This is a genomic window from Variovorax trehalosi, assembly GCF_051216415.1.
Classification (GTDB): domain Bacteria; phylum Pseudomonadota; class Gammaproteobacteria; order Burkholderiales; family Burkholderiaceae_C; genus Variovorax.
Genome location: NZ_JBPJZG010000001.1, coordinates 1063956 through 1118552 on the forward strand (window position 1 = coordinate 1063956; position 54597 = coordinate 1118552).

Here is a 54597-nt window from a genome sequence, read left to right on the forward strand (position 1 = left end):
AGGCCTTCGATGGCCTTGACGAGCCCGTCGCACGGCACGGAGCGAACGACAGCGGAGCCGGCAAACGAATCGCGCAGGGCCGCGTACTTGGCGCTGGCCAGCGTCCCGCGCGTGGCCATCACCGAGATGTGGCCGGTGCGGCTCGTCGCCACCGCGGGTTTGAGCGCGGGCTCCAGGCCCACGATGGGCAGCGCCGGATGTTCCGCACGCAGCAGGTGGATGGCCGCGGTCGTCGCTGTATTGCAGGCAACGACCAGCGCCTTGATGCCGTGCTCGGCGATCAGCTGTTCTGTCACCCTGCGTGACCGCTCGATCACGTAGGCATCGCCGCGCTCGCCATAGGGCGCGTAGGCCGCGTCCGAGAAATACACGAAGCGCTCGCGCGGCAACTCGGCGCGCAACGCGGCGAGCACGCTGAGCCCGCCTACGCCGCTGTCGAACACGCCGATCGGTTTCAAGGCCTCAGGCCTCTTCCATCATGATGGTCTTGAACTCGCCGCTGGCGATACGCTTCTGCCACTCGGCCGGGCCGGTGATGTGCGCGCTGGTGCCGCCCGCGTCTACCGCCACCGTCACGGGCATGTCGACCACGTCGAATTCATAGATCGCTTCCATGCCCAGGTCCTCGAAGCCCACCACCTTGGCGGTCTTGATGGCCTTGCTCACCAGGTAGGCGGCGCCGCCCACGGCCATGAGATAGGCGCTCTTGTGCTTCTTGATCGCCTCGATCGCGACCGGGCCGCGCTCGGCCTTGCCGATCATCGCAATCAGGCCGGTCTCGGCCAGCATCATCTCGGTGAAGCCGTCCATGCGCGTGGCGGTGGTCGGGCCGGCGGGGCCCACGGCTTCGTCGCCGACCGGATCGACCGGGCCGACGTAGTAGATGACGCGGTTTGTGAAGTCCACCGGCAGCTTCTCGCCCTTGGCCAGCATGCCCTGGATGCGCTTGTGCGCGGCGTCGCGGCCGGTGAGCATCTTGCCGTTCAAGAGCAGCGTGTCGCCGGGCTTCCAGCTCGCCACTTCGGCGGGCGTGAGCTTGTCGAGGTTGACGCGCTTGCTCTTCTTCTCGTCGGGCGCCCAGTTCACGTCGGGCCAGAGGTCCAGCGACGGCGGATCGAGGTACACCGCGCCGCTGCCGTCCATCACGAAGTGCGCATGGCGGGTGGCCGCGCAGTTGGGGATCATCGCCACGGGCTTGCTCGCCGCGTGCGTCGGGTACATCTTGATCTTGATGTCCAGCACGGTGGCCAGGCCGCCCAGGCCCTGCGCGCCGATGCCCAGCGCATTGACCTTCTCGTACAGCTCGATGCGCAGCGCCTCGACCTTGGTGAGTTCGGCGCCCGAGGCCTTCTTGGCCTGCAGCTCGTGCATGTCCAGGTCGTCCATCAGGCTTTCCTTGGCCATGAGCGCGGCCTTCTCGGCGGTGCCGCCGATGCCGATGCCCAGCATGCCCGGCGGGCACCAGCCGGCGCCCATGGTGGGCACGGTCTTGAGCACCCAGTCGACCACGCTGTCGCCGGGGTTCAGCATCACGAGCTTGCTCTTGTTTTCGCTGCCGCCACCCTTGGCCGCGACCGTCACTTCGACGGTGTTGCCCGGAACGATCTCGGTGAAGATCACCGCGGGCGTGTTGTCCTTGGTGTTCTTGCGGTCGAACTGCGGGTCGGCCACGACCGAGGCGCGCAGGGTGTTGTCGGGGTGGTTGTAGCCGCGGCGCACGCCTTCGTTGATGGCGTCGTCCAGGCTGCCGGTGAAGCCGCCCCAGCGCACGTCCATGCCCACCTTGAGGAACACGTTGACGATGCCGGTGTCCTGGCAGATCGGCCGGTGGCCCGTGGCGCTCATCTTGCTGTTGGTCAGGATCTGCGCAATGGCGTCCTTGGCCGCGGGGCTCTGCTCGCGCTCATAGGCACGGGCCAGGTGGGCGATGTAGTCGGCGGGGTGGTAGTAGCTGATGTACTGCAGCGCGGCGCTGATCGATTCGATCAGGTCGGCCTGCTGGATCGTGGTCGTCATGGTGGGGGATCTTTTTAGGTGTGGAAACGCCCCCCGATTATCTCAGCGCCGGGTTTCGCCGGCCGGGGCCATCAGGCGGGCCCCGCCGCGCGCATGCCCGCTGCCAAGAAGGGAATCATCTCGCGCAGTGCCTTGTCGAATTCGCGGCCGTTGCTCGCGCCGTCGGAGATCACTTCGAGCCGGCCGGTGTCCGCCAGTACGTACTGGTAGGTGCCCAGGATGAAGATGAAGCGCCAGGCGACCTGCTCCTGGGAAAGCCCGGGCAGGCTGCGTGCGAAGGCGCGCACGAAACGCCGCGATGAGTCGTCGTAGAGCGAACTGCGCAGCTTGTCGCCGAAGCGCGTGCCGTTGAGCTGCAGATGGGCCTGCATCCGCAGGAAGTTGCGCCCCCTCGCGCCGCTGAGCGCGAGCGCCACGGCCGGCGACAGGAAGATCTCGATCAGGCGCTCCAGCCCGATGGGAAGGCCGTCCTGCAGCGCTTCTTCCGCATCGAGCAGCCGCATGCGCTCGTCCACCAGCGGCTGGCCGCCGCGCATGTAGGCCTCGAGGAAGAGGGCGTCCTTCGACTTGAAGAAGTAGTGAATCATTCCCTGGTTGACCTTGGCCAGGTCGGCCACCGCGCGCAACGAACAGCCTTCGAATCCGTGTTCCGCGAACAGCCGCTCGGCCGCGCGAAGGATGGCTTCGCGGCCATCCGCCTTGCGAGGTGCGCGAGGGGCCTCGGGCTCTGGCGCTTCGGCCGTGGAGGCTTTGGGAGTGGCGGGCATCGAGGATCGCGATCGCGCGGGCTGCGGGGAGGGATCGATGGTAACTGGCCTTGCCGATAGCTCTGTTCCACGGCTATTATTAGTCGATCGACTAACTAATAAGCCCGGCGAATGAACCGCCGATGGAGACCCGATGACTCTGTTCAACTTCCTGCGCGGCGGTGCGGCCGCCTTGTCCCTGGCCTTGCTCGCGGTGGCGTCGGCTTGGTCCCAATACCCCGAGCGCAGCGTTCGCCTGGTCGTGCCTTACCCCGCGGGCGGAGGCACCGACAACATCGCCCGCGTGCTCGCGGACAAGCTCTCGCAGCGCATGGGCCAGCCCTTCGTGGTCGACAACCGGGGCGGCGCGAACGGCAACATCGGCGCCGACGCAGTGGCCAAGGCGCGGCCCGATGGCTACACGCTGCTGCTCGCGGGCCTGGGTCCGCTGGCCGTGAACCCGGGTCTGTACGCACGCATGCCCTACGACCCGGCACGCGCGTTCGCGCCCATCGTGCAGGTCTCGTCCGCGCCGCTGGTGCTGGTGGCGGGCCCGGGGGCTCCGACTGGCGACCTGCGTCAGCTGATGGCCTTCGCGCGCCAGCATCCGGGGCAACTGACCCTGGCCAACGCTGGTGAGGGCTCGCCGCACCACATCTGCGCCGGGCTGCTCGCCCGCGAAGCCGGCGCCGCCGTGACCCATGTTCCGTACAAGGGCGCGGCCCCCGCCATCACCGACCTGCTGGGTGGCAGCGTGCAGGCGCTGTGCGACAACGTGGGCACCATCCGGCCCTTCATCGAATCGCGCAAGGTGCGGCCCCTGGCCGTTTCCACCCGCGCCCGCACGAGCCTGCTGCCCGAGGTGCCCACCTTTGGCGAGGCCGGCTTGCCGGGCATCGACTTCTCCTTGTGGTTCATGCTGGTGGCGCCGGCCGGCACGCCCACCGACGTGGTGGCGCGCCTCAATCGCGAGGCGAACGCGATCCTCGCGCAGCCCGATGTGGCCGCGAAGTTCCGCGAGTTTGCCAACGAGCCCGCTGGCGGCACGGTGCAGGCGGCCGCCGCGCACCTGAAGACGGAAACGCAGCGCTGGCCCGGACTGGTCAAGTCCATCGGCTTGGTGCAGCAGTGAGGCAGGGGCTCCCATGCAACTGATCGACCTGTCCGTCGCCATCGAGAACGACCTGCCGGTGGACCGCCCGGGCAACGGGCCCCGCATCCGTTACCAGCACCACCACGAAACCTTCGCGGCCCTGGCCAAGCCGTTCGCCGGCCTGCGGCCCGAGGACCTGCCCGATGGCGAGGCCTGGGCGGTGGAGCGCATCGACCTGTCCACCCACAACGGCACCCACATGGATGCGCCGTGGCACTACGCCTCGACCATGGACGGCGGCCAGCCCGCCGCCACCATCGACGAGGTGCCGCTGGACTGGTGCCATCGCCCCGGCGTGAAGCTGGACCTGCGCCACCTGCCGCACGGCCACGTCGCCACGGCCGATGATCTGGCCGCGGAACTGCGGCGCATCGGCCACGCGCTGCAGCCGCTGGACATCGTGCTGGCGAACACGGCCGCCGCCGCGCGCTACGGCCAACCCGACTACCTCGACAGCGGCTGTGGCCTGGGCCGCGAGGCCACGCTCTGGCTGACGCAGCAGGGCGTGCGCGTGGTGGGCACCGACGCCTGGTCCTGGGACGCCCCTTTTTCTCACACCGCCCGGCGTTACGCCGCTACCGGAGACGCCTCCCTGATCTGGGAGGGGCACAAGGCCGGACGAACGACGGGCTACTACCAGATGGAAAAACTGACCAACCTCGATCTCCTGCCCGCCAGCGGCTTCCACGTCATCTGCTTCCCCATCAAGATCCACAAGGCCTCGGCCGGCTGGGTGCGGGCCGTGGCGGTGCTGCCATGAGCGCCGCGCCGGGCCGCCCCAAGCAAGCTGCGCACCGCAGTGCGAAGCACGAAGGTACTTCAATGACCGGCGTACCGGACGACACCTTGCTGGGTACCTGGTATCTGCGCGAGGCCTGCGCCGTGGACCCACGGGGCGAACGTCTTTTCGACGTCTACGGCGCCCGGCCCTCGGGCGTCATCCACTACGGCGCCGACGGCCGCATGACGGCGCTCATCACCCACGATGCCCGCGCGCGCCTTTCCGGCTCGGACCGGCAGGACGCTACCGACGAGGAGAGCGCATCCGCGTACAGGTCGTCCATCGGCTATGCGGGGCGCTACGTCCGGGAGGGCGACTGGATCGTGCACCACGTCGACATCTCCACCTACCCGAACTGGGTGGGGGCCCGTCTGCGCCGCGAGGTGCGGCTGGCCGGCGACACCGTCGAGCTGCGTACCGCGCCACAGCCGCAGGCGGGTGTCGAGACCGTCCTGAAGCTCGTCTGGCAGCGCGCGCCCGTGGGACTGGATGCCGTGCCCGAACCTCTTCGCATACCTACCCCATCGATCAAGCCATCGACCAAACCATGATCAAGCCTTCCCGAAAAGTCATCATCACCTGCGCTGTGACCGGCGCCATCCACACGCCGACGATGTCGGACGCGCTGCCCTACCGGCCCGAGGACATCGCCGGGCAGGCCATCGAGGCGGCCGAGGCCGGCGCCGCGGTGCTGCACCTGCATGCGCGGCATCCGGAGACGGGCGCCGTCTCCATCGATCCGGAACGCTTCCAGGCCTTCCTTCCCGCCATCAAGGCCGCCACCGGCGCGGTGGTCAACCTGTCGACTGGCGGCAGCCTCAACAACACGGTGGCTGAACGCATCGCGCCGGCGCTTCGTTTCTCGCCGGAGATGTGCTCGCTCAACATGGGGAGCATGAACTTCTCCATGCACCCGCTCGCGCAGCGCTACAAGGAATGGAAGTTCGACTGGGAAGAGTCCTACCTGCGCGAGTCCGACGGCTACATCTTCCGCAATACCTTCCGCGACATCGGCATGGCGGCCCGCGCGCTGGAAGCGCATGGCATCAAGTTCGAGCACGAGTGCTACGACGTGGGCCAGCTCTACAACCTGAAGTTCTGCATGGACACCGGCCTGTTCAAGGCCCCCGTCTTCATCCAGTTCGTGCTCGGCATCCTCGGCGGCATCGGCGCGGACCTCGAGAACCTGGTTTTCATGAAGCGAACCGCCGACAAGCTCTTCGGCTCCGGCTATCAGTGGTCGGTGCTGGGCGCGGGGGCCAGTCAGATACAACTGGCTGCGGCCGCCGCGACATTGGGCGGCCACGTGCGGGTGGGCCTGGAGGATTCGCTGCAGATCGCGCGCGGCGAACTGGCGACTTCGAACGCGCAGCAGGTCGCAAAGGTGCGCCGTCTGCTGGAGGAGCTGGGCCATGAGATCGCCACGCCCGACGAGGCGCGCGCCCTGCTGGCGCTCAAGGGCGCCGACCGGGTCGCCTTCTGATCCCGGCTGCGCGGCCGACGGCTACTGCGCCGCGGCCCTCGCCTCGGCGATCCAGCCGTCGAACAGCGCCTGATGCACCCGGATCCACCCATCCGCATGCCGCTCCACGTCCTGCTGCGTATTGGCGCCTTGGCTCATGCGCAGGTTCTGCGCGTTGATGTCGCCGATCGGCAGCTTCATCACTTCGAACAGCTTGCCCGCCGCCGGGTTGTTCTCGACGAAAGCCTTGTTCGCGACGATCTGCTCCCGGTTGGCCTGGAAGCCGTAGTTCCTTCCGTTGGGCAGTTGTGTGTCGGCCTGACCTTCCTGGGAGGACGAGAAGGGCACCTGCAGCCACACCACGTCCGCACCCGGGCGCAGCACGGCGCTGACCCAGTACGGCGTCCACGTGTAGTACAGCACCGGCTTGTCCTGCTTGAAGCGGGCGATGGTGTCGGCCATCAGCGCGGCGTAGCTGCCCTGCTTGTGGGTGACGGTGTCGCGCAGCCGGTAGGCGCTCAGGTGGTTCTCGATGGCCAGCTCGCAGCCCCAGCCGGGGTTGCAGCCCGTGAGGTCGGCCTTGCCGTCGCCGTCCGCGTCGAACAGCTTGGCGATGGCCGGGTCCTTCAGCTGCGCGATGTTGGTGATGTTGTATTGCTCGGCCGTCTTGCGGTCGATGAGGTAGCCCTGCACCGCGCCGTCGGAGTACACGCCGGTGCGCGAGAGCTTCGCGTCGCCGCCGCTGTTCTTGTAGAAGTCGGCGTGCAGCAGGCTCCAGTGGTTGGCCATGAAGGTGGCATCGCCATTGGCAATCGCCAGGTGCTCGGTGGCGGGCTCCAGATCCTTCATGGGCTCGACCTTGTAGCCGAGCTTCTCGAGGGCGCGCATCACCAGCAGCGTCTGGAAGGCTTCTTCGGCGAGCGAGCTCTTGAGCGGCTGCACGGTGACGCCCTTGCCGGGCAGGTCGTTGGCGGCGTGGGCCAGTTGGGCGGCCAGGCCGAAGGCGACGAAGCCGAGGGCCAGAAGGCTGCGGGCGATGAGACTGGTTTTCTTCATGCGTTGTTTTCCTCCGTGACGTGTCATTGCGCTTGCGTGGAGAGGGCAGGAACGCGCGCGTCCGCTTCGCGCGAAGGCGTGCCCAAAAGGCGCTGCAGCATGCGCAGCGAGAAGCCGGCCGGTCCGGTGTGCCACCAGCGCCGTCCCGCGCTGCGCCGCGACTTGCCCATCGCCTGCGTCAGCCGGTCGAGCGAAATCGCCAGCAGCACGATGCCCAGCCCGCCGACGGTCGCCAGGCCCATGTCGAGCCGGCCGATGCCGCGCAGCACCATCTGGCCGAGGCCGCCGACCGCGATCATCGAGGCGATCACCACCATCGACAGCGACAGCATCAGCGCCTGGTTGATGCCCGCCATGATCGACGGCATGGCCAGCGGCAGCTGCACCTTCACCAGCATCTGCCAGGGCGAGGCGCCATAGGCGCGCGCGGCCTCGATCAGGTCGGGGCGCACCTGTCGCAGGCCCAGGTTGGTCAGGCGCACCAGCGGGGCCAGCGCGAAGATGATCGTCACGATCACGCCCGGCACATTGCCGATGCCGAAGAGCATCACCACCGGCACGAGGTACACGAAGGCCGGCGTGGTCTGCATCGCATCGAGCACGGGCCGCATGATCCGTTGGGCCCGGTCGCTGCTGGCCAGCAACACACCGAGTGGCAGGCCGATGACCATGCAGAACACCAGCGAGGTCAGCACCAGCGACAGCGTCACCATCGCCTCGGGCCAGATGCCCAGCATCGCCACGAGCAGCAGCGCCACCGTGGTGCCGATGGCGAGCGCGCGGCCCGCGAACTGCCAGGCGAAGAGGCCGATGAGCGCGATCATCGCGAGCGTCGGCAGGCCGGTGAGCAGGCTCTGCACCCAGTTCAGCGTGCTGTCGATGGGCAGGCGCACCGTCTGGAAGAAGGGGCGGAAATGTTCGACCACCCAGCCGAGACCCTGGTTGATCCAGGACTCGACGGGGAGCGAGCCGTCCCACAGGCGGTGCAACTGGAAACCGCTGGTGGCGGTGTCGGCCTGTCCGGCGAGCTGATGGGCCGCGTTCACCGGGGCATCGAGCCAGGCGCTGGTGGCGGAGGTGTCGGGCGCAGCGGAAAGCGCCTCCCACGGATCGACAAAGGCAGCGGGCTCCGGGGCCGTGTTCAGCGCGGCGCCCAGGTCAGGCGCGTTCAGGTCGGAAGGCAATGTGGTGTCGTTCATCGTTCAGGGTCCTTCGTGAATTCAGTGCGGCTCGGCGGCGAGCGCGGGCGCGGCGTGCGGGGAGACGGGTTCGATCGGCGGCGTCTCGCGGTCCAGGAACTTGAGCAGCGTCGTCTTGCTGATCGCGCCGCAGAAGCGGCCGTCGCCTGCCACCACCGGCAACGCGCATGGCGCCTGCGCGAGCTGGCCGATCAGGCCGGCCACCGGCGCCTCGGCATCGATGCGCGGCAGGTCGGCGAGGAACGCGTGCTGCAGGCCGAGGGGGCCTGAATGCCCGTCGAGCGCGCCGCGCAGCGTGTCGGCCGACACCACGCCGAGGAAGCGCTTGTTCGGGCTGGTCACGTAAGCGAAGTCGCGGTCCTGGTCTTCCAGCAGCTTGAGCGCCGCGCGCGCGCCGCGCTCGGGGTGCTCGCACACCACGGTGAGCGACTTGCGCGCGATGTCCGCCGCCTTGAAGACGGCGGCGGCGTCCACGCCGCGCACGAAGCTGCGCACGTAGTCGTCGGCGGGGCTGCGCAGGATCTCGTCGGGCGTGCCGACCTGGATCACCTGGCCGTCTTTCATGATCGCGATGCGGTCGCCGATGCGCATGGCTTCATCGAGGTCGTGCGAGATGAAGACGATGGTGCGGCGCTGTTCCTGCTGCAGGCGCAGGAGCTCCGACTGCATCTCGGTGCGGATGATCGGGTCGAGCGCCGAGAAGGCCTCGTCCATCAGCAGGATCGACGGGTCGGACGCCAGCGCTCGCGCCAGGCCCACGCGCTGCTGCATGCCGCCGGAGAGCTCGTCGGGGTAGCTGTCGCCCCAGCCTGCAAGGCCCACCTGCGCGAGCGCCTTGTCGGCCTGCGCCAGGCGCTCCTTCTTGCTCGTGCCGGAGAGCTCCAGGCCGAACGCGGTGTTCTCGCGCACCGTCATGTGCGGCATCAGCGCGAACGACTGGAACACCATGCTGATGTCCTTGCGGCGCAGCGCGCGCAGCTTGGCGTCGGAGTGCTCGTTGATGTCCGCGCCGTCGATCACGATGCGCCCGGCGGTCGGCTCGATCAGCCGGTTCAGGAGGCGCACCAGCGTCGACTTGCCCGAGCCCGACAGGCCCATGATCACGAAGATCTCGCCGGCCTGGATCTCGAAGGTGGCATCGAACACGCCGATCGACTGGCCCGTCTTGGCGAGGATTTCCTTCTTCGAAAAACCTTGGCGGACGAGTTCGAGGGCCTGCTCGGGCGAATCGCCGAACACCTTGAAGACATGGTCGATGAGAATTCCTTTGGCCATATGCCGGGGCTCCTTGTTGAAAGGTTGGACACAGCGCCGCCCGGCAAAGCACAGGACGGCAACGGTCACGCCATCAGCCGATGGAGCTTCCCGAGAACAGAGAGCGCGAGAGAACGCGTGCAATGGCCCGGCGAGCCTTTGAGGGCTGCCGACAGGCACTGAAGACGACGTGGCGACGAAACCAGTGCCCGCCGAATGGTGGCGTGGCAGTGGGGCCGGAAGATCCGGCCGATTTGCCGGGCAGGGCCCGGCGGGGGAGAACCTTGCACCGCGACGGGATTCGGAGATCCGCGAGTAGTGCAGGGCCGATCAACATGACTTACATGACTTGTTGGTCGTCTGAAGCCAATGATTATAACTTTTTGACATGATGCGAGTCAACCCAACGGGCGTACCGTCGTGTCGGCGGCGGTCCAATGGCCCCGTCAGATGCGAGCTATTCTTGTTGGCCGATACTCGGGCCCGCGCCCGACCAGGCGGCGCGACCATCCAAGACTGCGGAGCTTTTTCTCATGACGACTTCCCCCAAGACCCGTGCCGAGCGCGATACCTTCGGTCCGATCGACGTGCCGGCCGACAAGCTGTGGGGTGCGCAAACGCAGCGCTCGCTGCAGAACTTCGACATCTCCGGCGAGCAGCAGCCGCGCGAGATCATCAAGGCGTTGGCCCAGGTCAAGCGCGCCTCGGCCGTGGTCAATCATGCGCTGGGCCTGCAGGACGAGAAGAAGACCCAGGCCATCGTGGCCGCGGCCGATGAAGTCATCGCCGGCAAGCATCCGGGCGAGTTCCCGCTGGTGGTGTGGCAGACCGGCTCGGGCACGCAGACGAACATGAACGTCAACGAGGTCCTGGCCAACCGCGCGAGCGAAATCCTCGGCGGCGAGCGCGGGGAAGGGCGCCTGGTGCACCCGAACGACGACGTGAACCGCAGCCAGTCGAGCAACGACGTGTTCCCGACCGCGATGCACGTGGCCGCCGTCGAGGCCATCACCCACAAGCTGCTGCCCGCCATCGCCAAGCTGCGCGGCACGCTGGAACAGAAATCGAAGGACTTCGCCGACATCGTGAAGATCGGCCGCACCCACCTGCAGGACGCCACGCCCCTTACGCTGGGCCAGGAGTTCTCGGGGTACGTGGCGCAGCTCGCGCACGGCGAAGCGCATGTGCGCGCCGCGCTGCCGCACCTGAGCGAACTGGCGCTGGGCGGCACGGCCGTCGGCACCGGGCTCAATGCGCCGAAGGGCTATGCCGAGCAGGTGGCCGCCGAACTGGCCAAGCTCACGGGCCTGCCGTTTGTCACCGCACCGAACAAGTTCGAAGCCATGGCCAGCGTCGATGCGCTGGTGCATGCCCACGGCGCGCTCAAGACGCTCGCCGCCAGCATGAACAAGATCGCCAACGACGTGCGCTGGCTCGCGAGCGGCCCGCGCAGCGGCATCGGCGAGCTGAGCATTCCCGAGAACGAACCGGGCTCGTCGATCATGCCGGGCAAGGTCAACCCGACCCAGAGCGAGGCCGTCACGATGCTGGCCGCGCAGGTGTTCGGCAACGACGTGGCCATCAACATCGGCGGCGCCTCGGGCAACTTCGAGCTGAACGTGTTCCGCCCGATGGTGGCCCACAACTTCCTGCAGAGCGTGCGCCTCCTGGCCGACGGCATGGTGAGCTTCAACGACCACTGCGCCGTGGGCATCGAGCCGAACCGCGAGCGCATTACCGAGCTGGTGCAGCGCTCGCTGATGCTGGTGACGGCGCTGAACACGCACATCGGCTACGACAAGTCGGCCTACATCGCGAAGAAGGCGCACAAGGAAGGCACGAGCCTGCGCGAAGCGGCGATTGCCTCCGGGCACCTGACGGCCGAGCAGTTCGACCAGTGGGTGGTGCCGGAGAACATGACGGGCCGTTGAGTCGGGCCGCCCCATGAAAAAAGGACCCGCGAGGGTCCTTTTTTCGTTGCCGGCCGATCAGTAGCCGATCGTGTAGCGCTGGCGCGAGTGGGCGGGCTTTTCGAGCTCGTCGATGAACGCGATCGCGTAGTCCTCGAAGCTGATCCAGCTGCGGCCTTCGGCGCTCACGAGCAGGTCGTCCTTGCCAAGGCGGAACTTGCTGGTGCGCTCGCCGTCGACGAATTCGGCCGAGGGCGAGAGGAAGGTCCAGTCGAGTTCCTTCTCGCTGCGCAGCGCATCGAGGAACACGCCGCCGGCCGTGGCTTCAGCGCGGTAGGCGTCGGGGAAATTCGGCGTCTCGATGACCTTCAGGCCGGGCGCCGCGAACAGGCTGCCGGCGCCGCCGACCACCAGCAGGCGCTTGACGCCCGCGCGCTTGACCGGGCCGATGACGGCAGCGGGCGGCACGGTGGCGAAATGCGCGGCGCTGAACACGGCGTCGTGGCCGGCCAGTGCCTTTTCGAGCGCGGGGGCGTCGAGCGCGTCGACGTCCACGGCCTTCACATTGGCGCGGCCCGACAGCTTCTCGCTGGCCTTGCGCGCGATGGCGGTGACGGTATGGCCGCGGCGCAGCGCCTCTTCGAGAAGGCGGCCGCCGGCGCGTCCGGTGGCGCCGATGATGGCGATGTGGCTCATGAGTGACTCCAGAAAGTGGATGGGATGAACCTCATCTTAGGTTTCTGCTTTCGAAAGAAATACCTCGAAATCCGCGCTTCTTTATTCCTAAAATCGTTCGAATGGATCGATTGAACGCAATGCGGGTGTTCGTGAACGTGGTGGATTCGGGCAGTCTTTCTGCCGCCGCCGAGAAACTGGACATGTCCCGACCGGTGGTCACGCGCTACGTGGCCGAACTCGAACAATGGACCGGTGCGCGGCTGCTGCATCGCACCACGCGCCGCCTGAGCCTCACCGCCGCCGGAGAGGAACTGCTGCCGCGCTGCCGCCAGGTGCTCGAGCTCGCGGGCGACATGCAGGCTGCGGTGCGGCATCCGGCCGAGGCGCCGCAGGGCCAGTTGCGCATCACGACCGGCACGTCGTTCGCGCAGGCGCAGTTGGCCGACGCCATCGCGGACTACGTGCGGCTCTACCCGGGCGTGGCGGTCGACCTGGTGTTGCTGGACCGGACGGTCAACCTGGTGGACGAGCGCATCGATCTGGCGATCCGCACGGCGGCGGAAATCGATCCCAACCTCATCGCGCGCCGGCTCACCACCTGCCGCTCGGTGGTCTGTGCCTCGCCCGCTTACCTGAAAGAGCACGGCAAGCCGCTGCGCGTGGACGAACTGGCCCAGCGCAACTGCCTCACGCATTCGTACTTCGGCCACAGCCTCTGGAATTTCACCCGCAAGGCGGATGGGGAGCCGTTGTCCGTGGCCGTGAACGGCAACGTGTCGGCCAACGATGCCGCGAGCCTGATGTGCCTTGCGCGGGCGGGGGCGGGCATCGCGATGCTGCCGACCTATCTGACCGCGGAGCTGGTGCAGTCCGGCGAACTGGTGCCGCTCTTCGACGATTGCGAGCCGCAGGTCGTCGGCATGTACGCGGTCTACACCTCGCGCAAGCACATGCCGGCCACGCTGCGCACGATGCTCGACTTTCTGGCCGCACGCTTCACCGAAGTGCCGTCGTGGGACTTGCCACCGCCCCGCTGAAGCAGGGCGGCGCGATTCCGCTCAGTGGCGGGCGCCGGCGGCGGCCGCCTGGTTCATCAGCTTGTCGGTGTAGGCGATGGCCATGGCCGAGAACAGGAAGGCGATATGGATCACCGTCTGCGCGATCAGCACGCGGTCGGTGTAGTTGTCCGCGTTGATGAAGGTCTTGAGCAGGTGGATCGAGCTGATGCCGATGATGGCGGTGGCCAGCTTCACCTTGAGCACCGAGGCATTCACATGGCTGAGCCACTCGGGCTGGTCGCGGTGGCCTTCGAGGTTCATGCGGCTCACGAAGGTCTCGTAGCCGCCCACGATCACCATGATCAGCAGGTTGGAGATCATCACCACGTCGATCAGCGCCAGCACCACCAGCATGATCACCGTTTCGTTGAGCGTGCCGACCGGCGCGGTGGTCTTGTAGCCGATGCTGGTGATCAGGGCCTGCAGCGCGGTCTGGCTGCCGAATGCGGCTTCGACCAGGTGCAGCAGCTCGACCAGGAAGTGCACCACGTACACCGCCTGCGCCACGATCAAGCCCAGGTACAGGGGCAGTTGCAACCAGCGGCTCGCAAAGATCAGCCGGGGCAACGGTCCCATCGGATAGCTCCGGGGAGTGGGCGGGTTCAGGGGGTCGAAGGGGTCGGGAGCGGACATCGGGTGGGTGGTCGTGGAAGACCGGCGATTCTAGGGGGGCCCCAGTGACGCACTCGTGATAACCCTGCGAACTAACATCGGACGCGTCAGTGACCCGTAAGTGCGCCCGCCGACATTACGGCCGCATCCACCCAGGAGACAAAGAGAATGAGCAGCGCATCGAAAAACATTGAATCCGTCTTGGTCGAGAACCGCGTGTTCCCGCCCGACGCCCGCGCCACCGAAGGCGCCCGAATTTCCGGCATGGCCGCCTACGACGCCCTCTGCAAGGAAGCCGAAGACGACTTCGAGGGGTTCTGGACCCGCCTGGCCAAGGGCAACCTGCAGTGGACCAAGCCCTTCACCCGCACGCTCGACGAGTCCAAGGCCCCGTTCTACGAGTGGTTCGGCGACGGCGAACTCAATGCCAGCGCCAATTGCCTGGACAAGCACATCGGCACCCCGGTAGAGAACAAGACGGCCATCGTCTTCGAAGCCGACGACGGCACCGTCACCAACGTCACCTACAAGGAGCTGCTCGGCCGCGTGAGCCAGTTCGCCAACGCGCTCAAGGCCGCGGGCATCCAGAAGGGCGACCGCGTCGTCATCTACATGCCGATGACGGTCGAAGGCGTGATCGCGATGCAGGCCTGCGCGCGCATCGGCGCCACCCACAGCGTGGTGTTCGGCGGCTTCTCGGCCAAGGCGCTGCAGGAGCGGATCATCGATGCCGGCGCCGTGGCCGTCATCACCGCCAACTACCAGCTGCGCGGCGGCAAGGAACTGCCGCTCAAGGCCATCGTGGACGACGGCATCGCGCTGGGCGGCTGCGAGTCGATCAAGACCGTGTTCGTCTATGAACGCACGCCCACCGCGTGGGCCCGCGTCGAAGGCCGCGACAAGACCTTCACCGAAGCGCTCAAGGGCCAGAGCACCGACTGCCCGCCCGTGCCGGTGAACGCCGAGCACCCGCTCTTCATCCTCTACACGTCGGGCTCCACCGGCAAGCCCAAGGGCGTGCAGCACGCCACCGGCGGCTACCTGCTGTGGGCCAAGCTCACGATGGACTGGACCTTCGACATCAAGCCCGAAGACGTGTTCTGGTGCACGGCCGACATCGGCTGGATCACCGGCCACACCTACGTTGCCTACGGGCCGCTCGCCGCCGGCGCCACGCAGGTGGTGTTCGAGGGCATCCCGACCTTCCCGCATGCGGGCCGCTTCTGGCAGATGATCGAGAAGCACAAAGTCAGCGTGTTCTACACGGCGCCCACCGCCATCCGCTCGCTCATCAAGGCGGCCGAGGGCGACGAGAAGGTGCATCCGAAGAACTGGGATCTCTCGAGCCTGCGCATCCTCGGCTCGGTCGGCGAGCCGATCAATCCGGAGGCGTGGATGTGGTACCACCGCAATATCGGCCACGAAAGGTGTCCGATCGTCGATACCTTCTGGCAGACCGAGACCGGCGGCCACGTCATCACGCCGCTCCCGGGCGCCACGCCGCTGGTGCCGGGCTCTTGCACGCTGCCGCTGCCTGGCATCATGGCCGCGATCGTCGACGAGACGGGCAAGGACCTGCCCAATGGCGCGGGCGGCATGCTGGTGATCAAGCGGCCGTGGCCTTCGATGATCCGCACAATCTGGAACGACCCCGAGCGCTTCAAGAAGAGCTATTTCCCCGAGGAAATGGGCGGCACGATCTACCTGGCCGGCGACGGGGCGGTGCGCAGCGAAGACCGCGGCTACTTCCGCATCACCGGCCGCATCGACGACGTGCTGAACGTGTCGGGCCACCGGCTGGGCACGATGGAAATCGAATCGGCGCTGGTGTCCAAGACCGACCTCGTGGCCGAAGCCGCCGTGGTGGGGCGTCCCGACGACGTGACCGGCGAGGCGGTGTGCGCCTTCGTGGTGTTGAAGCGCGCACGTCCCACCGGTGAAGAAGCCAAGCAGATCGCCAACGAATTGCGCAACTGGGTGGCCAAGGAAATCGGCCCCATCGCCAAGCCCAAGGACATCCGCTTCGGCGACAACCTGCCCAAGACGCGCAGCGGCAAGATCATGCGGCGCCTCTTGCGCAGCATCGCCAAGGGCGAAGAGATCACGCAGGACACCTCGACGCTGGAAAATCCCGCAATCCTCGAACAGTTGTCAGAACGGCTGTAGGACGTGGCCGTCTCTCCGTCCGGCAGCGCCGGACGGGCCCTTTGCCTGAGGTAAAACCAACCCGTTGCCGCGCGCCTCGACGCGTGCGGCGCCGGTTGTTGTGTTCGATCTTTTCAGAGGAGGCCCCCCATGGGCGTGAGATCCGCTTTCCTGTTCGTCATCGTGCTGCTGATCGCAGTGCTTGCCGCGTTGAACTGGGGGACGCTGTCGGCCCCCACCGACATCTGGCTGGGCTTCATGACCGTGTCCGGACCGCTCGGCCTGATCATGCTGGGCCTCACTGTCGTGTTGGCGGCCTTCTTCCTGGTCTACGTGCTGTACCTGCACAGTTCGGTGCTGCTGGACACCAAGCGCCACACGAAGGAAATGCAGGTCCAGCGCGACCTGGCCGACAAGGCCGAAGCCTCGCGCTTCACCGAGTTGCGCAACTTCCTCGAAGCGCAGGAAAACAAGCACATGGCGCACAACGCCGACCGGCATGCGGCCCTGGTGGCGCGCATCGACCAGCTCGAGACGGCGGTGCGGGTGCGCTCCGAGCAGACCGACAACACATTGGCCGCGCACATCGGCCAGCTCGAGGACCGCATCGAGCGCCGGCCGGTGGTGGTTCCGGCCGATATCAACCCTCAGGGTTGAGCTGGCTCAGCGCGGCGTTGCAAGAATCCAAGCCGCCAGCTTCTTCGCATCGGCCTCGCTGACCTGGTTGTTCGCCGGCATCGGCACCGGACCCCACACGCCGGAGCCACCCTTCACGATCTTGGTGGCGAGGGTGTCGACCGCGCCCTTGTCGTCCTTGTATTTCGTGGCCACGTCCTTGAAGGACGGGCCGAGCACCTTGCGGTCGACCGCGTGGCAGCTCATGCAGTTCTTCGACGTGGCCAAGGCCAGGTCTGCGAAGGCGGGGGCCGCGAGGCCAAGGCCCAGGACTGCGGCGAACAGAACTCTTTTCATGGGGGATTTATTTCGTAAGGGCTGGGTTACATTCGATGCAACGCGATTGTAGGTAGCGCCGTCGACCGGCGTCCGGATGCGTTGACAACAACCCGGAGGGATTCGCGATGTGGTTTCTGCTGTTGGGCTTGCTGGGCTTGGCCCTCAAGTATTTCGAAGTCGGTATGGTCGCCGGCTGGAGTTGGTGGATCGTGCTGTCGCCGTTCGCACTGGCCGTCGCGTGGTGGGCCTGGGCCGATTCCTCGGGTTACACCAAGCGCAAGGTGATCGAGCGCGAAGACCGCCGGAAGCAAGCGCGCATCGACCGCCAGAAGTCCAACATGGGCCTGCCGACCAGCAACGGCCAGCGCCCGCGCCGCTGAGCGCCTAGCCGCTCCCGGCCACCATCATCCCGCGCTGCAGCAACGAAAGCGCGCCATGGATGACGAAGCCGCCACCCACGCACTGCTCGTCTTCGGGCTCTCCCTTTTGGTCGGGCCTGCCATCGGCGCGCTCGTGGGCTGGCGCAAGAAGCTCTTCTGGGGTGTCGGCGTCGGGGCGCTGCTGATCGGTTGCGCGGGGCTCTACGGCGCGGCGACGGTCGGCTGGCAACGCTACCAATCGATTGCCGACACGGTGCTCGTCGAAGGTCGGTTGGTCGAATTCGTGGAAGAGCGCAGCAAGGACGACAAGGGGCGCACCACGACCACTCGCGCCCCGGTTGTCGAATACACCGCATCCGATGGGCAGGTGCGCCGCGTCAAGGGGCTCGGCGGCGGGCTCTCTGACAAGGAATCGGGCGATCCGGTCGACGTGCGCTACAAGCCGGCCGATCCGTCGCAGGCGCTGGTGGCCGATTTCCAGAACATGTGGGGCATCGTCTGGGGGCTCGGCCTCTTCGGCGGGTTCCCGACGATGTTCGGGCTGTTCTTCACCGGCATGGCGATCAAGGAAGGGCGTCCTCGATCCGATTCATGGGAGAAGGAGCTCGAAGCCACGCCCGCGCAAAAACGATGGCGCACGCGCGGCACGGTGCTGGCCAACGTGGTGTTCCTCGCCGGCTTTGCCGTGTGCTTTCTCTACCCCGACGAGAGCTTCGGAAAGGGGCTCGGCGCCGGGTTCATGACCATCGGCGCCGGGGCCTTGCTGCACCTTGTGGTGCAGAGCTTTCCGCCGGCGATGGCGTTCGAGTCACGCAGCATCCTCGGCATCGTGGGCCTGGGCTTCATCGCCTTCGGCTACGGTGCCTGGATGATGATGTGATCGATCAGAACTTGTCGAGCACCGCGCCCGAGCTCGCGCTCGATGCGTTGAACGCGAACTTGGCCTGCACGCCGCGCGTGTAGCGTGGGGCCGGGGCCTTCCAGCCTTCGCGGCGCTTGGCGAGTTCGGCTTCGGGCACGTTGAGTTCGAGCACCAGCTTGTGCGCGTCGATGGTGATCGAGTCGCCTTCGTTCACGAACGCAATCGTGCCGCCGGCCGCCGCTTCGGGCGCCACGTGGCCGACCACCATGCCCCAGGTGCCGCCCGAGAAGCGGCCGTCGGTGATCAGGCCCACGCTTTCGCCCAGGCCCGCGCCGATCAGCGCGCCCGTGGGGGCCAGCATTTCTGGCATGCCCGGGCCGCCCTTGGGGCCGAGGTAGCGCAGCACCATCACGTCGCCGGCGACGATCTTGCCGTCCAGGATCGCCTTGAGCGCCGACTGCTCGTCGTCGAACACGCGCGCCGGGCCGGTGATGACCGGGTTCTTCAGGCCCGTGATCTTGGCGACCGCGCCTTCGGGCGACAGGTTGCCCTTCAGGATGGCCAGGTGGCCTTCGTCGTACATCGGCTTGTCGATCGGGCGGATCACGTCCTGGTCGGCGCGCGGCACGTCGGGCACGTCCTTGAGCACTTCGGCGATCGTCTGGCCGCTGATGGTGATGCAGTCGCCATGCAGGAGGCCCGCGTTCAGCAGCACCTTCATCACTTGCGGAATGCCGCCGGCCTGGTGCAGGTCGACCGCCAGGTACTTGCCCGAGGGCTTCAGGTCGCAGATCACGGGCACCTTCTTGCGGATGCGCTCGAAGTCGTCGATCGACCATTCGACGCCGGCCGTGTGCGCAATCGCCAGGAAGTGCAGCACCGCATTGGTCGAGCCGCCAGTGGCCATGATCACGGCCACGGCGTTCTCGATGGCCTTCTTGGTCACGATGTCGCGCGGCTTCAGGTCCTTCTTGATCGCCTCGATCAGCACCTTGGCCGATTCCTTGGCCGAGTTGGCTTTTTCGTCGTGCGGGTTCGCCATGGTGGACGAGTAGGGCAGCGAGATGCCCAGCGCCTCGAACGCGCTGGACATGGTGTTGGCCGTGTACATGCCGCCGCAGGAGCCGGTGCCGGGAATGGCGCGCTTCTCGATCTCGTGCAGGTCTTCGTCGCTCATGTTGCCCGCGGCGTTCTGGCCGACGGCTTCGAACACGCTCACGATGTTCAGGTCTTGTCCCTTGTAGCGGCCCGGCAGGATCGTGCCGCCGTAGACGTAGATGGCCGGCACGTTGGCGCGCAGCATGCCCATGAGGCCGCCGGGCATGTTCTTGTCGCAGCCGCCGACCACCAGCACGCCGTCCATCCACTGGCCGCCCACGCAGGTCTCGATGCAGTCGGAGATGACTTCGCGGCTCACCAGCGAGTACTTCATGCCTTCGGTGCCCATCGCCATGCCGTCGGAGATGGTGGGGGTGCCGAACACCTGCGCGTTGCCGCCGGCTTCCTCGATGCCCGCGATGGCCGCGTCGGCCAGCTTCTGCAGGCCCGAGTTGCAGGGGGTGATGGTGCTGTGGCCGTTGGCCACGCCGACCATCGGCTTCTTGAAGTCGCTCTCTTCGTAGCCCATGGCGTAGAACATCGAGCGGTTGGGGGCGCGGCTCTTGCCTTCGACGATGTTGGCGCTGCGGCGGTTGATCTGGATCGGCTTGGTGTCCATGGTGTCTCTTCTATCGTGGGGAGATCGGGGGAGCCAAGTATCGGACTTCTGATTGATTCGTTCCAATCCGATTTTGTACCAGCATTGATATGCTCGGCATATGAATGAAGCCCTGATCGACCTGCGTGCCTGGCGCCAGTTCGTCGCCGTGGCCGAGGAACTGCACTTCGGCCGCGCCGCCCTTCGGCTGCACATGACGCAGCCGCCTGTGACGCAGGCCATCGCCCAGCTCGAAAAAACACTGGGTGTCGTGCTGTTCGACCGCACCCGAAGGCGCGTGGCGCTCACCCCCGCCGGCGAGGCGCTGCTGCCCGACGTGCGCGAGCTGCTGGCACGTGCCCAGGCGCTGCCGGCGCGGGCGCGCGCCGCGGCGGCGGGGCAGGTGGGGCGGGTGCGCATCGCCTTCGTCTCGACGGTCGGTTTCGAGCAGTTGCCGGCCTGGGTGCGCGAGTTCCGCGTGCTGTGTCCCGAGGTGGCGCTCGAGTTGGTCGAAGCCACCGGCGACGTGCAACTCGAAGCCTTCGCGCGCGGCGAGATCGATGCCGGGCTGATGCTGCATTCGCCCGGCGCTGCGCCACCGGGACTCACGCGCCTGGCCGTGTCCGAGGAGCCGCTGGTGCTCGCGCTGCCGTCCCGGCATGCGCTGGCCCGCACGCAGGCGCTGCTGCTGGCCGACGTGCTGACCGAGCCGCTGGTGATCTTTCCGCGCCGCATCGTGCCTTCGCTGCACGACGCGATCTTCGGGCTCTATCACGCGGCGGGTCGCGTGCCGGAGCTTGCGCAGGAGGCCATCCAGATGCAGACCATCGTCAACCTGGTTTCCGGCGACATCGGCGTGGCCTGGGTGCCGGAGAGCGTCACGCAGTTCCGGCGCGCGGGCGTCGTGTACCGGCGTGCCACAGAATTTGCACCGGCTGGCCGGCGTCGTACCGCGCCGGCGCTCCCGGTGTGCGAGACCAGCCTGGTGTGGCCCGAGGGCGCGAACAACCCGGCGCTCGCGCGTTTCGTGGCGTTCGTGCGGGAGCGCGGCGCCAGGCAGAAAGAAGGAGGAATCGCGTGAAGAGGATGTTTTGGGCCGTTCTGGCGGCCACCCTGCTGCATGCCGCTGCCGTGAGCGCGCAAACGCCGCCTGCCACGCCCCAGTTCAAGGACTACCCGGCCGAGGCGCCGTACACCGGGCGCAATCACCCGCTGGTGATGGACGACGAGTTCTCCCGCTCCTACCGCACGCGGTTGCGGGAAGCCATCGCCAACGGCAAGCCGGACTTCGCCGGCCGCTACATCGTGACGCGCTGGGGCTGCGGCACCGGCGGATGCAACGTGGGTGCGGTGATCGACGCGTCGACCGGGCGCGCCATCCCGATGCCCGGCGCGGTCATGAGCGTCTATCCGCTGAAGCCCGAATTCGAGAAGGAAGACGGCCAGGAACTCATCTACAGGCTGTCGAGCCGGCTCCTGATCCAGGCGGGCACCATGGACCGCGAAAACGGCAGGGACGTCGTCGAGTTCCACGAGCTGCGCAACGGCGAATTCCACCTGCTCAAGACCGTGCCTTACGGCCGGGCGAAGAGCGAGCGTTGACGGGCTTGTCGAGTGAATCGGCGAGCAGCGTTTCGAGCCATCCCGCGAAGGCCTGCATTCGCCGCGAAAGGTTGCGCCGGTGCGGGTACACCAGTTGCACCGGCAGCGGCTCGGCGCGCGCCTCGGGCAGTACCTCGACCAGCTCGCCGGCCGCGAGGTGCCCGCGCACGTCGTAGGCCGGGATCTGGATCAGCCCCAGCCCCGCCAGCGCGCAGGCGATGTAGGTTTCGGCATTGTTCGCGGCCACTTGACTGCGCATGCGCAGCGTCGTGGTCTCGCCGTCGCGCTGCCACTCCCATGGCGCCGCGCGGCCGCTGGTCGGCGAGGCGTAGTTGACCGCGATGTGCTCGGGCAGATCGGCCGGCGTTTGCGGCGTGCCGTGACGCGCAAGGTAGGCGGGGCTTGCACAGTTGATCAGCGTGAAGTGCCCGAGCGGCCGCGCCACCAGGCTGCTGCTGGCCAGCGGCCCGACGCGCAGGGCGCAGTCGACACCTTCGAGCACCAGATCTACCGCACGATCGCTCGAACCCAGCTCCAGTTCGATGGCGGGAAAGCGCATGAAGAAATCCGGCAGCGCCGGCGCGATGAGCAGCCGCGCGATGCGGCTCGGCACATCGACCTTGAGCCGTCCGCTCACGTTGCTGTGCGCCGGCAGGAACTGCTGCTCGATGTCTTCCATGTCGGTGACGAGCGCGCGGGCACGCTCCAGCAGCGCTTCGCCGTCGGGCGTGAGGCTCACGCGCCGCGTGGTCCGGTGCAGGAGGCGCGAACCCAGTCGCGCTTCGAGTTGCTGCACCGCCGTGGAAATGGCGGCGCGCGGTAGCGCGAGGCGGTCGGCTGCGCGGGTGAAGCTGCCGGTCTCGGCAACGCTCAGGAAGACCTTGAGGAGGTCGATGCGGTCCATGGAGGTGCTACCTCGATTGTTCGTGATTTTTTGAACAGTCTAGCTGCGATCGGTCGCTTTATCTGGGTGCTTGCAATCAATAGACTGCAGCTTCCCGTCACACATCCACGCTTTCAACAGGAGTTCATTCCATGTCTGCACGCACCCTCAAGAACAAGGTCGCCGTCATCGCCGGTGGCGGCAAGAATCTCGGCGCACTCATCGGCCACCAGCTGGTCGATGGCGGCGCCCGTGGGATCGCCATCCACTACAACAGCGATGCCTCGCGCGGCGACGCCGAAAAAACCGCCGCCGCGCTCAAGGCCAAGGGCGCCGACACGCTGCTGGTGCAGGGCGATCTCTCGGTGGTGGAGAACAACGTCAAGCTGTTCGACCAGGCCGTCAAGCACTTCGGCCAGGTCGACATCGCCATCAACACCGCGGGCGTGGTCATCAAGAAGCCGATCCTCGATGTGACCGAGGCCGACTACGACAAGAGCTTCGACGCCAACGCCAAGGCCGCCTTCTTCTTCATCCAGCAGGCCGGCCGCACGATGGCCGATGGCGGCAGCATCGTGACGATCGTGAGCTCGCTGCTCGCGGCCTACACGCCGTTCTATTCGATTTACCCGGGCTCCAAGGCCGCCGTGGAGCACTACACCCGCGCAGCCTCCAAGGAGTTCGGCGACCGCGGCATCTCGGTCAACGGCATCGGCCCCGGCCCGATGGACACACCGTTCTTCTACGGCCAGGAGAGCAAGGAAGCCGTCGAGTACCACAGCAGCGCCGCGGCGCTCAGCAAGTTCTCCAAGAAGGGCCTGACCGACATCGAGGACATCGCGCCCATCGTGCGATTCCTGGTCACCGAAGGCTGGTGGATCACCGGCCAGACGATTTTTGCCAACGGCGGCTACACCACCCGCTGATCCGGCAAGATGGCTTCCGGAGGAAAACGCATATGCACACAGTGATGGTGATGGGCGGCGGCTTCGTGCTGCTGGCGGTGTTTCTCTTGACCAGCCGCTTCATCGGCGATGGCTCCTCGATGGCGCTGGCCACCGCTGCCAAGTGGTTCATTCCGGCGTGGTTCATCGGCGCCGGCATCAACATGGCGGTGGGCGTGATCAAGGCGGGGTATTCGGTGGCCGAGGAGCTGCCGATCTTCCTGTTGATCTTCGCGGTGCCGGCTCTGGTGGCAGGGCTCCTGTGGTGGAAGTTCGGGCGCTGACATTGCCCTGAATGTCCCCGTGCCGGCCGCGTCATTCGCGCGCGGCACAATCGACGGATGCTCATGTATCCGCAGATCAATCCCATCGCCTTGCAGTTGGGGCCTGTCGCCATTCACTGGTACGGCCTGACCTACCTGGCGGCCTTCGCGCTGTTCTACTTTCTCGGCACTCGCCGGCTGCGCCACGAACCGTATCGGTCGTTGGTCGGGCAGGGCGCCTGGCAGCGGAAGGACATCGAGGACATTCTTTTTCTCGGCGTGATGGGCGTGATCGTCGGTGGGCGCCTGGGCTATTGCCTGTTCTACAAGCCCGAGTTCTATCTCACCCATCCGCTCGAGATCCTCTACGTGTGGCAGGGCGGCATGAGCTTCCACGGCGGCATGCTGGGTGTGATCGGCGCGATGGTCTGGTTTGCTCATTCGCGCGCGCGGCCGTTCTGGCAGGTGATGGACTTCGTCGCGCCCTGCGTGCCGACGGGCCTGGCCGCGGGCCGCGTGGGCAACTTCATCAACGGGGAACTCTGGGGCCGTTTCAGCAGCCCCGATCTCTCCTGGGGCATGGTGTTTCCGCAAAGCGGCTCGATGCTGCCGCGCCATCCTTCGCAGATCTACCAGTTCCTGCTCGAAGGCCTGTTGTTGTTCGTGATCATGTGGCTCTATGCGCGCAAGGAGCGCAAGCAGGGGCAGGTGGCGTCGGTGTTCCTGATCGGCTACGGCGCGCTGCGCTTCTTTGCCGAGTACTTCCGCGAGCCCGACGACTTCCTGGGCCTCAGGGCCTTGAGCCTGAGCCAGGGGCAGTGGCTCAGCGTGCCGATGGTGATCGCCGGCATCGCACTGTGGTTCTGGTTCGGCCGCGCGAAGACGGTCGCCGCACGCGCCTGAAGCGGGCGATCTCAGGGTAATCACGGGCCGCGCGGGGTGCCCGTGACACTTGCGCCACATTGTTTGCGCACTCACAATTACGCGTAATTACAGGAAATTACGCCGAGCCACCCGAGGTCGAAAGCCCCAAACGCCATGCGCCTGGTCCCCAACTCCCTGCACGACGAAGTCGCCGCGACGCTGCGCGAGCAGATCTTCGAGGGCACGCTGGCGCCGGGCAGTTTCCTGGACGAGGCGGCGCTGTGCGAGCGGCTTTCCATCTCCCGCACGCCGCTGCGCGAGGCGCTCAAGGTGCTCACCGCCGAAGGCCTGCTTCGGCATGAACCGCGGCGCGGCTGCTTCGTCAACGAAGTGACCGAGCGCGACCTCGACGAGATCTTCCCGGTGATCGCGCTGCTCGAAGGCCGCTGCGCCTACGAGGCCGCCCGCAACGCGAGCGATGCCGAGCTGCACGAGCTCGACGGGCTGCACGAACGCCTGGAGCGCCATGCCAAGGCGCGCCGCATCAACGACTACTACGCCACCAACCACATCATTCACGAGGCGATCATCAAGCTCGCGGACAACCGGTGGCTCGCGCAGGTGATCGGCGACCTGCGCAAGATCTTGAAGCTCGCGCGCCTGCAGCAGCTGCACGCGCCGGGCCGGCTCGACCAGAGCCTGTCGGAGCACCTGGCCGTGTTCGCGGCGCTCAAGGCGCGCGACAGCGAAGGTGCCGATGCCGCCATGCGCACGCACTTGACGCGGCAACGCGAAGCGCTGCGCGAGGTGGCGCGACAACAGAAATCCAGGGTGATGCCGTGACCATTTGCCGCGGCGCGCCCGCAAACTTTGACAGGGGAGTCCAGCGATGAGTGCGACCGAATGGTTCCAGGCGCGGCTGCGTTCTGGCGAAAAGTCCAAGGTGCCCGTGGCGCCCGAAAGCACGGCAAAGAGCGTGACCAAGAGCGCGCTCAAGCCCAGCGAGCGCACGACCGCCGAGCGCCTGCAGGTCACGCTGCGCAAGGCCGACGAGGCCTTGTCGCCGCGCGCGCTGCGCCGCGTGCTGGCCGACCTCCAGGCCGTGATCGATCCGCGCGTGAGCGAGGTCGAGGGCGGCCGCCGGGCCCATGCCATCGCGCAGGCCTACGCCGGCGCCACGCCCGAAGAGCGCCGCGACTATTGGGCCCTGATGAGCGAGCACTTCGCCGCCGACGCGCAAAAGCTCAAGACCGCCCGCGACCAGCACCAGGCCGCGGTCGGTACGCCCGACGAAGGGCAGGCCGAATTGAAGCTGCGCCGCGCGCTCGTCTCGCCGCGCATGCGCCTCTTGCAACGCTTTGCCGTCGAGCCCGCGGGCATGCGCTTCCTGGTCGACCTGCGTGCCGACCTGCTGCCGTGCCTGAAGGCCGACAAGCGCCTGCTCGCGCTCGATGCGGAACTGGAGCAACTCTTCTCCACCTGGTTCGACGTCGCCTTCCTCGAACTGCGCCGCATCGACTGGGATTCGCCGGCCTCGCTGATCGAGAAACTCATCCGCTACGAGGCGGTGCACGACATCAAGAGCTGGTCCGACGTGAAGAACCGGCTGGACGACAGCGACCGCCGCTGCTACGGCTTCTTCCATCCGCGCCTGCCCAACGAGCCGCTGATCTTTGTCGAAGTGGCGCTGGTCGACCGCATCAGCGACGGCATCACGCCGCTGCTCGACGAGGCGGCCGTGCCGGTGCTGCCCGCCAAGGCGACCACCGCGATCTTCTATTCGATCAGCAACACTCAGACCGGCCTGCGCGGTGTGAGCTTCGGCGACTCGCTCATCAAGCGCGTGGTCGAGACGCTGCAGGACGAACTGCCGCGCCTGAAGACCTTTGCCACGCTCTCGCCGATCCCGGGCTTTCGCACCTGGCTGGCCAAGAATGCCGCCGATCTCATGCCGCGCCTGGACGAGAAGCGCGAGTCCGAGCTCGGCCGGCTCGTCGGCTCCGTGCCGCCCACGGCCGAGCGCCTGCTCGCCGCCGTGGAGGCGGCCGCCACCTTCGATGCCAAGTCGCCGCTGCGCCAATGGCTGCTGCAGGCGGCTGCCGAGTACCTGGGTCACGCGCTGGTCGACGGCACGCCGGCCGACCCGGTCGCGCGCTTTCACCTGGGCAACGGTGCGCGGGTCGAACGGCTGAACTGGGCCGGCGATCCGTCGCCCAAGGGGCAGAAGCAGTCGTACGGGCTCATGGTCAACTATCTCTATGACCTGAAGCGCCTGGACAAGCATCGGACCTGGCTGGGCGATGGCAAGGTCGCGGTATCGGGAGACATCGAAAGCCTGTTCTTCAAAAAAGGCTGAGCGTTCGAAAACAAGGCGGGCGCGCAGAAGGCGCCTAACGCCGCATGGGGCGGCAAAATCCACAACGATCGGAGAAGAGACAAATGAACCAGAGTTTTCAGCGACGTGACGTTCTGCGCGTGGCCGCCGCCGGTGCGGCCGTTCTTTGCGGCGCCGCGCGCGCCCAAAGCTGGCCGACCAAGCCGGTGACGATGATCGTGCCGTTTCCGGCCGGCGGCGGCACCGATGCCTTTGCGCGTCCGCTCTCGGGCCAGTTCACCAAGGTGGCGGGCCAGACGCTGGTGATCGACAACCGCGGTGGCGCCGGCGGCACGCTGGGCGCGGGCATCGCGGCCAAGGCGCCGGCCGACGGCTACACGCTCTTCATGGGGGCGGTGCACCACGCCATTGCGCCTTCGGTCTATCCCAAGCTCGACTACGACATCGAGAAGGACTTCGTGCCGCTGATGCTCCTGGCCAACGTACCGCAGGTGGTGGTCATCAACCCCAAGCGCGTGCAGGCCAATACCATCCAGGAATTCATCGCGCTGGTGAAGCGCAGCCCGGGCAAGTTCAACTACGGCTCGGCCGGCTCGGGCACTTCGCACCACCTGGCGGGCGAGCTCTTCAAGATCCAGACCGGCACCTTCATCACCCACATCCCGTACCGCGGCGCGGGCCCGGCGCTGTCGGACCTGATCTCGGGCAACGTCGACCTGATGTTCGACGGCCTGGGTTCCTCGGCCCAGCACATCAAGAGCGGCCGCATCAAGGCGCTGATGGTCGCGGGCAGCAAGCGCAACCCGGCGTTCCCCGACGTGCCGTGCGCCGCCGAAGTGGGGTTGCCCGACTACACCGTGACCACTTGGTACGGCCTCTGGGCGCCCAAGAACACGCCGGCCGATGCGCAGGCGCGCGCGGTCGACGACATGAAGAAAGCACTCGCCACCGACGAGCTTAAGACCATCTGGGCGCAGAACGGTTCCGAGATCCCGACCCTCACCATGGCCGCTTATGGCGGCTTCGTGAGTTCGGAAATCAAGCGCTGGGCCACGGTCGTGAAGGCGTCGGGCACCAAGCTCGAATGACGGCTGCGGGCACTGTATCGCTGCGCCGTGAAGGCGCGGTGGCGGTCGTCACGCTGTCGAACGCGGGCCGCCTCAATGCGATGACGCGCGCGATGTGGCGCGCGCTGCGCGCCGTGTTCGCGGGCCTGGACGATGCAGGCCTTCGCTGCATCGTGGTCCGCGGGGAGGGCGGGGCCTTCTGCGCGGGCGGCGACATCTCCGAATACCCGTCGTTCCGCTTCGAAGAGGCGAGCCTGCGTGAATTTCACGAGAACGAAGTGTGGGCCGCGTTGCAGGCCTTGCTCGACTGCCCGGTGCCGCTGGTCGCGCAGATCGAGGGCGCCTGCATGGGCGCCGGCATCGAGATCGCGAGCTGCTGCGACATCCGCATTGCAGGCACCTCCGCGAAGTTCGGTGCGCCGATCGCCAAGCTGGGCTTTCCCATGGCGCCGCGCGAAGCGGCCCTGGTGCACGGCGCCATCGGCGACGTGCTTGCGCGCGACATGCTGCTGGCCGCCGGCGTGCACGGCGCCCAGCGCCTGTACGACGCCGGCTTCCTGCTGCAGGTGCTGCCCGACAACGAGATCGCGACCGCAGTGCAGGTGCACGCCGACCGCATCGCCGCGCTCGCGCCGCAGGCCGCGCGCCTGCACAAGCGCACCTTCGCCATGCTGAAGGCCGGCGCTCAATCTACGCAGAGCCTGCTCGCCACGGCCTACGACTACGCCGATTCCGCCGAGCACCGCGAAGGCATCGCCGCCTTCCTTGCCAAGCGCACACCGAATTTCTGAAGTACCGGTTCAAAGACGAAGCGATGAAGAAGCCAACCAACACCAACCTGTTCGCCGCCTTGCGCGCGGCCTTTCCCGCCGACCTCGACGGCATCGCGGTCGAGACCGACAACGGCCTTTTCTACTCATGGCGCGACCTCGAACGCGCGAGCGCGATGATCGCCAACCTGCTCGATGCGCTGAAGCTCGAGAAGGGTGCGCGCATCGCGGTGCAGGTCGAGAAATCGGTCGAAGCGATGCTGCTGTATCTCGCCACGCTGCGCGCGGGCTATGTGTTCCTGCCGCTCAACACCGCGTACCAGAGCGCCGAGATCGAATACTTCATCGGCAACGCCGAGCCGGCAGTGGTGGTATGCACCAGCCGCAACGCGTCGTGGGTCGGCCCCATTGCCAATGCGGCGGGCACGCGGCACGTGTTCACGCTGGACGACGACCGCACCGGCACGCTGCTCGAAGTGGCCGCGCAGTGCAGCGACAAGCACACGCCCACGAAGAAGTCGCCGGACGACCTCGCCGCGATCCTCTACACCAGCGGCACCACCGGCCGCAGCAAGGGCGCGATGCTCACGCACGGCAACCTGCTGTCGAACGCCGAGGTGCTCAAGGACTACTGGGGCTGGACGCCGGGCGACGTGCTCATCCATACGCTGCCCATCTTCCATGTGCACGGCCTCTTCGTCGCGCTGCACGGCGCGCTGCTCAACGGCAGCAAGATGCTGTGGTTCTCGAAGTTCGACCCCAAGCGCATCGTCGCCAAGCTGCCCGAGGCCACCGTGTTCATGGGCGTGCCCACGCTCTACGTGCGGCTCCTGGCCGAGGCGGGCCTCACGCGCGAGGCGGTGCGCAACATGCGCCTCTTCGTCGCGGGTTCGGCGCCCCTGTTGATCGAGACCTTCGACGAGTGGAAGGAGCGCACCGGGCACACCATCCTCGAGCGCTACGGCATGAGCGAGACGGTGATGCTCACCTCCAACCCCTACAAGCCTGAGCAAGGCGAGCGTCGCGGCGGCACGGTCGGCTTCGCCTTGCCGGGCGTGCAATTGCGCGTGCGCGACGAGAACGGCAACGACTGCATCACCGACGAGATCGGTGGCATCGAGGTAGCCGGCCCCAACGTGTTTGCCGGCTACTGGCGCATGCCCGAGAAGACCAAGGAAGAGTTCACCGCCGACGGCTTCTTCAAGACCGGCGACGTCGGCAAGATCGATGGGCGCGGCTACATCACCATCGTCGGGCGCAGCAAGGACCTGATCATCAGCGGCGGCTACAACGTCTACCCTGCCGAGATCGAGGGCTACATCAACGAGATGACGGGTGTGGCCGAGAGCGCGGTCATCGGCGTGCCGCACCCCGACTTCGGCGAGGTGGGCGTGGCCATCGTGATCGCCAAGGCGGGCTCGGTGATCGATGCCGATGTGATCGTGGCGGAGCTCAAGTCGAAGCTTGCGAACTTCAAGATTCCCAAGCGCTGCTTCGTCGTGCCGGAGCTGCCGCGCAACACGATGGGCAAAGTGCAGAAGGCGCTGCTGCGCGCCGAGCACAAGGAGCTGTTTGCCTAGGTCTTCGCGATCCTCGGTGCGAGCGCGGTGATGCGCGGCTCGTGAAAGACCAGCGCATCCACCACCTGCGGTGAAGGCCGGCGGAACTCCACGCTGAAGCCTTCGAGCGTCTCGACGTTGAAGCGCCGCCCGCCGGCCGGCAGCAGCCGGTAGGTCGGCTGGCCCGGGATCGTCATGTTGAGCTGATCCCCCGCATCGAGCCGGATCTCGATCACGCGGCCTGCGTGCAGGTAGTCGCCGGCGCACAGCCGACGGAATGCGGGGTCGAGCACTTCGCCGGCCGCGACGCGGCGGAACACGATGTCGTCCACCATCTGCTCGAGGGGCACTTCGATGCGATCGATGCGGCCCTGCCGGTCGTAGCGGAAAGTGAGGGTGCGATCGCTCGGATGCATGATCGTCGGCCGGTCGGGCGTGATGAAGACGTCGTAGTGGCGGTGCTGGAGCAGGTCCTCCACGCCGCGCCAGTGCCACGCCAGCCCATCCCCTCGTTGCTCGATGCGGATGAGTCCGTAGGCCGGGTGCTCGTACTCGCCGGCATAGTCTTCGAGCGGGTGGCTCGGCTGGGTTTCGCTGTGGCGAACTTCCGCGGCCACCTTCTTGTCGAGCCTCTGCTGTGCCACGGCCTGCTGGCGCTTCGGTGCGAACCTGCCGAACCAGTCGATGGGTTCGCGGCCGCAGAGGCGGTCGAGCGTCGCGAAGGTGAGGATGGGCGTGGCGCCGCCCGGCGTGCGGTTGGTCAGCACCACGACCCCGGCGCGACGCTCGGGCAGCAGCGTCATGAGCGTGCTCCAGCCCGTCCACGAGCCCGAATGCGCCACGGTGCGTTCGCCGCGGTATTGCTCGCAGAAGAGGCCCAGGCCGTAATGCGAGTCGCCGATCTCGGCGTATTCGGAGCGGCCCATGTGCACGCGCGGCGTCGTCATTTCGCGCAGCGCCTGCGGCGAGAGCAACTGGCGGCCGTCCGCCTTGCCGTCGAGCAGGAAGCGCGCCCACTTCGCCAGGTCGGCCACCGAGGCGTTGATGCCGCCGGCAGGCGTGGCGCGGATGGGCGACAGTGGCGATCGATGAAGCTCGTCGCCGTCGATCGCATGCGGGCGGGCGCCGTCTTCGGCGGCGCCGAGCGCCTCGATGGAAAAGCCGAAGTGGCTGAAGCCCAGCGGCTTCATCAGGCGCTCGGTGGTGAAGTCCTCGTAGCGCTGGCCGCTGATGCGCTCGGTGATCATTCCCGCGACGAGGTAGCCGAGGTTCGAGTACTGGAAGGTGTCGCGCAGGTCCTTGTTCGGCGCGAGGTGCCGGAGCGCCGCGAGCATCTGCGCGTTGCTCAGGTCGCCGGGCATGTGGATCCAGTCGTGGCGCGGCAGTCCGCTGTGGTGGCACAAGAGGTCGCGAACCGTGAGCCGCTCGGTCGCCACGGGGTCGTGCAGGCGGAACTCGGGGAGCAGCTCGCGCACCGGCCTGTCCCAGTCGAGCTTGCGTTCGTCGACGAGCAGGCCGAGGCCCGCGGCGGTGAATGACTTGGTGATCGAGCACAGCAGGAACTGCGTGTCGGTGGTCACGGGCAGGCCGGTGTCGGTGTCGCGCACGCCGTAGCCCTTCTGCAGCACTACCTCGCCGCCCTGAATCACCGCCAGCGCGAGGCCGGGTACTTTCCATTCCTGCATCGAGGCTTCGACGAGGTTTTCGAGATCGCTCCACATGGTCGGGGTCCTTGCCTTGCGGCCTTGATTGGAATAGGGCCGCGCATCCTAAAGCAATCCCCGCCGGGGCCTCTTTCTCAAGTGGCGGTGAGCCCGTTCATCAGCCCGCTGCGTGCGTGGCAGTTGCTGTACTCGTAGCTCTGCTCGTCGGCCTTCAGCACCGACACCTCGTGGTACACGCGCAGCTGCAGCTGGAAGTTCAGCGCCTGCACATAGCGCATGAAGCTGCCGAAGATCGCGACGTGCGTCGGGTGCGATTCGGCCCAGCGCTCCATGTCGGCGAGCGAGCGCCAGTAGCTCAGGCCGAATGACTTCTGCAGCGGCGCGCCCTTCGCATCCAGGTGGTGCATGTAGCGGTTGCTGTAGCAGCCGATGCCCAGCCCCTGGTCGCGGAGGAAATCCATGCCTTCGCGCAGCACCGGCTCCATGTCCTCCAGGTAGAGCGTGCGTTCCTGGCCGGTGGTGTCGGTCCACTCCTGGCCGGAGCGGATCATCGCGATGTTCTCGTGGCCCGCGATGCGCACGCGCTGGCCCGATGCCGGCGTGCCTGCGATGACCGCGCGCGTGCCCGAGGGCGACAGCGCGTCGGTCTGCGAGAGCGGAATGCGGTCGCGCATCGAACCCCAGTAGCCGTGCTCCTGCAGCTCGCCGCTGACCTCGCCCATCACCACGCCGACGCCCTCGAAGCGGTCGGGCGTGTTGAACATGGTCTCGAAGTGCTCGACGCGCGGCGAGGCGATTTCGCGGAAGTAGCCGAGGCCTTCGTTCAATCGTTCGTTGGAGCGCCACCATGCGTCGATGGCAGGCGTGGCACTCCAGCGCGCGAAGGCCGCGGCGTCGTCCCAGTAGGCGATGGCGACCATGTTGTCGAAGCCGTCGGCGTCGACGTAGTGCGTGAGGTCGTGATGGCCCGGTCCGTCGGGCAGCGCGAAATCGCGCGCGATCTTCATCAGCGCGGCGCAAGCGCGGCCCTGCATCTCGGGGCCGCGCGACTGCACGCCGAAATAGCCCATCACCACTTGCGTCACCGAGGCCGACGCGCGGGCCGACCAGACGGGGTAGGGCGGTGTGTAGTCGTCCTCGACGCGGCGGTGCCGCGTGCGGGGGCATTTCAGGTGCTCGGCGATGGCGGATTCCATGGTGGGGCTCCGGATGTCAGGCAGCGAGCTGCAGGCGCGGCTCGGTGCCCGTGGCCACCGCTTCCGGCACGCTGCTCTCGGGCTCGGGCGAGCGCTGCAGCACCACAGGCTCGCGGCGCGTCTTGTTGAGGAGCAGCTGCGTGACATCGGGCCGCGAGTAGTGGCCGCTCGGATCGGCCGCCGCCTTGGCGAGCGAGATCATGCCCAGGTCGATGTCGGCGATCACCAAACCTTCCTGGTCTTCGGCCAGTGGCGTGCCGAGCGGCGATCCGTCGGGCGCGTAGATGCGCGCATAGCCGCCGCCTGTGCGCAGCATCTGCTGCTTGCCGGCATCGGTGCACATCAGCTCGCTCATCGCAGGCGAGACCGTGGCGCACGGTGCGACCACGAAGCACTGGCCCTCGGCTGCGTAGACCTGGCTCGCGGCGTTGTTGACCTCCGGCCCGAGCGCGTAGGCCGCGCCGCGGTAGAGCGAGAAGCTGGGCCATGCGCCGCAGTGGATCTGCTCGTTCTGCGCATACATCGCGTACTTGCTGAGCGGCTGCAGGTGCTCCCAGCACGAGAGCGATCCGACATTGCCGATGGCCGTCTCGACCACCGCGAGGTCGGAACCGTCGCCTTCGCCGAATACGGTGCGCTCCACGTGCGTGGGCTTGAGCTTGCGGCGCGTCTGCACAGTGTTGCCCTGGTCGTCGATCAGCGCTTGCGCGATGTAGAGGCTGCCCGCGGCCTTCTCGCTGTAGCCGAGCGACACCCAGATGCGGTGCTTGCGCGCCGCGTCCTTGATGCGGTCGAACTCGGCCGAACCGACCACCAGCGCGTTGTCGTGGTAGCGCTGCACGAACTGCATGCCCCAGGCGGGCGAATCGAGCCAGATCCACCACGGGTAGCCGGGCACCCAGGTCTCGGGAAAGGCGATGAGCTTCACGCCCTGGCCGGCGGCCTGGGCCATGAGCTCGATGGTCTTGTCGATGGTGCCGTCGAGGTCGAGGAACACGGGCGCGGCCTGCACGGCGGCGACGCGTAGCTTGGGGTGGACGGTGGTGGGCATGGCGAGTCTCCAGAGGTGATGGTGGTGGGGTGGATGAAACAACTTCGCACACCCCCAACGCGGGTTTGCGCGGTGGCATGCGGGTTGCTTGAAGCGTAGATTCGCCGCCGCGGAACGCCTTGATCCGAACTGGCGGCGTTCTTGTTCCAGCGTTGCACGCGCTTTCCGGGGACCCCCATGAACCAGTTGCTCAGCACCGATGCCGTGGCGCGCGACCAGCGCCTGGCCTACTGGACCGACATGATCTGCAATGTCTACGTGCAGCTCGGGTGCGATCCGGTGCGGCCGGACGACATCGGCCGTTTCGAAGGCAGCATCCGCCAGCACTCGCTGCCCAGCCTCGATGTGTCGGTGGTCAAGTCAGGCGCGCAGAAGGTCATGCGCACGAGCGGGCACATCGCGCGCTCGGGCGACGACTATTTCCTCGTGAGCATTCAGGCGCAGGGGCGCGGCGTGGTGCGCCAGGACGGGCGCGATGCGGTGCTCTCGGCCGGCGACTTCGCGCTGTACGACAGCACGCGGCCCTACCAGCTGCTCTTCGACGACAAGTTCGAGCAGATCGTGCTCAAGCTGCCCGGCGAGCGCCTGCGCAGCGAGCTGCGCGACACCGAGGCGCTGACGGCGACCACGGTGTCGGGTAAGGAGGGCGCGGGGCATCTGCTGCTGGGCATGATCCGCACGCTGCGCGAAGACATCGACACGCTGCAGCCCGCATCGGCGCTGGCCGTGGCCAACGGCGTGCAGAGCATCCTCGTGGCGGGCCTGCAGACGCTGCCGGCGGCGCGTGCGCCCTCGCTGAGCAACCTCACGGCGTACCATCTCGCGCGCGTGAAGCGATGCATCGACGAGCAACTGGCCGATCCCTCGCTGTCGGTGGGCAGCATCGCGGCTTCTCTGGGGGTGTCGGCGAGCCACGTCCACCGTGTCTTCAAGAGCGAGCCGCTGACGCCTTCGCAGTACATCTGGGAGCGCAGGCTCGAGGCCTGCAGCCGCGACCTGCTGGAGCCGCGGCTTGCGGGCAAGCCGGTGGGGGAGATCGCGTATGGGCGCGGTTTCAACGATGCGGCGCATTTCAGCCGCGCATTCCGCGAGAGATTCGGCTGCTCGCCGCGCGAGTGGCGGCAGCAGCGGGTGCAGTAGGCCTTACTGGACCAGCAGGACAGAGATGTCGGTCTCGCCGATCACCTTGGTGGCCACCGAGCCCATCAGCGCGCGTCCGAAGAGGCCATGGCCGTGGGTGCCGAGCACGATCAGCTCGGCTTGCGCGGCGGCGGCCGACTTGAGAATTTCCTCGGCCGCATGCCCGTGGCGCTTGTCGATCGTGTAGTTGCCGATGCCCTTCTCGGCAAGGAGCGCCTTCACCGGATCGAGCACCTTCGCGCTCTCCTCGGCGTAGTACTCCGCCACGATCTCCTTGGTGAGGTGCCGCGTCACATGGCCCGAGATGCCGGTGCACACGTTGACAACCACGAGTTCGTGTCCGTCCACGAACATCGTGCGATTGGCGACCAGGTAGTCCAGCGCCTTGCGGGTGTAGGCGCTGCCGTCGACGGCGATGAGGATTTTCATGAAACCGTTATACGGCTGCGCCTGGCGCATCGCAACGGGTCACACCCCAGACCATGGGGCCTTTACTTCAGCCTTGAAGGCCCTTCCAGAGCATGTAGGCGGCCAGCAGGTACAGGATGCTCGCGAACACGCGCTTGAGCTTCTTCACGGGCAGCGTGTGCGCGGCCTTGGCGCCCAGCGGCGCGGTGAACACACTGCAGACGGCGATCACCACCAGCGCCGGCAGCCAGATGTAGCCGAAGGAGCCCGCGGGCAGGCCCTGCACCGACTGTCCGCTGATCGCATAGCCCATCACGTTGGCCACCGCGATGGGAAAGCCCAGCGCAGCGCTGGTGGCCACCGCGTTGTGGATCGAGATGTTGCACCACGTCATGAACGGCACGCTGATGAAGCCGCCGCCCGCGCCCACCAGGCCCGAGATGAAGCCGATCACCCCGCCGGCCGCAAGCTGGCCGCCGGTGCCCGGCATCTGGCGCGTGGGCTTGGGCTTCCTGTCGAGGAACATCTGCGTGGCCGAGAAGCCCACGAAGAGCGCGAAGAAGATGGCCAGGGCCGTGCCCTTGAGCAGCGCGAACACGCCCAGGCTCCCGGCCAGGCTGCCGATCACGATGCCGGGCGCGAGGCGCTTGACGATGTCCCAGCGCACCGCGCCGCGCTTGTGGTGCGCGCGCACGCTGGAGACCGAGGTGAAGATGATCGTGGCCATCGAGGTGGCGATCGCCATCTTCACCGCGAGGTCGGACGACACGCCGCGGTGACCCATGATGATCGTGATGAACGGCACCATCAGCATGCCGCCGCCGATGCCCAGGAGGCCTGCGAGAAAGCCGGTGCCCAGGCCGAGCGCGGCCAGTTCAAGAATCAGGAGGGGGTCGAGGAATTCGGTCACGCTGCGGGTCTTCGGACAAAGCAACGGCCCCGAGCAGTGTGTGCTGGGGGCCGTGCCGATGGAAAAAGGTGTCTGCAAGTGGGCGCCGAACCCGCATCCTGAACCAGGGTTCAGGTGGGCGAGGGCAGCAAGACTTCGGGTTCATCTGACGCGAGATGATCACGCCCGTCAAGCGATGTACCAAGCCCGGCTCCGGAGAGCATTGGAACAAGGAAATATTAAGCCCGACGCGCACCGCAGACAGTTCGGATTTTACGCTCCGTATGAGTCCATGGTGTTCATTCAGAGCAAATGACCATCGCCGGCCAGCGCCTGATCGAGCTTTTGAATGAGCTGGGTGGCCTTGGCATCGACTTCTCCGGGCTCAGCCGTGGTAGGCGCGGGCGCCGCGGCAGGCGTCGCAACTGCAGCCGCCTGCTGCGCTGCGAGGTCGAAGGCCAGGTTCAGCGAAGCCAGCACCGCGATGCGATCGCGTGCCTTGACTTTTCCCGCATCGCGGATCTTGCACATGGCGGCATCCACGCGTTCGACCGCATCGCGCAACTGCGGCTCGCCGCCGTCGGGACAGCCGAGCAAATAGCTCTGGCCCATGATCTGTACTTCTATCTGCTTCATGCGGTGGAGTCTTCGGGAGGTGGTTCAGCCGGCAGCCGCTCGAGCAGTGCATCCAGGCGCGTGCGTGCCGCGGCGAGCCGCGACTTGAGCCCGTCGCGTTCGCGCACGAGCGCATCGACCTGTTCCTGGAGCAGCGCATTGGTGCGCTGTACCTCTTCGTGACGCACGAGCAAGCGTTCCACACGCTCGGCGATCTGATCGATGGGGCTGGAGGCGGGCATGGTTGGCGATTGTAGTTTCCCGGGGAATGGGGCCCGCCGGCAGGGCGCGCGGTGCCTTGTCTGGCATGGATTCTGCTGCCTTCGCAGCGGCCTTTCAAACATTTATAGCCACCTCATGACCACGAAGAACAACACTCTATTCAGTCGGCGTGATCTGCTCACGCTCATCGGCAAGACCGCAGGCGGCGGCGCGATGTACCAGGCAATGACCTCTCTTGGTTTCGCTGCCGAGTCCAACTACAGCGGCCCTCCGAAACTCGATGGGGCAAAGAAGGGCGCTTCGGTGCTGGTTCTTGGTGCAGGTCTGGCCGGCATGGCCGCCGCGCTCGAGTTGCGCGCCGCGGGCTACTCGGTGAAGGTGCTCGAGTTCAGCAACCGTGCAGGCGGCCGCTGCTGGACGCTGCGCGGCGGCGACACCTTCACCGAACTCGGTGGCGCGGTGCAGCAGTGCGGTTTCGCAAAGGGCGAGTACTTCAACCCGGGTCCGTGGCGCATACCTTTTCATCACCATGCGGTGCTCGGCTATTGCAAGCGGCTGGGCGTTGCGCTCGAGCCTTTCGTTCAGGTCAACTACAACGCGCTCGTGCATTCGACCAAGGCCTATGGCGGCAAGCCGCAGCGCTATCGCCATGTGCAGGCCGACTACCAGGGCTATGTGGCCGAGTTGCTCGGCAAGGCGACGCAGCAGGGCAACCTCGATGCGGCGCTGACGAAAGAAGACAAGGAGAAACTGCTCGAAGGCCTGCGCCGCTGGGGCGCGCTCGACACGCAGTTCCGCTACCGCGAAGGCACCATCAGCAGCGACCGCCGCGGCTATGAAGTCGATGCGGGCGGCGGCCTCATGCCGCTGGCCAAGCCATCGAAACCGCTCGACATGAGCGAGCTGCTGCAATCGAGCCTTTGGCGTTACATCGCAAGCGGACAGGACTACGAATTCCAGAGCGCGATCTTCCAGCCCGTGGGCGGCATGGACATGATCGCCAAGGCCTTCCAGAAAGAAGTCGGCAGCCTCATCCGCTACGGCGCGAAGGTCACCAAGATCGAGCAGAACGACCGCGGCGTCACCGTCACCTACACCGATGAAGCCAAGGGCGGCGCGGTCACGCAGGCCAAGGCCGACTGGTGCCTGTGCACCATTCCGCTGTCGGTGCTCAGCCAGATCGACATGCAGGTCAGCGCGCCGATGCAGGAGGCGATCAACGCCGTGCCCTATGGCGCGTCGGTGAAAGTGGGCCTGCAGTTCAAGCGCCGCTTCTGGGAAGAAGACGAGCACATCTACGGCGGCATCAGCTACACCGATCTGCCCATTTCGCGCATCTCGTACCCCTCGACGCGCTACGGCGCCAAGGGCAAGGCGGTGGTGCTCGGTGCCTATGTGTTCGACGGCCCGAACTCCTACGAATTCACCGCGATGGCGCCCGAGGAGCGCGTGCGCCGCGCGGTCGAGTTCGGCATGCAGTTGCATCCGCAGTACGCGAGCGAGTTCGACAACGGCATCTCTGTCGGCTGGCACCGCGTGCCCGGCACGAATGGGTGCTACGGCATGTGGACCGACGAGACGCGCCAGAAGCACTACAAGAACCTGTGCCAGGTCGACGGGCGCATCGCGCTCGCGGGCGAACATGCTTCCTACATTCCAGCCTGGCAGGAGGGCGCGCTGCTCTCGTCGCTCGATGCCATCCAGCGGCTGCATGCCCGCGCCGTCGCCGCATGACCGACGAGTGAAGGACACATCCACCATGAACAACAGCAACCTCACGACCTTCCGGCGCGCACTGCTCGGCCTTTCGTTCGGCGCCATCGCCGCGATGAGCGGACACGCCTTCGCGCAATCGCCCGAGCCCACGTTCTCCGTCGGCCCCCGGTTCCAGGAGAGTTCGGGCGAATCGATCTACCGCGCCACCTGCCAGGGCTGCCACATGGCGCAGGGGCAGGGCGCGAAAGGCGCGGGCGCCTACCCGCCGCTCGCGTCGAATCCGCGGCTCGCGAGCGCGGAGTACCCGCTCTACGTGGTCATCAACGGCCAGAAAGGCATGCCCGCCTTCGGCAAGATGTTGAGCGACGAGCAAATCGCTGCCGTGGTCGGCTATGCGCGCACGCATTTCGGCAACCAGTACGCCGATGCGATTCCCGCGGAGAGCGTCAAGAAGCTGCGGCCTTGACTTCACCGCGACCTCCGGCAGATCCTTCCTTCATTCATCCACCCCCGCAGAGAGACAACACGCATGACCATGACCCTTCTCACCCAGACGAAGAAACTGGCGTTCGTCGCCACCCTGTTCGCAGCCGCTTGCGGTGCGGCGCACGCGGCCGACGAAGTCATTCGCCACCGCATTCCGAACTCCACCTTTCCGATCGCGGCCGCGGTGGAGGTTCCTTCGTCCTTCACCAACGTGTACCTCTCGGGCCAGGTGCCGCCGCTGCAGGACGCGGCCGCGCCCAAGAATAGTGCCGCGGCCTACGGCGGCGACACCAAGGGCCAGACCATCGGCGTGCTCAAGGCCATCGAGAAGAGCCTCACGGGCCTGGGCCTCACGATGGGCGACGTGGTGAAGATGCAGGTGTTCCTGGTGGGCGATCCGGCCAAGGACAACAAGATGGACTTCGCCGGCTTCATGGAGGGCTACACCCAGTTCTTCGGCACCACGGCGCAGCCCAGACTGCCGGTGCGCTCGACGATGCAGGTGGCGGCGCTGGTCAACCCGGCGTACCTGGTCGAGATCGAGGTGACGGCGGTCCGCCCGGCCAAATCGAAGTAGCCTCCCCGGCGGTACGAGTGGCGCAGCAGCCACAACTTTCGACTTAGCGCCGCCGCCGCAGGGCCTAAAATCCCGCCCGTTGGTGCTCGCGCCGTGGTTCGCACGGCGCAGTTCAACGGGAAGCAGGAGTGAACGCCCCGAGAGGTCCGCAAGCCGGACATCGGACCAAGGCCGAAGCCGCCTGCGCTGCCCCCGCAACGGTCAAGCAGACGACGCCGCAAGGCGCCACCCCTTTCCATCCAGCCACTGGGCGCCCTGAAACAGGCGCCTGGGAAGGCGGCAGGGGCTGTTCTGCCAGCCCGGATACCGGCCAACAAGGCGGCTGCCGCATGCATGAACGAACAAGAACCGGTTCATGCCAGCGGCGGTCATTGCGCCCAGGGCGCCGGCGGGGAGGCCGGCCAGGGGCATTGACGTTCGTTCGGCTCACTCATGATTTCCTGCGTTTCTTTTTCCCGCGCTGCTCGCGGTCGCGCGCCTGCGCCCATCCGCCATCGCGGCCTTGCCTGCCTGCCGCTCGCGCTGGCCTCGGCCTTCGGCGGCTTCGCACTGATCCAACTGCCGACCCTGGCGCATGCGCAGGAACAAAAAGCCGCGCCCACGCTGGCCGAAACGGTGGTCACGGCCAACCGCACGCCGCAGCCGCTGTCGGACCTGGTGGGCGACGTGTCGATCATCGATCGCCAAACCATCGAGCGCAGCGGCGCGACCGGTGTGGCCGATGTGCTGGCGCGCCAGCCCGGCATCGAGATCACGCGCAACGGCGGCGTGGGCAACAACACCAGCCTGTACATCCGCGGGGCCGAGACGCGCTTCACGGCCGTCTACCTCGACGGCGTGCGCATCGACTCGCAATCGACCGGCGGCGCCGGCTGGGAAGGCATTCCGCTCGCGCAGATCGACCGCATCGAGGTGCTGCGCGGTCCGGCCGCCGCGGTGTATGGCTCCGACGCCATCGGCGGCGTGATCCAGCTCTTTACCAAGCGCGGCGAAGAGGGCGTGTCGCCCTACGCGGGCATCGGCTTCGGCAGCCATGGCCTGCGCAAGATCGAAGGCGGCGTGAGCGGCAAGTCGGGCCTGTTCGACTATTCGTTCGGTGTCGCGCACGAAGAGAGCAAGGGCTTCAATGTGCAGCCCGCCGACAAGCGCACGCCCTCGAAGGACGGCTTCACCAGCCCCGACCGCGACGGCTACCGCAGCACTTCCGGCAACCTGAAGCTGGGCTTCCAGATCACGCCCGACCAGCGCATCGAAGCCACCTTGCTCCAAAGCAACGTCGAGGCCGGCTACGACGCCTCGGTCAGCTTCAGGACCCGGCCGCCGGTCCGGTTCAGGAACGACGTCTCGGACAACACGCTGCGCACCGCCGGCCTCACCTGGTCGGCCAAGTGGAACGACATCTACAGCACCCGCGTGCAAGTGACCGACTCGCAATCGGTCTACAAGACGCAGCCTTCGTTCTATCGCACCGAAACCAACCTGCGTGGCTACCTGTTCCAGAACGAGTTCCGCTTCGGCCCGCACCTGGTGACGGCCACGCTGGAGCGCCGCGAAGACGCGCTGGAAAACGCACCCACCACCTCGGCCAGGCTGTTCTCGCAAGACCGCTCGCAGAACGCGCTCGCGCTCGGCTACGGCTTCGTGCAGGGCCCGCATTCGCTGCAACTGCATGTGCGCCGCGACAAGGACAGCGAGTTCGGCGGCAAGACCACCGGCAGCGCCGCCTACGGCTTTGCCATCCTGCCGTCGCTGCGCTTCACCGCATCGGCCGGCACCGCTTTCCGCGTGCCCACGCTCTACCAGCGCTTCAGCGAATACGGCGTGGCGACGCTGCGGCCCGAAGACAGCCGCAACGTCGAGCTGGGCCTGAATTACGCCAAGGACGGCACCACCGCCGGCATCGTGGTCTACCGCAACCGCGTGCGCAACCTGATCAACTTCGTGGGCACCGCCACGGGCTGCGCCTCGTCGTTCGGCTGCTACACCAACGTGAACCGCGCCACCCTGCAGGGCGCGACGCTGTCGGCCAGCCAGCGCATCGGCGATGTCACGCTGCGTGCCTCGCTCGACGTGCAGGACCCCAAGGACGCCGAGACCGGCAACCTGCTCGCACGCCGCGCCAAGCGCCACGGCACGATTGGCGCCGACTGGCGCGTGGCCGGTTGGACGCTGGGCGCCGAAGTGCAGGCTTCGAGCCAGCGCTACGACGACACGGCCAACAAGATCAAGCTCGGCGGCTACACGCTGCTGAACCTGTCGGCCAGTACGCAGATCGCACGGGACCTGAACCTCGTGGCCCGCATCGACAATGTGGGCGACAAGGACTACCAGTACGCACGCCTCTATGCCAACGGGGGCCGCAGCGCCTACCTCGGCCTCAAGTGGACACCGCAGTAAACGACCTTTCGCCACGACTCGGCACCGCAGCCACCTGTGCCGCGGTGCTGATCGCCGCGCCAGCCTCGGGGCAGGGCAAGACCACGGTGGCGGCTGCGCTCGCGCGGCTGCATGTGCGGCAGGGGCGGCGGGTGAGGGCCTTCAAGTGCGGGCCTGACTTTCTGGATCCGCACTGGTTGGCGCTCGCCACCGGCGCGCCGGTGCATTCGCTGGACCTGTGGATGACCGGGGAGGCCGATTGCAGGGCGCGCCTGCGTGCCGCGGCCGCCGAAGCCGATCTCGTGATCGTCGAAGGCGTGATGGGTCTGTTCGACGGCACGCCGAGTGCGGCCGACCTCGCGGAGCGCTTCGGCCTGCCGGTGCTGGCCGTGATCGATGCGCACGCGATGGCCGGCACCTTCGGGGCGCTGGCCTACGGATTGCAGAACTTCAAGCCCGGCCTGCCGTGGGCCGGCGTGCTGGCCAATCGCGTGGCGAGCGAGCGGCACGCAGGCATGTTGAAGGACGCATTGCGCGAGCCTTCGCAATGGATGGGCGCCTTGCCCCGCGACGCGCAGTTCGCGTTGCCCGAGCGGCACCTGGGACTTGTCGGCGCGAATGAACTCGACGATGCAATGGTGCGACTCGATGCGGCCGCCGATGTGCTGGCTGAAACGCCCCTGGGCCAATTGCCGGTCTCGCAACTGCCGCAGGTGCGCTTCGCTGCGCCCGCCGCAGAAGAGCCGGCCACAGCGCCGCTGCTGGCAGGCCGCACCATCGCCATCGCGCGCGATGCGGCGTTCTCCTTCATCTATCCCGCGAACCTCGACGTGCTCTCGGCACTCGGTGCGCGGCTTTCATTCTTCTCGCCGCTGGCGGGCGATGCGTTGCCAGCCTGCGATGCGGTCTGGCTTCCGGGCGGCTACCCCGAGCTGCATGCCGAAGCACTCTCGGCGAACGAATCGATGCGTGCCTCCCTGGCCGCGCACGCCGCCGCGGGCAAGCCCATCTGGGCCGAGTGCGGCGGCATGATGGCGCTGTTCGACGAACTCGCCACGCACACCGATGCGGAGCCGCAGCAGGTCCACCGCGTATGGGGCCTGCTCCCCGGTCGCGTGACGATGCAAAAGCGCCTTGCCGGCCTCGGGCCGCAACAGCTTCAGCTTGGAAGCCACACCCTGCGCGGCCACACCTTTCACTATTCGCGTTGCGAAACGCCGCTCGTGCCTTCCGCCCACACCGCTCGGCCCGGCGCCACGCAGGCCGTCGGTGCGCGCGGGGGCGAGGCTTTCTATGTGCATGGCCCGGTGCGGGCCAGTTATTTCCACGCATGGTTCGCCTCCAGCCCGGAAGCCACGGCGCGGCTCTTCGGCGCCATGCCGATCGAGCTGGGCCACGATGCAGCAAAGGAAGAGATCGATGACCGTTGAGCACGAATTCATCCTCGGTGGCCAGAAGAGCGGCAAGTCGCGCCGCGCCGAGCAGCGCGCCATCGACTGGCTCGCCGCCGCGCCCGGCACCAACCGCGCCGTGCTGATCGCCACCGCCCAGGCCTACGACGACGAGATGCAGGAGCGCATCGTGCGCCACCAGGCCTACCGCGCCGAGCGCGTGCCCGCCATGCGGACCATCGAGGAGCCGGTCGAGCTCGCGCGCGCCATCGTCACCCAGAGCGCACCCGAGACGCTGGTGGTGGTCGACTGCCTCACGCTCTGGCTCACCAACCTGTTGATGCCGTTGCGCACCGAAGCCGCGCGGCCGGTGACGCGCACGCCCTCGGCCCATATCACCATGTTGCTGATCGCACTGCGCGAGGCGCGCGGACCGGTGGTGCTGGTCGGCAACGAGATCGGCCTGGGCGTGATTCCGCTCGGCCGCGAGACACGCGCCTTCGTCGATGCGCTGGGGCGGCTGAACCAGGACGTGGCCGCTGCCTGCGGCCGCGTGACGCTGATGGCGGCCGGACTGCCACTGAGTCTGAAGGCGCCCGCTTGATGAAGCTGCGCCGGATTTCATCGCTGCTCGCCGCCGCCATCGGCCTGTCGCTGTGCGCACTCGCCGCGCACGCGTTCGATGTGGTCGACGAACGCGGCGTCACCGTGAGCCTGCCGCAGCCGCCGCAGCGCATCGTTTCGCTCCTGCCGTCACTCACCGAATCCGTCTGCGCGCTCGGCGCCTGTGAGCGGCTGGTGGGCGTTGACAACTATTCCAACTCGCCGGCCGCCGTGCGCGCCTTGCCGCAGATGGGCGGCGGCATCGATCCCAACGTGGAAGCCATCGTCGCGCTCAGGCCCGACGCGGTGCTGCTGGCCAAGTCGTCGCGCGTCACGCAGCGGCTCGAGGCGCTGGGGTTGAAGGTGCTGGTGCTCGAACCCAAGAGCCATGCCGATGTGCAGCGCGTGCTCGGCAAACTCGACCAGGTGCTCGGCACGCACGAGGCGCCACGCGTCTGGCGCGTGATCGATGCGAGCGTGTCGGCCGCGGCGCAGTCGGTGCCCGCGAGCGCGAAAGGCAAGCGCGTGTACTTCGAGGTGAACACCGGGCCGTATGGCGCGGGCGAGTCGTCGTTCATCGGCGAGACGCTCACGCGGCTGGGCATGAAGAACATCGTGCCGGCCAAGCTCGGGCCGTTTCCCAGGCTCAACCCCGAGTACGTGGTGCGCGCCAATCCCGACCTCATCATGGTCAGCGTGCGCAGCGCGCAGGGGTTGGAGCAGCGGCCCGGCTGGGGCGGCATCCGCGCGGTGCGCGAAGGGCGCATCTGCCGCTTCGATGCGCTGCAGTCCGATGTGCTCGTGCGCCCCGGTCCGCGCATGGATGAGGCCGCGCGCTTGATGGCGCAATGCCTGGTGGAAAAGGGCCAGTGAACGCCGCCCGCATGCACACCGCCCACCTGCGCCGCGTCGTGCTGCTCGGCACGGCCCTGCTGGTGCTGGGCATCGCGCTGCTGCTGTTCGGCCTCGGCATCGGCAGCACCGGTTTCGAAAGCCTGCTGGCGGCGCGGCATGACCCGGTCGCGCTGCAGATCGTCTGGGACATCCGCCTGCCGCGCACGCTCGGCGCGTGGCTCGCGGGCGCGCTGCTCGGGCTCGCGGGCGCGGTGGCGCAGGGGCTGTTCCGCAATCCGTTGGCCGATCCCTATCTGCTCGGCAGCGCTTCGGGCGCATCGCTGGGCGTGGCGGTGGCGCTGATGCTTTTCGGCGGCTCGGCCGCGAGTACGCAGTGGGTGATGCGGCTCGGGCTCACGGGCGCGGCCTTCGTTGGCGCGGTGCTCGCGGTGCTGCTCACGCTGACGCTGGCGCGTGGGGTGCAGCAAACGCTGCGACTCTTGCTCGCGGGCGTGATCGTCGGCGTGGTGCTCGGCGCCGCGAAGGACCTGATCACCATCGCCTCGGCGGACATCCTGCAGGCGATCCAGGGCTTCATCCTCGGCAGCACTGGCCTCGTCGGCTGGAGCGCCTGCGCCGTGATGGGCGCGGTCTGCTCGGTGTGCCTGCTGGCGGCGTGGGCGTTGGCGCCGGTGCTCGATGGATTGGCACTCGGCGAGGCGACTGCCCGCAGTCTCGGCCTGCCGCTGGGCGCCATGCGCGCGGCGCTGGTCGTGGTGCTCGCGCTGGCGACCGGCGCGGCCGTGGCGCAGACCGGCCTGATCGCCTTCGTTGGCCTGGCGGCGCCGCACCTCGTGCGCTCGGTGGTCAAGACCACGCATGCGCGGCTGATCGTGCTCGCGGCACTGATGGGCGGCTTGCTGCTGATGGCGGCCGATCTGTTGGCGCGCTGGCTGATCGCGCCGCAGGAGCTGCCCGTGGGCGTGCTCACCGCGGTGCTCGGCGGCAGCTATCTGCTGTGGCTCATGCATCGACGCGGCGCGCGTGGAGGTTTGTCATGAGCGGCGCAGCCATCGAAGCTCGCCAAGTCAGCGCCACGCTCGGCACGACCGAGGTGCTGCACGATATCGACCTTGCGCTTTCGTCCGCCCGCTGGACCAGCATCGTCGGCCCGAACGGCGCGGGCAAGTCGACGCTGCTCAAGGCGCTCGCGGGCCTGCTCGCGCATCGCGGCGAGGTGCGGTTGTTCGGCGAGGCCGAGGGCAAGGTCCCCGCCCGCATCCGCGCGCAGCGCCTCTCGTGGCTCGGCCAGAGCGGCACGGGCGAGGCGAGCGCCGATGACCTGATGGTCTACGACGTCGCCATGCTCGGCCGCCTGCCGCATCAGCGCTGGCTCGCGGCCCCGAGCGCGGCCGACCGTGAGGCCGTGGAGCGCGCCCTGCGCAGCACGCAAGCCTGGGACTGGCGCGACCGCCCACTAGGCCAACTCTCGGGCGGCGAACGCCAGCGCGTGCTGCTCGCCCGCGCGCTCGCGGTCGAGGCCCAGGTGCTGCTGATGGACGAGCCGCTCGCCAACCTCGACCCGCCGCACCAGGCCGACTGGATGCAGACCGCCCGCGCGCTCGTGGCCGAGGGCCGCACCGTGGTCAGCGTGCTGCACGAATTGCCGATGGCATTGGCCGCCGACGAAATGGTCGTGATGGACAAGGGCCGCGTGGTGCATCACGGCGGCTGCGACGACCCGGCCACCCACACCGCGCTCGAACAGGTGTTCGACCACCGCATCCGCGTGCATCGCGTGGCGGACCAGTGGATCGCGCTGCCGAAATAAGCAAGGAACACACATGCAGATCGAAACTCCCCCCAGCGAAAAGCCCTACGAGAAGCCCGAGGGCGAACGCCGCGGCATCGTCATCGTCAACACCGGCGACGGCAAGGGCAAGAGCACCGCGGCCTTCGGCCTCGCGCTGCGCGCCCACGGCCGTGGCAAGCCCGTGAAGATCTACCAGTTCATGAAGGTGCCCTCGGCGCGCTTCGGCGAGCACCGCATGTTCGAGCAGATCGGCATTCCGATCGAAGGGCTCGGCGACGGCTTCAGCTGGAAGAGCCAGGACCTCGAACGCTCGGGGCAGCTCGCGCGCGACGGGTGGGAGAAGGCCAAGGCGGCGATCCTCTCGGGCGAATTCTTCCTGGTGGTGCTCGACGAGATCACCTATCCGCTGATCTACGGCTGGCTGCCGCTTGAAGGCGTGCTCGAAACGCTGCGCGCGCGGCCCAAGCATGTGCACGTGGCGCTCACGGGGCGCCGCTGCCCCCCCGAGCTCATCGAGCTGGCCGATACCGTGACCGAGATGACGCTGGTCAAGCACGCGTTCAAGGCCGGCATCCCGGCGCAGCGCGGCATCGAGGATTGACAGCAATGGCGCAGCACGCATTCGCGGCCGACGAGGCGAGGGCGGTGTACCGCGTCATCCGCGAGCGACGCGACATGCGGCACTTCGCGGGTGGCGAGGTCGCGTCCGAGGTGCTGCGCCGGCTGTTGGACGCGGCGCACCACGCACCCAGCGTGGGGTTCATGCAGCCGTGGCGCTTCATCCGTATCCGCGATGCCGCATTGCGCCAGCGCCTGCACGATGCGGTCGAGCGCGAACGCGTGCTCACCGCGCGCGCCCTCGGCGAGCGCGAAGAAGCGTTCATGCGCCTGAAGGTGCAAGGTCTGCTCGATGCGGCCGAACTGCTGGTCGTGACGCTGGCCGACGACCGCGAGAGGCACGTGTTCGGCCGCCGCACCCTGCCACAGATGGACCTGGCTTCGGCCTCCTGCGCCATCCAGAACCTCTGGCTCGCGGCGCGCGCCGAAGGGCTGGGCATGGGGTGGGTGTCGCTGTTCGATCCGATCGAACTGAGCGCCTTGCTCGGCCTGCCCGACGGCGCCGAGCCCATCGCGCTGCTGTGCCTGGGCCCGGTGCACGATTTCTACGAAGAGCCGATGCTGCAGCGTGAACGCTGGGCGAAGCGCGAGCCGCTGTCCGCATTGGTGTTCGACGAGCACTGGGGCCAGCCGTCGGACCTGTTTTCTCCCATCCCGTCTTCCGTGGAATCCGCCTGATGCTGGCCTTCGATACCGTCCTCTTCGAGCTCGCACGGCTGTTTCTCTGGCCCGTGACGCTCGGCGTTTTGCTCTCCTTCGTCTATGCGGTGTATTGCCTCGGCGCCTTCGGCATCGAGTACCTGCAGCGCCGCCGCGACCCGTCGCGCGTGCTGACACTGCAACGCCATGCCGATGCGAGCCAGGAGCAGATGGAGCTGGTGGTGCTCAAGCAGCTCGAAGGCGTGCGCCTGTGCAGCCGCGTGGCGCCGATGCTCGGGCTGATCGCCACGATGATCCCGATGGGGCCGGCACTCGTCGCCGTTGCTTCGGGTGAGTCGCAGGGCGTGGCGCAAAGCCTCGCGCCCGCGTTCGCCGCCGTGATCGTGGCGCTCGCCTCGGCATCGATCACCTTCGTGGTCTACACCGTGCGCCGCCGCTGGCTGATGCGCGAGCTGGTGACGGTGCTCGATGCGCGGGATCGCCTCTCATGAGTCGCAGGCAGTTCTCGATATTGAGCAGCCTCGACACCGATGACGACGACCCGGTGCTCTCGACCATCAACCTGATCGACGTGTTCATGGTGGTGATCGGCATGCTGATGATCGCAGTCATCAACAACCCGATGAGCCCGTTCGCGCAGGACAAGGTCACGATCATCCGCAACGAGGGCAAGCCCGACATGGAGATCATCACGCGCGAAGGTCAGAAGATCACGCGCTTCAAGGCCAGCGGCGCGACGGGGCAGGGCGACGGCGAGAAGGCCGGCACGGCCTGGCGGTTGAAGGATGGCACGATGGTCTATGTGCCCGCGGACGCCGTTCCGGCTGTTCGGGGCGGGAAGTGACGCGGCTCCTCGTCGTGCTCCTGCTGATGGCGCTGGCGTTCTGCGCGCACGCCGAGCCGGACGAGCCTTCGCGCATTGTGGTGCTGAGCACGTCGCTCGTGTCGCCGGCGCGCGTGGTGCGGTTGCAGGAGGCGGTGCACGAAGTGGGATTGCCATTGCAGGTGGTGTCGGCTGCGAAGGATTCGCCAGAAGTGCTGGCTTCGGCGCTCAAGGGTGCGCGGCTGCTGGTGATCGACGCGCCGCACATCAGCGTGGCGCAGGCCGCGGCGGCGCGATTCGGTGATGTGATTTCTCGCAGCCCCGTGCCCTATGTGTTGATCGGCGAATTCGCGCTTGTCGCCAAGGGGCAAACCCCCAGCGCGGCGCCACTCGCTGCCGAACGTGGCGTCGATGCGGTCTGGGCGCAGCGGCTGCGGGAGTACTGGCGGTTCGCCGGCACGGCCAACCTGAAGTCGGCGATGAAGGCGCTGGCACAGATCGACGATGTGAACGGCCTGCCGCCGCCCGTGCCGACGCCGCTCTCTGGCTTCTATCACCCGCGCTGGCCGCGCATCGAAACGGATATCTCCGCAATTGCCGGGCTGACTGGTTCCGCCGGAACCGTCGCCATCGCCGTCAACAGCGCCACCGTGACGGGCGACGACACCGGCTGGCTCGACAGGCTGATAGGCACACTCGAACAACGCGGCCTGCGCGCCTACGCCTTCTACGGCCCGCGCCAGCAGAAAGACCTGTTCTTCCGCATGACGCATGCGACCGATGTGCAAGAGCGCCGCGTGGCCGACCTGATCGTCAACGCCTCGCTGGTCTTCGCGCCGAACGAGCGCAAGGCGGAGTTGGAGCGCATCGGCGTGCCGGTGCTCCAGACGCTGCCCTCGCTCGCGATGGACGCCGCGCAATGGACAGAGAGCAAGGACGGCCTTGCGCAAACCGACATTGCCTCGTACTACAGCCCGAGCGAACTGGCGGGCATGACAGACCCGATGCTCGTGAGCGCGCGCGACGCCGCGACCGGCACGCTGCAACCGCTGCCCGCGCAAATCGACGCGGTGGCCGGTAAAGCGGCGGCGCTGCTGCGGCTGCAGCGCACGCCGGTCGCGGACCGCCGTGTCGCGATGCAGGTCTACAACTACCCGCCGGGCGAGGCGAACTTCGGCGCGTCTTTTCTCAACGTGCCGCGCAGCGTGAACAACATGCTGGCGGCCATGCAATCAGCGGGCTACCGCACCGCGATACCCGGCGCGGATGCGCTCATTGCGCAGGTGCAGGCGACGATGAAGGCTTACTACCCGGTCGATGGCGGCGATGCGTTGCAACCGCTGCTCGACAAGGGGTTGGCCGATTCGCTGCCGCTGGCGCGCTATGTCTCGTGGTTTCGCGCACTGCCTGCCGAGACGCAGCGGCGCATCGAGACCTACTGGGGGTCACCCGAGAAGTCGACGATGCTGCGGCCTGTTGCGGGCGAGGAGGCCTTCGTCATCCCGCGCGTGCAGTTCGGCAACGTCGTCGTGCTGCGCCAGCCGCCGCGCTTCGAGCCCGACACGCAGGTGGCGGGCAAGGCCGAGCAGGTCTATCACCGCTCGGCCATTCCGCTGAGCCACGGCTATCTCGCGACCTACCTCTGGCTGCGCACGCAGTTCGGCGCGAGTGCGGTCGTGCACGTGGGCACGCACGGCACGGTCGAATGGTCGGCGGGCAAGGAGCGCGGGCTCTCGGTGCAGGACGATCCGCTGCTCGCGCTCGGCGACCTGCCGAACGTGTACCCGTACATCATGGACAACCTCGGCGAGGCCACCACCGCCAAGCGCCGCGGCCGCGCGACGATGGTGAGCCACTCGACGCCGATGTTCGCGCCCGCGGGCTTTCGGCCCGGCGTGCAGGCGATGCACCAGCGGATGCACGACTGGGAGACGCTGTCGCCCGGGCCGGTGAAGGCCGCGATGGAAAGGCAGCTTGCCGCGGAATTCATCGAGCAGCACTACGACCGCGACCTGAAATGGACGCCCGCAAGGATTCGCGCCGACTTCGCGGGCTTCATCGCGGTGCTGCATCCGTACCTTGACGAACTGGCGCAGACCGCGCAGCCGCTGGGCCTTGCCACATTCGGGCAGGCGCCCGATGCGGAGCGGCGGCGCATGACGATCCTGCAGATCCTCGGCAAGCCCTTGGCCGAGGCGCTGGGCGAAGACATCGATGAGGCCTTCCTGATCGATGCGAAGAACATCGCGGCCTCACGCCCGGCGCGATGGGTCGAGATCGCGGTCAAGGACGTCGAAGCCGCGAGCGCGATAGGCGCAGACGCCGCGAAAGCTGAAGCGTTGCGAGCCATGGCTCGACGCGCGCAGAAGATCGACGCCGCACTCGCCCACAACGAGGAAATCGAAGGCCTGCTCACCGCCCTCGACGGCCGCTACCTCAAGGCCAGCTACGGCGGCGACCCCGTGCGCAATCCCGACAGCCTGCCGACCGGCCGCAACCTCTACGGCTTCGACCCGAGCCGCGTGCCAACGCGCACTGCGTGGGACATCGGCGTCGCCGCGATGGATGCCTGGATCGCCGAGCATGCCAAGACCCACGCCGGCAAGCCGCCCGAGAAGATTGCCTTCACCCTCTGGGCCGGCGAGGCCTCGCGCCATCAAGGCGTGCTGGAGAGCCAGGCCTTCTACGCCATGGGCGTGAAGCCGCGCTGGGACGAGGCAGGGCGCATCGCGGGCATCGAGGTGCTGCCTGCGTCGACGTTGAAGCGGCCGCGCATGGACGTGCTGATCAGCGTCACCGGCTCCTACCGCGACCAGTTCCCGAACGTGATGCGCTGGCTCGACGAGGCGGTGCAACAGGTGGCGACCCTGAACGAGCCCGGCAACGCCGTCGCGCAACACAGCGAGGCGCTGGCCCGCAAGCTCCGCACGGAAGGTGCCACGCCGGCTGAGGCGAAACGTTGGTCGACCGCGCGCGTGTTCTCGAACGAACAGGGCAGCTACGGTGCCGGGCTCGAGGAGGCTGCGCTCGCAAGCGACGTGTGGACTTCGCAGCGGCGCGGCGGCGGCGATGCGCAGATGGCGCAGCTCTACATGGACCGCATGGGCCACGCCTATGGCCAAGGGCTAGACGGCGCCCGGCGCACCGGCGCCTACGCGGGCAATCTCGCGCAGGTCGACGCGGCGCTGATGGCGCGCACCTCCAACCTCTACGGCGTGCTCACCAACGACGATCCGTTCCAGTACCTGGGCGGCATTGCGCATGCCGTGCGGCAACTCACCGGCAAGGACCCCGCGCTCTACGTGCAGAACCTGCGAGACAGCGGCGCGGTACGCACCGACACCGCCGCGGGCGCCATCGCGCGCGAGATGCAGACGCGCTACCTGCACCCCCAATGGATAGCAGCGCAGAAGGCCGAGGGCTACAGCGGCACGCTGCAGGTGCTCAAGACCGCGCAGTTCCTCTGGGGCTGGCAGGTCACCGCGCCTGGCACGGTGCGGCAGGATCAGTGGCAGTCGCTGCACGACGTGTATGTGCGCGACCGATACAAGCTGGGCACGCGCGAATGGCTGGAAGGCGACAACCGTGCCGCATTTGCGCAGACGCTGGAGCGCATGCTCGATGCGGTGCGGTTGAATTACTGGAAGCCCGACGCGGCGACGCGGCGAGAGCTGGCAACGGCCTACGCCGAGGCTGTGCGTGCCACGGGTCTTCGCGAGCGCAACACGGCGGTTCAGCGGTTCGTGCAGGCGGAACTGTCGCCGCGAACTGCCCCGGTGGAGGTGCGCAGCGCGTCCTCGGCAACGCCGGTCGCTGAACCTTCGCCCCCACCGGCGCCCGACGAGGCCACCCCCTCACAAGACGGCAGCGCCCAGTCCGTGACCGGCCTCAAGCTCGAACCGGCGTCCGACGAGGCTCCGCCACCGAAGGCCGAGACCGTGGTGCTCCGTCTCTGGGTCGCATTCGGCGCGGCGTTGCTCATCGCGCTCGGCGCCTTCGCGCAGTGGCAGCGCGGCCGGGCGCGACACCCGACGGCCGCCGCCTGATTCGCGAGAATGACGGCCCCCATGCCAGCTATCTCCTTCGCCCATGTCCTCGTCGCCGTCGCGGCGCTCTGGCTCGCGCTGGCCATCGACCGCTGGCTGGGCGAGCCGACGGCGCGGCTGCATCCAGTGGTGTGGATGGGGCAGTACCTTGGCTGGATCGGCTTGCACATCGCGCCGGAGCCCCACCGGGTGAAGCGCGTGGACCTGCCGCTGTTCTTCATCGGCACGTTGACGTGGTGCGTCGGCGGCATGACGGTTTGGTGCGTGGCGCTGCTGCTGCAATCGCTCGCCACGCTGCATCTCCCCGCATGGGCCGCGGCCGTGCTGCTGGGACTGTTGCTCAAGCCGCTCTTCGCATGGCGGATGCTGCGCGACGAAGTGCTCGCGGTCGAGGCGGCGTTGGCCGTGTCGCTCGACGCGGGCCGGGCGCAACTGTCCCGCCTGGTAAGCCGCGATGTTGCCGCGCTCAGCGAGCGCGAGGTGCGCGAGAGCGCCATCGAATCGCTGGCCGAGAACCTCAACGACTCGCTGGTGGCGCCGCTGTTCTGGTTCGTGCTGCTCGGCCTGCCGGGCGCGGCCCTCTACCGCTTTGCCAACACGGCCGATGCGATGTGGGGCTACCGCGGTTTGCGCAACGGCCGCGACTGGACCTGGCTCGGCAAATGGGCCGCCCGCGCCGACGATGTGCTCTCGTGGCTTCCGGCGCGCATCACCGTGCTGCTGCTGACCCTGGCGGCGTGGCGATGGCCGAGGGACCTGGGCCGCGAGGCGCGCCGCACGCCGTCGCCCAACAGCGGCTGGCCGATGGCGGCGATGGCGTTGCTCGTCGGCGTGCGGCTGGCAAAGCCCGGCGTCTACACCTTGAACGGCGAGGGGCGCAAAGCCGCGGCGGCAGACACGCACCGCACCGCCGTGCTGGGCGGCAGGGCGGTGCTGGCGTGGGCGGTGGTCGCGTCGGTGGCGATCCTTGCGATGGCGAGGTGGCCATGACATTCGCCGATGCCCTGCACGGCGGCCCCGACGAGACCGGCGCCGCGCCGCACGATTTCTCTACCAATGGCAACGCGGTGGGCGCGTGTCCGGCGGCGGTGGCCGCATTGCGCGCGGTCGACGCTGCGCACTATCCCGATCCGCGCTACACGTCGCTGCGTGAAAGGCTCGCAGCATTTCATGGTGTCGCGGGCGAACGCATCGTGATCGCCGCGAGTGCGAGCGAATTC

The 54597-nt window shown here is 67.5% G+C and carries 55 protein-coding genes and 1 riboswitch (2 of these 56 running past the window's edge); of the genes, 37 read left to right on the plus strand and 18 right to left on the minus strand.

Features of this window, described 5'->3' with window-relative positions; genetic code table 11:
• From murI to ACSFA7_RS04990, 3 genes are all read right to left on the minus strand, one after another.
• On the minus strand, positions 1-458 hold the 5' portion of the coding sequence (gene murI, locus ACSFA7_RS04980; protein ID WP_435498350.1) for a glutamate racemase. Its footprint begins 340 nt before the window's first position; 458 of the gene's 798 nt are visible here — the first part of the coding sequence; the start codon lies at positions 456-458; its stop codon lies off the left edge, out of view.
• Between the two features lie 4 nt (positions 459-462).
• Positions 463-2016 carry a fumarate hydratase gene (locus ACSFA7_RS04985; RefSeq protein WP_435498351.1) on the minus strand — a complete coding sequence of 518 codons (1554 nt, stop codon included), beginning with the start codon at positions 2014-2016 and terminating at the stop codon, positions 463-465.
• 71 nt (positions 2017-2087) lie between these two features.
• Positions 2088-2783: a TetR/AcrR family transcriptional regulator gene (locus ACSFA7_RS04990; protein WP_435498352.1), complete on the minus strand. Its 696-nt coding sequence runs from the start codon at positions 2781-2783 to the stop codon at positions 2088-2090.
• A 133-nt stretch (positions 2784-2916) separates the two neighbouring features.
• On the opposite strand from ACSFA7_RS04990, the gene ACSFA7_RS04995 reads away from it, so the two are divergent.
• The 4 genes from ACSFA7_RS04995 (at position 2917) to kce (ending at position 6179) form a co-directional block, all read left to right on the plus strand.
• On the plus strand, positions 2917-3894 hold the full coding sequence (locus ACSFA7_RS04995; RefSeq protein WP_435498353.1) for a Bug family tripartite tricarboxylate transporter substrate binding protein: 978 nt from the start codon (positions 2917-2919) through the stop codon (positions 3892-3894).
• A gap of 13 nt (positions 3895-3907) precedes the next feature.
• Positions 3908-4675, plus strand: a complete 768-nt coding sequence (locus ACSFA7_RS05000; protein ID WP_435498354.1) for a cyclase family protein — start codon at positions 3908-3910, stop codon at positions 4673-4675.
• Positions 4676-4737: 62 nt separating this feature from the next.
• Positions 4738-5247 carry a lipocalin-like domain-containing protein gene (locus ACSFA7_RS05005; RefSeq protein ID WP_435498355.1) on the plus strand — a complete coding sequence of 170 codons (510 nt, stop codon included), beginning with the start codon at positions 4738-4740 and terminating at the stop codon, positions 5245-5247.
• Positions 5244-6179, plus strand: coding sequence for a 3,5-dioxohexanoate:acetyl-CoA acetone transferase (gene kce, locus ACSFA7_RS05010; protein WP_435498356.1), 936 nt, complete (start codon positions 5244-5246; stop codon positions 6177-6179). The genes ACSFA7_RS05005 and kce overlap by 4 nt, the downstream gene beginning before the upstream one ends.
• Before the next feature lie 21 nt (positions 6180-6200).
• Here kce and proX read toward each other — a convergent pair whose 3' ends face one another.
• Genes proX through proV form a run of 3 tightly spaced genes read right to left on the minus strand, consistent with a single transcriptional unit; the run spans position 6201 to position 9688 of the window.
• Complete coding sequence (proX, locus tag ACSFA7_RS05015) at positions 6201-7214, minus strand: glycine betaine/L-proline ABC transporter substrate-binding protein ProX (RefSeq protein ID WP_435498357.1); 1014 nt, start codon at positions 7212-7214, stop codon at positions 6201-6203.
• 23 nt (positions 7215-7237) lie between these two features.
• A complete protein-coding gene (gene proW, locus ACSFA7_RS05020; protein WP_435498358.1) occupies positions 7238-8413 on the minus strand; it encodes a glycine betaine/L-proline ABC transporter permease ProW in 1176 nt (391 codons plus the stop codon).
• A 21-nt stretch (positions 8414-8434) separates the two neighbouring features.
• Positions 8435-9688 (minus strand): glycine betaine/L-proline ABC transporter ATP-binding protein ProV, encoded by a 1254-nt coding sequence (proV, locus tag ACSFA7_RS05025; protein WP_435498359.1) that lies wholly within the window; start codon positions 9686-9688, stop codon positions 8435-8437.
• A 512-nt stretch (positions 9689-10200) separates the two neighbouring features.
• Here proV and fumC point away from each other — a divergent pair.
• The gene (gene fumC, locus ACSFA7_RS05030) at positions 10201-11598 is read left to right on the plus strand and encodes a class II fumarate hydratase (protein ID WP_042581520.1); all 1398 of its coding nucleotides are present in this window, start codon (positions 10201-10203) and stop codon (positions 11596-11598) included.
• 57 nt (positions 11599-11655) lie between these two features.
• On the opposite strand, the gene ACSFA7_RS05035 is transcribed toward fumC, so the two are convergent.
• Complete coding sequence (locus tag ACSFA7_RS05035; protein ID WP_435498360.1) at positions 11656-12273, minus strand: NAD(P)-dependent oxidoreductase; 618 nt, start codon at positions 12271-12273, stop codon at positions 11656-11658.
• 101 nt (positions 12274-12374) lie between these two features.
• On the opposite strand from ACSFA7_RS05035, the gene ACSFA7_RS05040 reads away from it, so the two are divergent.
• A complete protein-coding gene (locus ACSFA7_RS05040; protein ID WP_435498361.1) occupies positions 12375-13292 on the plus strand; it encodes a LysR family transcriptional regulator in 918 nt (305 codons plus the stop codon).
• Between the two features lie 21 nt (positions 13293-13313).
• Here ACSFA7_RS05040 and ACSFA7_RS05045 read toward each other — a convergent pair whose 3' ends face one another.
• Complete coding sequence (locus tag ACSFA7_RS05045) at positions 13314-13946, minus strand: YqhA family protein (protein WP_206178941.1); 633 nt, start codon at positions 13944-13946, stop codon at positions 13314-13316.
• A 147-nt stretch (positions 13947-14093) separates the two neighbouring features.
• Here ACSFA7_RS05045 and acs point away from each other — a divergent pair, with 147 nt between their 5' ends.
• Positions 14094-16091, plus strand: coding sequence for an acetate--CoA ligase (gene acs / locus ACSFA7_RS05050; protein WP_435498362.1), 1998 nt, complete (start codon positions 14094-14096; stop codon positions 16089-16091).
• A gap of 129 nt (positions 16092-16220) precedes the next feature.
• Positions 16221-16727, plus strand: a complete 507-nt coding sequence (locus ACSFA7_RS05055; protein ID WP_435498363.1) for an SPFH domain-containing protein — start codon at positions 16221-16223, stop codon at positions 16725-16727.
• Between the two features lie 6 nt (positions 16728-16733).
• On the opposite strand, the gene ACSFA7_RS05060 is transcribed toward ACSFA7_RS05055, so the two are convergent.
• The gene (locus tag ACSFA7_RS05060; RefSeq protein WP_435498364.1) at positions 16734-17042 is read right to left on the minus strand and encodes a c-type cytochrome; all 309 of its coding nucleotides are present in this window, start codon (positions 17040-17042) and stop codon (positions 16734-16736) included.
• A 107-nt stretch (positions 17043-17149) separates the two neighbouring features.
• Here ACSFA7_RS05060 and ACSFA7_RS05065 point away from each other — a divergent pair, with 107 nt between their 5' ends.
• Together ACSFA7_RS05065 and ACSFA7_RS05070 are read left to right on the plus strand one after the other, a co-directional pair.
• On the plus strand, positions 17150-17404 hold the full coding sequence (locus ACSFA7_RS05065; RefSeq protein WP_206178945.1) for a TIGR04438 family Trp-rich protein: 255 nt from the start codon (positions 17150-17152) through the stop codon (positions 17402-17404).
• 55 nt (positions 17405-17459) lie between these two features.
• Positions 17460-18284 carry a DUF3592 domain-containing protein gene (locus ACSFA7_RS05070; RefSeq protein WP_435498365.1) on the plus strand — a complete coding sequence of 275 codons (825 nt, stop codon included), beginning with the start codon at positions 17460-17462 and terminating at the stop codon, positions 18282-18284.
• 4 nt (positions 18285-18288) lie between these two features.
• Here the strand turns inward: ACSFA7_RS05070 and ilvD are convergent, their stop codons facing one another.
• Entirely contained in the window at positions 18289-19983 is a 1695-nt protein-coding gene (gene ilvD, locus ACSFA7_RS05075) for a dihydroxy-acid dehydratase (RefSeq protein WP_206178947.1), read from the minus strand.
• A 100-nt stretch (positions 19984-20083) separates the two neighbouring features.
• On the opposite strand from ilvD, the gene ACSFA7_RS05080 reads away from it, so the two are divergent.
• Both ACSFA7_RS05080 and ACSFA7_RS05085 read left to right on the plus strand, forming a co-directional pair.
• Entirely contained in the window at positions 20084-21043 is a 960-nt protein-coding gene (locus ACSFA7_RS05080) for a LysR family transcriptional regulator (protein WP_435498366.1), read from the plus strand.
• A complete protein-coding gene (locus tag ACSFA7_RS05085; RefSeq protein WP_435498367.1) occupies positions 21040-21564 on the plus strand; it encodes a hypothetical protein in 525 nt (174 codons plus the stop codon). The genes ACSFA7_RS05080 and ACSFA7_RS05085 overlap by 4 nt, the downstream gene beginning before the upstream one ends.
• Here the strand turns inward: ACSFA7_RS05085 and ACSFA7_RS05090 are convergent.
• Positions 21524-22468, minus strand: coding sequence for a LysR family transcriptional regulator (locus tag ACSFA7_RS05090; protein WP_435498368.1), 945 nt, complete (start codon positions 22466-22468; stop codon positions 21524-21526). The genes ACSFA7_RS05085 and ACSFA7_RS05090 overlap by 41 nt on opposite strands.
• A 131-nt stretch (positions 22469-22599) precedes the next feature.
• On the opposite strand from ACSFA7_RS05090, the gene ACSFA7_RS05095 reads away from it, so the two are divergent.
• From ACSFA7_RS05095 to ACSFA7_RS05130, 8 genes are all read left to right on the plus strand, one after another.
• Positions 22600-23373, plus strand: a complete 774-nt coding sequence (locus ACSFA7_RS05095) for an SDR family oxidoreductase (protein WP_435498369.1) — start codon at positions 22600-22602, stop codon at positions 23371-23373.
• Positions 23374-23405: 32 nt separating this feature from the next.
• Positions 23406-23675, plus strand: a complete 270-nt coding sequence (locus tag ACSFA7_RS05100; RefSeq protein ID WP_435498370.1) for a hypothetical protein — start codon at positions 23406-23408, stop codon at positions 23673-23675.
• 57 nt (positions 23676-23732) lie between these two features.
• Positions 23733-24557 (plus strand): prolipoprotein diacylglyceryl transferase, encoded by an 825-nt coding sequence (lgt, locus tag ACSFA7_RS05105; RefSeq protein ID WP_435498371.1) that lies wholly within the window; start codon positions 23733-23735, stop codon positions 24555-24557.
• 135 nt (positions 24558-24692) lie between these two features.
• A complete protein-coding gene (locus ACSFA7_RS05110; RefSeq protein WP_435498372.1) occupies positions 24693-25361 on the plus strand; it encodes a GntR family transcriptional regulator in 669 nt (222 codons plus the stop codon).
• Between the two features lie 46 nt (positions 25362-25407).
• Positions 25408-26874: a malonyl-CoA decarboxylase gene (locus tag ACSFA7_RS05115; RefSeq protein ID WP_435498373.1), complete on the plus strand. Its 1467-nt coding sequence runs from the start codon at positions 25408-25410 to the stop codon at positions 26872-26874.
• An 83-nt stretch (positions 26875-26957) separates the two neighbouring features.
• Complete coding sequence (locus ACSFA7_RS05120; RefSeq protein WP_435498374.1) at positions 26958-27941, plus strand: Bug family tripartite tricarboxylate transporter substrate binding protein; 984 nt, start codon at positions 26958-26960, stop codon at positions 27939-27941.
• Positions 27938-28711 carry an enoyl-CoA hydratase/isomerase family protein gene (locus ACSFA7_RS05125; protein WP_435498375.1) on the plus strand — a complete coding sequence of 258 codons (774 nt, stop codon included), beginning with the start codon at positions 27938-27940 and terminating at the stop codon, positions 28709-28711. Before ACSFA7_RS05120 ends, ACSFA7_RS05125 begins: the two co-directional genes overlap by 4 nt.
• A gap of 23 nt (positions 28712-28734) precedes the next feature.
• Positions 28735-30270: a malonate--CoA ligase gene (locus tag ACSFA7_RS05130; protein ID WP_435498376.1), complete on the plus strand. Its 1536-nt coding sequence runs from the start codon at positions 28735-28737 to the stop codon at positions 30268-30270.
• On the opposite strand, the gene ACSFA7_RS05135 is transcribed toward ACSFA7_RS05130, so the two are convergent.
• The 3 genes from ACSFA7_RS05135 to ACSFA7_RS05145 form a co-directional block, all read right to left on the minus strand.
• Positions 30267-31970 (minus strand): serine hydrolase, encoded by a 1704-nt coding sequence (locus ACSFA7_RS05135; protein ID WP_435498377.1) that lies wholly within the window; start codon positions 31968-31970, stop codon positions 30267-30269. The genes ACSFA7_RS05130 and ACSFA7_RS05135 overlap by 4 nt on opposite strands.
• A gap of 77 nt (positions 31971-32047) precedes the next feature.
• Positions 32048-33109, minus strand: a complete 1062-nt coding sequence (locus ACSFA7_RS05140; RefSeq protein WP_435498378.1) for a phenylacetaldoxime dehydratase family protein — start codon at positions 33107-33109, stop codon at positions 32048-32050.
• A gap of 16 nt (positions 33110-33125) precedes the next feature.
• Positions 33126-34160, minus strand: coding sequence for a carbon-nitrogen hydrolase family protein (locus ACSFA7_RS05145; RefSeq protein WP_435498379.1), 1035 nt, complete (start codon positions 34158-34160; stop codon positions 33126-33128).
• 177 nt (positions 34161-34337) lie between these two features.
• Between ACSFA7_RS05145 and ACSFA7_RS05150 the strand changes: the two genes are divergently transcribed.
• Positions 34338-35300, plus strand: a complete 963-nt coding sequence (locus tag ACSFA7_RS05150; protein WP_435498380.1) for an AraC-like ligand-binding domain-containing protein — start codon at positions 34338-34340, stop codon at positions 35298-35300.
• A gap of 3 nt (positions 35301-35303) precedes the next feature.
• Here the strand turns inward: ACSFA7_RS05150 and ACSFA7_RS05155 are convergent, their stop codons facing one another.
• The 4 genes from ACSFA7_RS05155 to ACSFA7_RS05170 form a co-directional block, all read right to left on the minus strand.
• Complete coding sequence (locus ACSFA7_RS05155; protein ID WP_435498381.1) at positions 35304-35729, minus strand: universal stress protein; 426 nt, start codon at positions 35727-35729, stop codon at positions 35304-35306.
• A 67-nt stretch (positions 35730-35796) separates the two neighbouring features.
• Entirely contained in the window at positions 35797-36618 is an 822-nt protein-coding gene (locus ACSFA7_RS05160) for a sulfite exporter TauE/SafE family protein (protein ID WP_257859521.1), read from the minus strand.
• A gap of 282 nt (positions 36619-36900) precedes the next feature.
• Complete coding sequence (locus ACSFA7_RS05165; protein WP_435498382.1) at positions 36901-37233, minus strand: cell division protein ZapA; 333 nt, start codon at positions 37231-37233, stop codon at positions 36901-36903.
• Positions 37230-37454, minus strand: a complete 225-nt coding sequence (locus ACSFA7_RS05170; protein ID WP_013541792.1) for a hypothetical protein — start codon at positions 37452-37454, stop codon at positions 37230-37232. The genes ACSFA7_RS05165 and ACSFA7_RS05170 overlap by 4 nt, the downstream gene beginning before the upstream one ends.
• Before the next feature lie 115 nt (positions 37455-37569).
• On the opposite strand from ACSFA7_RS05170, the gene ACSFA7_RS05175 reads away from it, so the two are divergent.
• From ACSFA7_RS05175 to ACSFA7_RS05250, 16 genes are all read left to right on the plus strand, one after another.
• Positions 37570-39168, plus strand: a complete 1599-nt coding sequence (locus ACSFA7_RS05175; protein ID WP_435498383.1) for a flavin monoamine oxidase family protein — start codon at positions 37570-37572, stop codon at positions 39166-39168.
• 25 nt (positions 39169-39193) lie between these two features.
• Entirely contained in the window at positions 39194-39616 is a 423-nt protein-coding gene (locus ACSFA7_RS05180) for a c-type cytochrome (protein ID WP_435498384.1), read from the plus strand.
• A gap of 63 nt (positions 39617-39679) precedes the next feature.
• Complete coding sequence (locus ACSFA7_RS05185; protein ID WP_435498385.1) at positions 39680-40213, plus strand: RidA family protein; 534 nt, start codon at positions 39680-39682, stop codon at positions 40211-40213.
• A gap of 64 nt (positions 40214-40277) precedes the next feature.
• Positions 40278-40542, plus strand: a riboswitch (cobalamin riboswitch).
• A gap of 103 nt (positions 40543-40645) precedes the next feature.
• Entirely contained in the window at positions 40646-42610 is a 1965-nt protein-coding gene (locus ACSFA7_RS05190) for a TonB-dependent receptor domain-containing protein (protein ID WP_435498386.1), read from the plus strand.
• Positions 42595-44019 carry a cobyrinic acid a,c-diamide synthase CobB gene (locus ACSFA7_RS05195; protein WP_435498387.1) on the plus strand — a complete coding sequence of 475 codons (1425 nt, stop codon included), beginning with the start codon at positions 42595-42597 and terminating at the stop codon, positions 44017-44019. The genes ACSFA7_RS05190 and ACSFA7_RS05195 overlap by 16 nt, the downstream gene beginning before the upstream one ends.
• Positions 44009-44584 (plus strand): bifunctional adenosylcobinamide kinase/adenosylcobinamide-phosphate guanylyltransferase, encoded by a 576-nt coding sequence (locus tag ACSFA7_RS05200; RefSeq protein ID WP_435498388.1) that lies wholly within the window; start codon positions 44009-44011, stop codon positions 44582-44584. The genes ACSFA7_RS05195 and ACSFA7_RS05200 overlap by 11 nt, the downstream gene beginning before the upstream one ends.
• Entirely contained in the window at positions 44584-45456 is an 873-nt protein-coding gene (locus ACSFA7_RS05205; RefSeq protein WP_435498389.1) for an ABC transporter substrate-binding protein, read from the plus strand. Before ACSFA7_RS05200 ends, ACSFA7_RS05205 begins: the two co-directional genes overlap by 1 nt.
• Before the next feature lie 11 nt (positions 45457-45467).
• The gene (locus tag ACSFA7_RS05210) at positions 45468-46478 is read left to right on the plus strand and encodes a FecCD family ABC transporter permease (protein WP_435498390.1); all 1011 of its coding nucleotides are present in this window, start codon (positions 45468-45470) and stop codon (positions 46476-46478) included.
• Entirely contained in the window at positions 46475-47248 is a 774-nt protein-coding gene (locus ACSFA7_RS05215; protein WP_435498391.1) for an ABC transporter ATP-binding protein, read from the plus strand. The genes ACSFA7_RS05210 and ACSFA7_RS05215 overlap by 4 nt, the downstream gene beginning before the upstream one ends.
• Positions 47249-47261: 13 nt before the next feature.
• Positions 47262-47831: a cob(I)yrinic acid a,c-diamide adenosyltransferase gene (gene cobO / locus ACSFA7_RS05220; protein WP_435498392.1), complete on the plus strand. Its 570-nt coding sequence runs from the start codon at positions 47262-47264 to the stop codon at positions 47829-47831.
• A 5-nt stretch (positions 47832-47836) separates the two neighbouring features.
• Complete coding sequence (gene bluB / locus ACSFA7_RS05225; RefSeq protein WP_435498393.1) at positions 47837-48526, plus strand: 5,6-dimethylbenzimidazole synthase; 690 nt, start codon at positions 47837-47839, stop codon at positions 48524-48526.
• Positions 48526-48999 (plus strand): MotA/TolQ/ExbB proton channel family protein, encoded by a 474-nt coding sequence (locus tag ACSFA7_RS05230; RefSeq protein ID WP_435498394.1) that lies wholly within the window; start codon positions 48526-48528, stop codon positions 48997-48999. The genes bluB and ACSFA7_RS05230 overlap by 1 nt, the downstream gene beginning before the upstream one ends.
• Positions 48996-49352 (plus strand): DUF2149 domain-containing protein, encoded by a 357-nt coding sequence (locus ACSFA7_RS05235; protein ID WP_435498395.1) that lies wholly within the window; start codon positions 48996-48998, stop codon positions 49350-49352. Before ACSFA7_RS05230 ends, ACSFA7_RS05235 begins: the two co-directional genes overlap by 4 nt.
• Positions 49349-53377: a cobaltochelatase subunit CobN gene (gene cobN, locus ACSFA7_RS05240; RefSeq protein WP_435498396.1), complete on the plus strand. Its 4029-nt coding sequence runs from the start codon at positions 49349-49351 to the stop codon at positions 53375-53377. The genes ACSFA7_RS05235 and cobN overlap by 4 nt, the downstream gene beginning before the upstream one ends.
• Before the next feature lie 21 nt (positions 53378-53398).
• On the plus strand, positions 53399-54367 hold the full coding sequence (cbiB, locus tag ACSFA7_RS05245; protein ID WP_435498397.1) for an adenosylcobinamide-phosphate synthase CbiB: 969 nt from the start codon (positions 53399-53401) through the stop codon (positions 54365-54367).
• Positions 54364-54597, plus strand: partial view of an aminotransferase class I/II-fold pyridoxal phosphate-dependent enzyme gene (locus ACSFA7_RS05250; protein WP_435498398.1) — the beginning only. It continues 777 nt past the right edge of the window; only the first 234 of its 1011 coding nucleotides appear in the window; it begins with the start codon at positions 54364-54366; its stop codon lies off the right edge, out of view. Before cbiB ends, ACSFA7_RS05250 begins: the two co-directional genes overlap by 4 nt.

Excerpts from the sequence above, each read along its gene's own strand:
- ACSFA7_RS05055 (WP_435498363.1), top strand. The coding sequence starts at position 16,221 with ATGGGCGTGAGATCCGCTTTCCTGTTCGTCATCGTGCTGCTGATCGCA.
- ACSFA7_RS05000 (WP_435498354.1), top strand. The coding sequence starts at position 3,908 with ATGCAACTGATCGACCTGTCCGTCGCCATCGAGAACGACCTGCCGGTG.
- ACSFA7_RS05215 (WP_435498391.1), top strand. The coding sequence starts at position 46,475 with ATGAGCGGCGCAGCCATCGAAGCTCGCCAAGTCAGCGCCACGCTCGGC.
- bluB (WP_435498393.1), top strand. The coding sequence starts at position 47,837 with ATGGCGCAGCACGCATTCGCGGCCGACGAGGCGAGGGCGGTGTACCGC.
- cobO (WP_435498392.1), top strand. The coding sequence starts at position 47,262 with ATGCAGATCGAAACTCCCCCCAGCGAAAAGCCCTACGAGAAGCCCGAG.
- lgt (WP_435498371.1), top strand. The coding sequence starts at position 23,733 with ATGCTCATGTATCCGCAGATCAATCCCATCGCCTTGCAGTTGGGGCCT.
- proW (WP_435498358.1), bottom strand. The coding sequence starts at position 8,413 with ATGAACGACACCACATTGCCTTCCGACCTGAACGCGCCTGACCTGGGC.
- ACSFA7_RS04990 (WP_435498352.1), bottom strand. The coding sequence starts at position 2,783 with ATGCCCGCCACTCCCAAAGCCTCCACGGCCGAAGCGCCAGAGCCCGAG.
- ACSFA7_RS05065 (WP_206178945.1), top strand. The coding sequence starts at position 17,150 with ATGTGGTTTCTGCTGTTGGGCTTGCTGGGCTTGGCCCTCAAGTATTTC.
- kce (WP_435498356.1), top strand. The coding sequence starts at position 5,244 with ATGATCAAGCCTTCCCGAAAAGTCATCATCACCTGCGCTGTGACCGGC.
- ACSFA7_RS05045 (WP_206178941.1), bottom strand. The coding sequence starts at position 13,946 with ATGTCCGCTCCCGACCCCTTCGACCCCCTGAACCCGCCCACTCCCCGG.
- ACSFA7_RS05190 (WP_435498386.1), top strand. The coding sequence starts at position 40,646 with ATGATTTCCTGCGTTTCTTTTTCCCGCGCTGCTCGCGGTCGCGCGCCT.
- ACSFA7_RS05170 (WP_013541792.1), bottom strand. The coding sequence starts at position 37,454 with ATGCCCGCCTCCAGCCCCATCGATCAGATCGCCGAGCGTGTGGAACGC.
- ACSFA7_RS05040 (WP_435498361.1), top strand. The coding sequence starts at position 12,375 with ATGGATCGATTGAACGCAATGCGGGTGTTCGTGAACGTGGTGGATTCG.
- ACSFA7_RS05140 (WP_435498378.1), bottom strand. The coding sequence starts at position 33,109 with ATGGAATCCGCCATCGCCGAGCACCTGAAATGCCCCCGCACGCGGCAC.
- ACSFA7_RS05115 (WP_435498373.1), top strand. The coding sequence starts at position 25,408 with ATGAGTGCGACCGAATGGTTCCAGGCGCGGCTGCGTTCTGGCGAAAAG.
- ACSFA7_RS05230 (WP_435498394.1), top strand. The coding sequence starts at position 48,526 with ATGCTGGCCTTCGATACCGTCCTCTTCGAGCTCGCACGGCTGTTTCTC.
- ACSFA7_RS05125 (WP_435498375.1), top strand. The coding sequence starts at position 27,938 with ATGACGGCTGCGGGCACTGTATCGCTGCGCCGTGAAGGCGCGGTGGCG.
- ACSFA7_RS05060 (WP_435498364.1), bottom strand. The coding sequence starts at position 17,042 with ATGAAAAGAGTTCTGTTCGCCGCAGTCCTGGGCCTTGGCCTCGCGGCC.
- ACSFA7_RS05145 (WP_435498379.1), bottom strand. The coding sequence starts at position 34,160 with ATGCCCACCACCGTCCACCCCAAGCTACGCGTCGCCGCCGTGCAGGCC.
- ACSFA7_RS04985 (WP_435498351.1), bottom strand. The coding sequence starts at position 2,016 with ATGACGACCACGATCCAGCAGGCCGACCTGATCGAATCGATCAGCGCC.
- ACSFA7_RS05135 (WP_435498377.1), bottom strand. The coding sequence starts at position 31,970 with ATGTGGAGCGATCTCGAAAACCTCGTCGAAGCCTCGATGCAGGAATGG.
- ACSFA7_RS05100 (WP_435498370.1), top strand. The coding sequence starts at position 23,406 with ATGCACACAGTGATGGTGATGGGCGGCGGCTTCGTGCTGCTGGCGGTG.
- ACSFA7_RS05080 (WP_435498366.1), top strand. The coding sequence starts at position 20,084 with ATGAATGAAGCCCTGATCGACCTGCGTGCCTGGCGCCAGTTCGTCGCC.
- cbiB (WP_435498397.1), top strand. The coding sequence starts at position 53,399 with ATGCCAGCTATCTCCTTCGCCCATGTCCTCGTCGCCGTCGCGGCGCTC.
- ACSFA7_RS05070 (WP_435498365.1), top strand. The coding sequence starts at position 17,460 with ATGGATGACGAAGCCGCCACCCACGCACTGCTCGTCTTCGGGCTCTCC.
- ACSFA7_RS05205 (WP_435498389.1), top strand. The coding sequence starts at position 44,584 with ATGAAGCTGCGCCGGATTTCATCGCTGCTCGCCGCCGCCATCGGCCTG.
- ACSFA7_RS05035 (WP_435498360.1), bottom strand. The coding sequence starts at position 12,273 with ATGAGCCACATCGCCATCATCGGCGCCACCGGACGCGCCGGCGGCCGC.
- proX (WP_435498357.1), bottom strand. The coding sequence starts at position 7,214 with ATGAAGAAAACCAGTCTCATCGCCCGCAGCCTTCTGGCCCTCGGCTTC.
- ACSFA7_RS05235 (WP_435498395.1), top strand. The coding sequence starts at position 48,996 with ATGAGTCGCAGGCAGTTCTCGATATTGAGCAGCCTCGACACCGATGAC.
- proV (WP_435498359.1), bottom strand. The coding sequence starts at position 9,688 with ATGGCCAAAGGAATTCTCATCGACCATGTCTTCAAGGTGTTCGGCGAT.
- ACSFA7_RS05165 (WP_435498382.1), bottom strand. The coding sequence starts at position 37,233 with ATGAAGCAGATAGAAGTACAGATCATGGGCCAGAGCTATTTGCTCGGC.
- ACSFA7_RS05180 (WP_435498384.1), top strand. The coding sequence starts at position 39,194 with ATGAACAACAGCAACCTCACGACCTTCCGGCGCGCACTGCTCGGCCTT.
- ACSFA7_RS05130 (WP_435498376.1), top strand. The coding sequence starts at position 28,735 with ATGAAGAAGCCAACCAACACCAACCTGTTCGCCGCCTTGCGCGCGGCC.
- ACSFA7_RS05155 (WP_435498381.1), bottom strand. The coding sequence starts at position 35,729 with ATGAAAATCCTCATCGCCGTCGACGGCAGCGCCTACACCCGCAAGGCG.
- ACSFA7_RS05120 (WP_435498374.1), top strand. The coding sequence starts at position 26,958 with ATGAACCAGAGTTTTCAGCGACGTGACGTTCTGCGCGTGGCCGCCGCC.
- ACSFA7_RS05150 (WP_435498380.1), top strand. The coding sequence starts at position 34,338 with ATGAACCAGTTGCTCAGCACCGATGCCGTGGCGCGCGACCAGCGCCTG.
- ACSFA7_RS05005 (WP_435498355.1), top strand. The coding sequence starts at position 4,738 with ATGACCGGCGTACCGGACGACACCTTGCTGGGTACCTGGTATCTGCGC.
- ACSFA7_RS05185 (WP_435498385.1), top strand. The coding sequence starts at position 39,680 with ATGACCATGACCCTTCTCACCCAGACGAAGAAACTGGCGTTCGTCGCC.
- acs (WP_435498362.1), top strand. The coding sequence starts at position 14,094 with ATGAGCAGCGCATCGAAAAACATTGAATCCGTCTTGGTCGAGAACCGC.
- ACSFA7_RS05095 (WP_435498369.1), top strand. The coding sequence starts at position 22,600 with ATGTCTGCACGCACCCTCAAGAACAAGGTCGCCGTCATCGCCGGTGGC.
- ACSFA7_RS05110 (WP_435498372.1), top strand. The coding sequence starts at position 24,693 with ATGCGCCTGGTCCCCAACTCCCTGCACGACGAAGTCGCCGCGACGCTG.
- ACSFA7_RS05090 (WP_435498368.1), bottom strand. The coding sequence starts at position 22,468 with ATGGACCGCATCGACCTCCTCAAGGTCTTCCTGAGCGTTGCCGAGACC.
- ACSFA7_RS05210 (WP_435498390.1), top strand. The coding sequence starts at position 45,468 with ATGCACACCGCCCACCTGCGCCGCGTCGTGCTGCTCGGCACGGCCCTG.
- ilvD (WP_206178947.1), bottom strand. The coding sequence starts at position 19,983 with ATGGACACCAAGCCGATCCAGATCAACCGCCGCAGCGCCAACATCGTC.
- ACSFA7_RS05175 (WP_435498383.1), top strand. The coding sequence starts at position 37,570 with ATGACCACGAAGAACAACACTCTATTCAGTCGGCGTGATCTGCTCACG.
- ACSFA7_RS05200 (WP_435498388.1), top strand. The coding sequence starts at position 44,009 with ATGACCGTTGAGCACGAATTCATCCTCGGTGGCCAGAAGAGCGGCAAG.
- fumC (WP_042581520.1), top strand. The coding sequence starts at position 10,201 with ATGACGACTTCCCCCAAGACCCGTGCCGAGCGCGATACCTTCGGTCCG.
- ACSFA7_RS04995 (WP_435498353.1), top strand. The coding sequence starts at position 2,917 with ATGACTCTGTTCAACTTCCTGCGCGGCGGTGCGGCCGCCTTGTCCCTG.